Below are 57,671 nucleotides of genomic sequence, written 5' to 3'. Positions count from 1 at the left end.
AAGTGAATGCACGGGTATTACCACAGTCTGCGAAACTCACACGCATAGAGCGGTGACGGCACTGGTTTAAGAATGCTTTGATTGAGCCATCTTTTTGACGTGCCACGATGATCGGATCTTCACCCATATAGGTATTGAAGAAGTCACCCGCCTTTGGAATCTGGCTTTCATGACAAAGGAACAACCAAGTACGGCCAAAAACGCGTTCAAGTTCTAATTCGTAAATATCTGGATCTGTATAGATAGATGGAGTGATACGCCCATTTTGTGCATCGACTAAAGCGTCGATTTCACGCACATCAATTTTTCCACTCATGAAAAGCTCTCCTGTGACCCATCAAGGCACAAAGTAAATAGACTCAATTCGAATGGATAATGGATTTTGGATTGATTTTGGGGAAATATTTTTTTTGTTTCAATTAATAGCTTTAAGCAATTATTCCACGTGCTTGTTCTGATATTAAAACATTAATAAATATCTCAAGAGTATTTACTTTCTAAATATCAAAATAACCTTCACGACATAGTTGTTTATAGATTATACTTCTATGAAATTATAGTAAGACATTTTTTGGATTACTCTTCGGGCTGATGACATGGAATTACGACACCTTCGCTACTTTATCACCGTTGCTGAAGAACTGAACTTTAGTAAGGCAGCACTTAAACTTTATACGGCTCAACCCTCACTTAGCCAGCAAATCAAAGACCTGGAAGAAGATGTCGGCGTCAAGCTACTCAACCGAACCAAACGTAAAGTGGAGCTGACCGAAGAAGGTGCCGTATTCCTGGAGCAGGCTCGCCTGACCCTGGCACAAGCAGACAAGGCCGTTGCCATGGCACGTCAGGTGTCACAAGCCAAGCAGCAAATGCTACGGATTGGTTTTGTTCCGGTGGCCGAGATGAAAATCTTCCCGTATATCTTGCCAAATCTGCGTGTGCAAAATCCGGATTTAAAAATTGAATTGCTCAGCCTGAACAATAATGAACAAATGCGTCTGTTGAAAAAAGGCGATCTGGATCTGACTTTTACCCGTCATAACTTCAATAGTGATGAAATTGAAAGCCAGTTTGTGATTCGTGAGCCTTTGATTTTTATATTACCTAAAGATCACCCATTGGCAAAATACGAGAGAATTCCAGTTAAAGCATTGAATGGTATTGATTTTATTATTCCATCAGCAGAGCAGTCACATACTTTGCATCATGCCATTCTGGACTTTGCCAAAGCCAATAACGTTGAGCTCAACATCGTACAGAAAGCGGATAATATCCTGTTCAATATCAACTCGATTGGTATTGGCTTGGGCTGCACCATATTACCGGGCTATATTGTACCGCTGACCATGGACAATACCGTAATTCGCCCTCTGGACGTGGAACTGCCATATCTGGATCTGTATGTCAGTTACCACAAAAACAACAAATCCTATGCGGTAACCAAATTCCTTGAGCTATTAACTCGGGTGTTTTATCTGGACATTAACCGCGACGAATAGGACTAATCCCGCTCCATCCCCGATCAAGCATATGCCATTCAACTTTTGAGTAGCATGTGCTTTTTTGTTTTATCATTTTTTGCTAAAAAATTTATTTTAAATTCTATTTTTTGATAAAGGATCAATCTGTAGCTCCTTAATTGGTCGCCTGATCTAGGCTAATACTGCCTGTTTTTCACCCTAAACTCCCTTCATTTACAACTTAAGTCTAATAAAAGTTAAGTCAGTTTTTTCTCGGCTTAAATTTAATAACTTGCTAAAAATAATTAGATTTTTACATCAACCTATACAAATGAGAATCATATGCACTTAAATACATTCTGTTCAATATTTTGCCCACAAAAAAAGGATGACCGAAGCCATCCCTTTTTAAAACACGGTAAAATTATTTTACGCCGTGAACAGCAAGATAGTTTTTGATCACAGTATTGAATTCGTCTGCTTTCTCAACTTGAGACCAGTGACCACATTGGCTGAAGATGTGCGCATCAGCATTTGGAACCACATTCAGGATGTCCCAAGTACGTGATACTGGAATGACCACGTCTTGCGTACCATGAATCAATAACACTGGCACAGTAATATCTTTCATTTTTTCGAAATCAAGCGGGAATTCGAAACGGTCACGGTCACGTGCGCCAACTACATCCATCAAACGATTTGATGCATAGTCATTTGCAGCAGAAGCAAAGCGAACTTTAACCAGTTCATCCGTGATCAAGTCTTTATTTACCACAAACATTGACAAGGTTTTCTTGATGCCTTCTTCAGTCAACACCGGGTTTGCATGCGCTTTGAGTGCAGCAGTTTGTTTCGCACCGCCTGTCCCCATAGACACGATACCCAAAACACGCTCTGGATAATCCAGTGCCAACTGGAATGCCAACCAGCCACCTAAAGAGTTACCCACTAACCAGGTTTTTTCGATACCCAAAGCATCTAGCGTACGGATCGCATGGTCCACCCAGGCACGAATACCATATTCAGTGTTTGGCGCAACCACAGTTTGGCCATAACCAATGGTATCAATCGCGATGCAACGTGCTTGCTCACCAATTTGTGGCAGGTTTAACCACCAGTTTGCCGCAGCAGATACACCTGTGCCTGAACCGTGTAAAAATAGAATAGGCGTACCTTCACCAATTTCGTGGTAATGGGTCAACTCACCTTCAGCAGTTTCAATCCATTTGTCTTCCAAGCCAAAGAACGGATCTGTTTGATAGTCAGGGATTTGAACAGTGCTCATATTACTTCCTCTTACAGTCTTTCGCTTGCGTGTCCCTCTCTTTTCAAGAATTCGACGTCAAGTTGACTCATTAAAATGACTTTTTTACATCCTTATCTTAACCGCTCAAGACGGGTCAACTGATACAAAATTACGATTGCACACTACAAAATAAATATAATTTAAGTTTATGTTTTATATGGTTATTTTAATATCAAAATCCTTATTTATTTTCAGGATTTAGTTTATGTGCAGATAGAAAAACAGCGCTACACCGGATAGCGCTCTTGATCAAGGCAGCAGAATTAGAACTTATAGGTATAAGTGGTTGCTACACGGTATTCCTGAAGGTCTGGTTTTGCTGGATTTGCAAAATTCACATCAATATACATGCCCTGTACGCCTAAACCTTTTAATTTACCTTCTGGCACAGTGTAATTGACGATGGCATTCACTTCATCCGTATTGAAGTTCTGACCTTGATATGCTCCGGTACCTTGCTGATCATAGCCTTTGAAATAAATCGCTGTTGCATTTAGTCCCTTCAAGCCGACTTCAGAAAAGTCATAACCATAAGACACATGCCATGACTTTTCTTCCGGCGCTGTGAAAGTTGCGACTCCCCAGTTTGCCAAATAAGGCTGTGGCACCCAGCCTCCCAATGTCGGGAATGCACTGTCACCAAACATTTGCTGATAACCCACACCGACCGTATGCGTACCATGATTGATTTTTGCAGCTACCGATAATGCCTGGTTGTCGATCTCACCATACAATTTATCGCCAGATTCGGAGTTATTGAAATAACGCACATGACTATCTAATTTGGTTTTTTCACCTAACCCGATTTTGTAATTCACACCCAGATAATGCTGCTGGTAAATGTCTTGAACATCGGCATACCAATAACTTGCACCCAACTCTTTTGTCAGCTGGTGATCTATACCGGCAATCCACATCCCATCCGCTTCTGCACCATTATCAAATTGTGGTGGATTAAATTTGGTTAAATCACGGAACTGGTTGTCATAACGGTTGTTAATCCTGTCAATATAAGCCAGTGTAAGCTTAGTATCTTTAAGCTCTTTCGACTCTAACCATGCACCGCTATAAGTTGTTAACAACTGACGCGATGGATCAAACACTAAAACTGGCGACACTGGGCGTAATTCACCAACTTTTAATTCGGTTTCTGAAACCTTGGCTTTTAAGGTTGCGCCGACTTTACCGAAATGATCTTTTGATTGCTTGCCATCATGCGGTAAAACCCAGTCCGGATTCTTATCACGACCTTTGAGTTTAACTGCATGTTGAACTAGCACATCAGCACCGACCTTTATCCCAGCACCGATATCGTGATAACCCGACTTGGCATCCAGAGTCACCCCTTGTGACCAAGAACCCCAGTTACGTGATGAAGCATCATCTTGATACTGGCGATCTAAATAGAAATTTTTAAATTTTAATTGCACATTACTGTCGTCAATAAAATCTGCATTCGCTGCAGTTGTTCCTAAAGTTGCTATCGCAGCAAACATTGCTATCCATAAGTTTTGACGACGCATCATGAGTTCCCCATTCAACAGATAAAATCTATGTCGCCATCATGCGCAAGTCGATTTAAATAAAAAATCCGACCACAGTATTAAGATTTTCTGCTTTCATCGGCCGATATTTCAGACCTCTCCTCAAGCAACCAATCGCTTAGATTTTAAAACGATTAATTAAAATAAAAAATTGACCAGATATTTAATTCAAACTTTTGTTTCTTCTATTAATAAGAGTAAATTTTTTAAAATCTTTCAGCAGCCATTTTTTATTTATCGTTTTTATGTTTAAGGAAAATATAAAGCCAAAATAATCGCCCTACAATATTATCACTAAAACATCTCACCCCAGAGTTTTAATATATTAATCAGTCTCATTTAAAATAAAAAAGCACCCAATTTGGATGCTTTTTTATCAAACTTATTTTAATACTGAGCGATTAAAAGTTAAGCTTGTAACTCACGTGCTTTAGACATGGTTAATGCTAAATCTTCAATCATGTCTTCCTGACCACCGACCGTACCACGACGACCAAGCTCCATCAGGATTTCACGTGCAGAAACGCCATATTTTGCTTCAGCGCGTTTAGCAAACAGCAGGAATGAAGAATACACACCCGCATAACCCAAAGTTGCTGCATCACGATCGGCACGGATCGGGTTGTGCATCATTGGAATGACCAGATCTTCAGCAACGTCTTGTACTTTGAACAAGTCAACGCCAGTGTCCATGCCCATACGGTTTGCAACCGCAATGAACAACTCAAGTGGTGTATTACCCGCACCCGCACCCAAACCTGCAGATGCCAAGTCAACACGTACTGCACCGGCTTGTACCGCAGCAACCGTATTCGATACACCCATACCCAAGTTATGGTGACCGTGGAAACCGAGCTCAATGCTTGGGTCCAAGTGTTGACGTAAATGACCAACACGATCGATGACATCTTGAGGAAGCATATAGCCTGCTGAGTCAGTGACATAGATACAGTTTGCACCGTAAGACACCATCTTGTTTGCTTCTTCAAGCAGTTTTTCAGGAGTCGCCATGTGAGCAAGCATTAGGAAGCCCACTGTGTCCATGTCTAACTTACGCGCAGCAGTGATGTGCTGTTCTGAGCAATCCGCTTCTGTACAGTGCGTTGCAACACGAATAGTAGAAACACCAATTTCATGCGCCATTTTTAAATGGTCAACCGTACCGATACCAGGTAGAAGTAATGCAGAAATTTTTGCATTCTTCATACGTGGTACAACAGCTGTTAAATATTCTTCGTCAGTCGCAGCAGCAAAACCGTAGTTGACGGATGAACCGCCAAGGCCGTCACCGTGCGTGACTTCAATTAAAGGTACGCCTGCATCATCAAGTGCTGTTGAAATCGCAATCATTTGCTCAACAGTGGTTTGATGGCGCTGTGGGTGCATACCATCACGCAAAGTCATATCATGAACAATAATCTTAGACATGTGGTTGCTCCTTAAGCGTCTTTATTGAATACGTGTTCTGCAAACATCTCTGCAGTACGTGCTGCAGCAGCAGTCATGATGTCAAGGTTACCCGCATATTTCGGCAGGAAATCACCAAGCCCTTCAACTTCTAAGTAAATTGACACGCGGTTGCCATCAAAAACTGGACCATTGACAAGCTTGTAACCCGGTACATATTTTTGAACTTCTTTAATCATTGCGTGTACAGATTCAGTGATCGCTGCTTGATCCGGTTCACCTTCTACCAGACAGTGAACCGTGTCACGCATCATCAGTGGTGGCTCAGCCGGGTTGATGATGATAATCGCTTTACCCTGTTTCGTGCCGCCCACTTTCTCAATGGCACCGGCAGTGGTACGGGTAAATTCATCAATGTTTTTACGTGTACCTGGACCTACTGATTTAGTCGATACCGTTGCGATGATCTCACCATATTCAACCGGCTGAACGCGAGAAACTGCAGCTACCATTGGAATCGTTGCCTGACCGCCACAGGTGACCATGTTTACGTTTGGCACTTCGCCACCCGCAAGCAATGCTTCCAGGTTGACCGGTGGTACGCAGAATGGACCGATCGCAGCAGGCGTCAAGTCAATCATCAGTACACCAAGTTCATTGAGCTTGCGGCTGTTTTCAGCATGTACATAAGCAGACGTTGCATCGAATGCAATTTTAATATCATCTGCAATCACGTGAGGCAGAAGACCATCCACACCTTCAGCGGTGGTTTTTAAACCCATTTTTGCAGCACGTGCCAGACCTTCAGAAGTTGGGTCAATCCCCACCATCCACACTGGCTCTAACCATTCGCTGCGTTGTAACTTGTAAAGCAAATCAGTACCGATATTACCTGGACCGATCATTGCACATTTAATCTTTTTCATGAATGTACTCTCTTGGAATCTCGATTATTCAGCAGCAAATGCAGCTGTAACAGAACCGAAGCCTTCAATTTCAACTTTGAATTCATCGCCTGGTTGAGCCACAACCATAGGCCCTAAGGCACCTGTTAAGATAATGTCGCCTGCAAGTAATGGACGACCACGGCGTACCATTTCATCTGCCAGCCAAACTGCAGCATTGAGTGGATTGGCCAGACATGCTTTACCCACACCTTGAGACACAACTTCGTCACCACGCGTCATGACCATTTTGCAGTTCACCAGATCAAGGTTTTCAAGTTTTACAGGTTGAGAACCTAAAACGAATGCTGCGGAAGATGCGTTATCTGCAACTGTATCAATTAAACTGATTTTCCAGTTTTCGATCCGGCTATCGACCACTTCAACTGCAGGCAGGGCATACTCAGTCGCGCTGATAATGTCTGCATAGGTATGTTTTTCTTTGGTCAAATCCTGGTTAATTACCAATGCGATTTCCGCTTCAACCTTAGGTTGAATCAGCAGACCTGCAGGAATTACTTCACCATCGCCATAGGCCATGTCAGCAAACAACATGCCGAAGTCAGGCTGATCTACGCCGAGTTGCGCTTGAACCACTTTAGAGGTTAAACCAATTTTACGGCCTACCAGACGGCGACCTTCAGACAAAGCGCGCTCGGTATTCACTTCTTGAACGGCATAGGCAATATCTACGTCAGCACTTTCACCACCCAGTTCTGGGCGAATCGGCGCGATCGCAGTTTGTGATAATTCAGCGCTACGAAGGGCTTGTGCAACTGATTCAACAACAGCAGAATTCGACATCAATGTTTCCTTAAACTGCAAAAATTAGGCTTATGCTGAGATCTAAGATGGACAGAAAATATGGACATGATCAGGCCGATAATCCGTCAGGATTACCTTTCTCAGAGCGAGCATAGGAATAAACAGTTTTAGAATGGGAAAAATACGGCTTTTATGCCAATAGTTATTTTATTTTTTGCTATAGCTATTATCTATAAAGAAAATCCATAAAAACCAAGACAAAACAAAATCTTAGTATTTAAAATACATCATCATTTAGCAGAAAAACTCTGCTAATCCGACCGAATAAAATCAACATAATTGCGACTTTAGACTAAAAGATAAGAGCAAACGCTTAAATCTGTGGCGCTCCCCGGCAGTTTTAAACCGGGGAAATACCATTTTTTACTGTAACCAAGATAATAGATTAAATTGCTTGTTTCCATTGGACTTTAGCCAACAATGCCGCATGTAAAGCGGTCACATCATCCACGATACAGACCGGATTGAATTGCGCCAAAAGTTCAGGTTCATGCACGCCATAGCTGACACCGATACTTGGCATGGCCATATTTTGTGCCATTTCCAGATCATAAGAAGTGTCACCGACCATAAGCGCATGTTCGGCCTGTACACCCGTTTCTGCCAGTATTTCTTCTAACATGAGTGGATCTGGTTTGGAACGGGTTTCACTGGCAGCACGCGTGGTCACAAACAGCTGCTCACTGTTAGTCTGCTTCAAGACACGATCCAGACCTTTACGGCTTTTACCCGTCGCCACTGCCAGCTTCACACCGTGTTGCTGCAAATCTGCAAGCATATGTGCCACCCCTTCAAACCAGGAATCTCCGGAAGAGTTTGCCACATAGTGTTCGGAATAACTTTGTAAAATATTGGCATGCAATTCAGGCACATTCGGAAATAAACGCTGTGCCACTTCAGGCAAACCTAAGCCAATAATGCTTTTCGCGTCTTCATCGCTTAAGGGCTGCTGAAACTGCTGTGCTGCAAACTGCAAACTCGCCACGATTTGACTGACCGAATCAAATAACGTGCCATCCCAATCAAAAATGACCAGTTTTACAGGTGTGTTCATAAGGTTTCCTAAATTTGATTCAAGGTTAGGTAGCTTTACCACCTCTCTCTAGCCCCTCTTTAAGAAAGAGGGGAATTCCCTCCTTTTTCAAAGGAGGGTTAGGGTGGATTGAATTTATTAAAAGAAAAAAATAAGTCTTTACTGAGCCGTCGGCTTATCCGCTTTCTGTGCTCTTAACTGCGCCACCAGACTCTGCATATCTTCCGGCAAAGGTGCTTCAATCATGGCATAACCCGGAATCTCCAGACGCATGGCATGCAGACACAAGCGGCGCGGTTTCGGCCCGTTATAACCAGTTTCATGACCATATTTTTCATCGCCCACCAGCGGATGACCAATACTGAGACCATGTACACGAATCTGATGGGTACGACCCGAAAGTGGAGAGGCATAGACCAGTGTGGCATGCATAAAGCGTTCCTGCACATTCCACTGCGTCTTCGACTCTTTACCTTCTTTCGGCGATACACAGACACGACGCTCGCCATTGGCCAGCTCATAGCGATGTAAAGGCGCATCAATCAACTGACGGTCAAGTGCTACGTTACCTTTGACCACAGCAGCATAGGTTTTTTTAATTTTATGTTCACGCAGCATGTCCTGTAAGCTTTTCAGTACGCTACGTTTTTTCGAGATCATCACCAGACCAGACGTGTCACGGTCAATACGATGAATCAGTTCCAGATATTTTTTCCCAGTCGCTGCACGTAAGCCTTCGATCAGACCATATGCGACACCACTACCGCCATGTACCGCGATGCCCGAAGGTTTATTCACCACCATCAGACCTTCATCTTCATAGATCACGCGGGCCAACAAACCATTGGCAACCTTGTCAGAAATGGGCGCAGCAGATTCATCTTTTTGCTCATAACGGATCGGTGCAACACGAATCTGATCAGCAATCGCCAGTTTGGTTTCTGCCTTGATACGTTTTTTATTGACGCGCACCTGGCCTTCACGAATCAGGCGATAGATACGGCTTTTTGGCACACCTTTCAAACGACTAAACAGGAAATTATCGATGCGTTGTCCATCTTGATGTTCATCCACTTCAAACCAAGTGACGTTTTGCCATTGTTGCGTAGAATTCATACAGTTACTATGACCCAAAAAATACTAAAATTGATTAAAAACTGATCACTTAGGTTATGCTTTACACAAGAAACATAAGCTTAGCCCATAGGCAGATGATGCAAGGTTTGATATAGTCAGCGCACGGAAACCATCGTTTGTGGGTAAAAGTTGAATCATTTCAGATTTTTCTGAACTTGATTGTTCAATTAAAGACTCACATGATACGGGAAGGTCCCCAAAGAATTATGCCGACGCCGAAGGCTTATTATATCGGCAAACAAAGCAAACTGTTGCGTTTAATTGTACCTCAGGTACATAAATCAGTTTGTCTTAAAAAATATGTCGCCAACTTTCGTTGGTTTTTAAACGTAAACTGATACACATCAGATTAGTCGCACCCTGAAGACGACTTCAGGCTACAGCGTCGATGCATTGGATCTGCACAGTTTGTAAAGATACGACGACAATTCCGTATCAAGACACTTTCTATAAAGAAGGGATGATCTTCGAGCAATGTGACAGTGAAAGTTACATACATCCAATGCACCGCTCGTCCGCCAGTGAAGCGTTCAGGTGACTTTAATCCGTTTAAAGATTGAAGCCGTATTGCCATCATCAATACGTGAATCAAAACCGAAGCCTATCTATACAAGTAGAAGCCGGTAAGAAAAGACTCAGACCACAATGAAATTCATTGCAGATTTGAGCCATTGATCCGTGATGTGTGATGTTCGCTACGTGTATAGCGATTTTTTGCTGTGTATCACTATAAGGTGTTACACCCATGAAACGTATGTTGATTAATGCAACACATGCCGAAGAAATTCGCGTTGCACTTGTCACTGGTCAGCGTCTTTACGATTTTGATTTAGAGAATCGTACCCGTGAACAAAAAAAATCCAATATCTATAAAGGTCACGTGACTCGCGTTGAGCCTTCTTTAGAAGCTGTATTCGTCGAATATGGTGCAGGTCGTCAAGGCTTCCTGTCGATGCGTGAAATCGCAAACTCATATTACAAAGCCGATCCACGCCAGACCTCAAATATCCGTGAACTGATCACGGAAGGCACCGAGCTTTTGGTTCAGGTGGAAAAAGAAGAGCGTGGCAATAAAGGCGCTGCCCTGTCTACGTTTATTTCACTTGCTGGCCGTTACCTGGTTTTAATGCCAAACAACCCGAAAGGTGGTGGTATCAGCCGTCAAATTTCTGGTGCTGTGCGTGAAGAACTGAAAGAAATGCTGGCGACGCTTAACGTACCACGTGGCATGAGCGTGATTGTGCGTACTGCCGGCATCGGCCGTTCACAAGAAGAGCTGCAACTTGATCTGCAACATCTGCTTGACCTTTGGGCACAAATCCAGAAAACAGCAAGTTCTGGCCCATCTCCAATGTTGGTGCATCAGGAAGCGGGTGTGGTGACACGTGCCATTCGTGACTACCTGCGTGATGATGTTGCGGAAATTCTGATTGACTCTGAGCAAGCCTATAACGAAGCTTATAACTTCGTAAAAGCAGTGATGCCACGTCAACTCGACAAACTAAAAACCTATACCTTAAATGAGCCTTTATTTGCTCATTTCGCGATTGAAAGCCAGATTCAGACTGCCTATGAACGTGAAGTAAAACTGCCTTCTGGCGGTTCGATCGTCATCGATCAAACTGAAGCTTTGGTGTCGATCGATATCAACTCAGCAAAATCGACCCGCGGTAGCGATGTTGAAGATACTGCGCTGAACACCAATATTGAAGCTGCAGAAGAAATTGCGCGTCAATTGCGTTTACGCGATATCGGCGGCCTGGTGGTGATCGACTTTATCGACATGACCAAAGATCGCAACCAGCGTATGGTGGAAGCGAAACTTCGTGAAGCGACCCAGAGTGACCGTGCCCGTATTCAATTCGGTCAATTGTCACGTTTTGGCCTGATGGAAATGAGCCGTCAGCGTCTACGTCCTTCTCTTGAAGAAGCGACTGGCTATGTCTGCCCACGCTGTCATGGTACCGGCATGGTACGTGACTTGCGCTCACTTTCACTTTCAATCATGCGTAAAGTGGAAGAGATTGCACTGCGTGAACGTCAAGGTGAAGTTCAGGTCGAAGTTCCGGTCGAAATTGCTGCATTCATGTTGAATGAAAAGCGTCATACCCTAGTATATCTGGAACAAACCTCGAATGTACGTGTGACAGTATTGCCGCATCCGCATCTAGAAACACCGCACTATGAAATTACCTATAATGCCGAAGGCTTTGCCCCAACCAGCTATGAACGTACCGAAGCGACCCGTTCAAGTGAAAAAGAATTGGGCTATGAGTCTTCGGAATGGCATCTAGAAGAAGAGCAGCATGCGCAACACGCAGCACCAGCGCCTTCACAGCCGCAACAAAACAATGGCCGTAATAACAATAAACGCCGCAATCCACAAAACCAGCCGGCTCAACCGCAAGTGGCACAGCAAGCACCTGTACAGGCAGCAGCTCCAGTGGCTTCAAGCAGCCCATGTGCATGGTTAGAAAACCTGTTTGTACAAAAACAGGCAGCAACTGTTGATCCATCACGTACTGCCAATAATGCTGCAGCAGCGATTGAACAAATGATCAATGGCGGTGCGGTAAGTCGTGGCCAGTTCGGTCAGGTGGCTGCACCGGTTGCACAGCCAGCACCACAGCACGTAGCACAACCTGCTGCTGTATCAAGCAACAATAATGCTTACCTGGCACCATCGACTGTTGCACAAAAACAGGAACGTGATGCGGCAGAAAAACCGGCAGAGCGTGAAGAAAGGGCACCACGTCACAACAAGAAACCGCGCAACCCGAACCCGAAGCACAAAGAACCGCGCGAGCAGGTTCAGTCTGAAGCTCCTGCACCTCAGCAACATCAAGTGCATGAAGAAGTGGTTCAGGTGTCTCGTCAAGAACAACGCCATGAAGCACGTGAAAACAAGCGTCATTCTCGCCGTCAGCATCACAACGAGCCAGCGCAGCAAAATGATGTTCAGAACAATGAACAACAGCCACAACAGGCAATGCCGCGCCGTGACCGCCGCAACCAGCAACGTCCGGAACGCCCAAATCGCCACCGCGATCCAAGTGTTCTGAACGAACAAGCGCCTCAGGCAGCTCCTGCAGTTGTTGAAGCGCCGGCCGTCAATGACAAGCAGCTTCGTGTTGAATTGGTCGATGCACCCCGTACGGATGTGATGCCAACAGCAATGGTCGTAAATATTGACCAGGCAAAAAGCGAAATCGTGGCATTGAATGACAATGCTACAGTTGCAACGCCAGCAGTTGAAGTCACTGCACCGGCAGATGCGCCAGTTGAAGCGGCTGCAGCTGAAAATGTGGTTGAAGCCACCTTGACAGCTCCTGTGGAAGAAATTGTAGCGACTGAAGCAACGTCTGAAAAAACACGGGCCAGCAACGATCCGCGTCAGCGTCGTCGCCAGCAGCGTGCAGCACAGTCGCAACAACCTGCAGCTCAGCAGTTAACACCGTCACAAGTGCCAACTTTGGGCCAGTTCACCATTGGTAGCCTGATTCGTCATGTCTATGGTGAAGACTGCTCAGTGCTGATTGAACAGTTTGGTTTATTACCAACCTTCAACCGTGCTTTAGAAAAGTTCACGAAAGAGTACAACGCGAGTCTGGTGGCTGCCGCAGCACCTGCTGCTGCAGAGAAAAAACCGGTCACCCGTGATGTTGAAGTAACGGTAGCCAAGGTTGAAGCAGAGCCTGCTCCAGTCCTGGACCTGAACCCACCAAAACCGGTCTCAGACAAGCGTGTTGCCAACGATCCACGTGAGCGTCGCCGTTTGGCCAAACAGGCTGCGGAACAGGCTTTGCAACAAGCCAAACAGCAGGCAAAAGTAGAAGCCGCGCCGGCGGTTGAAACTGTGCCAGAACCTGTAGCAGTAGAAGCACCAGCTGAACCTGTTGAAGCAGCTGTAACTGAAGCACCTGTAGCATCGGAAGCAGTGGTTGAAACGACGGAAAATACTCAGCCGACGGAACCAGCAACTGAAACCGCAGCACCAGTAGAAGTGACCACTGAAGTTGCACCAGCTGAAGTTCAGGTCGAAGAAGCTGCTCCAGCTGAAGCAAGTGCTGAAACAGAAGCGCCTGTGGCAAAAAGCAAAGATGTGGCAGAAGCGACCGTAGAGGAAGCTGAAGCCAGCGAAGCGGAAAAAGCCGAGAAGCAAGCTGCTCGCCCGCGTCGTCCACGTGGCCGTCCACCGAAAAAAGCCAATACTGCAACTGAGTCATAATTTGCCCAATTGCAGTCACATAAAAAAACCTAGTCATTTCGATGACTAGGTTTTTTTTGCTAGATTTGGTCAAAATAGGTAGATTGCACTAGCTTTTTAACGTTAAAAGATGGATAGCTTGTCTACTGTATATAAATTAAACCTATCGGATACGAAAAACAAATAGGATTCTCATGACCCAAATGAAACCGCACGATCTTATTGGTATTGCAGATGTCGCTGCCAAAATCCCGGCCTTCTTAATCAAAGTGCCTAATTTGCTGACTGGGCTAAGACAGGCCTATTTACGTACTCCGAATACACCGGCCGGTCTGGGTCTGGCTTTTGAAAAAGCTTCACAGCGTAATCCGGAAGGTATCGCTTTGCGTTTTGAAGATCAAAGCTATAGTTATACCACTCTTAATGCCTGGGCCAACCAGATTGCACATTTCTATCTTTCCTTGGGTGCCAAAAAAGGTGATGTCGTGGCGCTGATGGTCGAGAACCGCCCTGAACTCATTGCCAGCGTGCTCGGTCTGGCCAAACTCGGTGTCACCATGGCACTGGTCAATACCTCACAAGTGGGTAAGGTGCTGACCCACAGTATCAACCTGGTCAAACCAATTGCGGTGATTGTCGGTGAAGAGTGCCGGAACGCGGTCAACGAGATTCGTGATGACCTCAATATTAGCAGTGATCGCCTGCATTGGTTTGCCGATCAAAATACTCAAGCCGATCCGGGTCAGGCGCCTGCGGGCTTTATCAATCTGGCTGAAAAAATCGATCTCTCCCCGAAATTCAATCCACCGACCACCCATTCGGTGCAAGGCAAAGATGGGCTGTTCTACATTTATACGTCGGGCACCACCGGCCTGCCTAAGGCAGTCATCTTTACCAACGGGCGCTGGACGCTGGCTTATGGCACCTATGGCCATGTGCTAAACCTGAAGAAAGATGATGTGATGTACTGCACCCTGCCGCTTTATCATGCCACAGGCATGGTGGTGTGCTGGTGTGGCGTGATTGCAGGTGCAGGAACGCTTGCGATTCGACGTAAATTCTCGACCTCCTCCTTCTGGAAAGATGTAAAGAAATTTGATGCATCTGCAATTGGCTATGTCGGTGAGTTGTGCCGCTATCTGATGGATGCCCCTCCCTCTGAACTGGAAAAAGACCATCGGGTCACCCGAATGATTGGAAATGGCATGCGCCCGAATATCTGGGACAAGTTCAAATCCCGTTTTGGGATTCAGGAAGTGCTGGAATTGTATGCGTCCAGTGAAGGCAATGTCGGTTTTAGCAATATTTTCAATTTTGACAATACCGTCGGTTTCTCCCCGACACCCTATGCCATTATTGCCTTTGATAAAGATAAAAATGAACCGGTTCGGGATAACAAGGGTCACTGCAAACGGGTGAAAAAAGGTGAAACAGGTTTACTGATTGGTAAAATTACCCGTCGCTCACCCTTTGATGGTTATACCGACCCGGAAAAAAACAAGTCCGTGATCATGCAGGATGTATTTGGCAAAGGTGATGCTTATTTCAATACGGGCGATCTGGTACGTAATATCGGCTTTCGTCATGCCCAGTTTGTCGACCGCTTAGGTGATACTTTCCGCTGGAAAGGTGAAAATGTTTCCACGACTGAAGTTGAAAACATGCTGACCGAGTATGACAAAATCGTTGAAGCGGTGGTGTATGGCGTTGAAATTCCAAATACCAATGGTCGTGCCGGGATGGCAGCGCTGACCTTAAAACCAGACATGCAACTGGATCAAGAAGACCTGCAACAGATGGTCAGCACCTTTAAACAGTGCTTGCCTGCTTATGCCGTTCCGGTGTTTTTACGTATCCAGCAGCAAGTCGAAACGACAGGCACCTTTAAATACCAGAAAAACAGGTTGAAAGAGCAAGCATTTGATCCGAATAAAACCGATGAACGCCTGTTGGTTCTCTTACCAGGTGCAACGGCCTATTCTGAGCTCACAGCAGAGATTTTTGCCAACATTCAGGCCTACCAATATCGCTTCTAAGTACTGAAGTTGCCTATTTTTTGTTTAGATAAAGCACAATTGTTCTATTTATAATCAAACATGGGCAACTTTGTTATTTTTTGCTTGCGCTGAAATGAGATCTTGCTACAATACGCTCCATCAAACAAAGTGGTGCTTTAAGCTATTTAGCTTGACTTGCACTATACATTCAAACCTAGTTTGAATGCCGGTTCAGGGCCGTTAGCTCAGTTGGTAGAGCAGTGGACTTTTAATCCATTGGTCCCGCGTTCGAGTCGCGGACGGCCCACCATTTCTTTGATATCCCTTGATGGGCCGTTAGCTCAGTTGGTAGAGCAGTGGACTTTTAATCCATTGGTCCCGCGTTCGAGTCGCGGACGGCCCACCATCATTCTAAAACATCAGTTTTAGAAATCTCAATCAAATTCATTTTGATTACCCAGAATGGGCCGTTAGCTCAGTTGGTAGAGCAGTGGACTTTTAATCCATTGGTCCCGCGTTCGAGTCGCGGACGGCCCACCATTCTTTACTTAGAATGTCTTCTGAAACATCCCCTACACTATTTTCATTTGCTTTCTATCAGCTGCTATTATATTTTCACGCTTGGATTTTAGGCTGATTTGTCTTCAAAACTTGTTTTGATTTTTAAACAGTTATAAATAGTTTTCTTTAATCTAATTCTAAAAAAAAGAGCAGCGCCGTTTCTTATCGCATTATTTTCTAATATCAAATGTGGTGTCTTTTACCAGCTCATAAGCTTTAGAGGGTGCAGGATAGCCGCGATCAAATAATTCACGATTGATTCTTTCCTTTTCACTATAGATTTTGTCCAGATTCATCACCAGATGGTTCGAATCCTTAATCGTATAATAAAAGCTCGCCCCTTCTTTACGACTCACCACCACCTCGGTACGCTCCGGATTGATAAACCAACGGTCTTTGCGATAGGTGATATTGCTGGCAGTGCTACTTTTGGCATTATCAATAAACACTTTGCCATACTGCAAAATGCTGCGATGCACCGTACCATCCGGCATTAAGGTCAAAATAAATTCTGCCTTACCCTCATTGCAGGGCGCAAAGTTACCATCACAGTCGATCTCGGTATAATAGCGGCCGATAAAATCTTTGGCATAATCTGGTACGACGGCCAGATTTGACTCGGTTTCTGCCCGAAGGGTAGCTTGCCCTGCTACCTGAGTTAAAGATTTTGCACTCACCGGCACGACATCAGGCTGTGCATTCGCAGCGGAAATTTTCACCCCCTCCTGTCCTGATTCTGCCTGAAGCTCCTGCTCAGGCTTGACTTGATGGCGATCACAAGCCTGTAGTATGCCCATCCCCCCCAACATTAGGCCGAATTTAAAAAAACTGCTTAATGTACAACTTGATACATCCAATTTCATTTTAAAGCATACCTAAATTAGGAAACACAGCACGTACAGAGCACATTGCAAGCCAATGAACTTTACACAAGAGTTCAATAGAATTTTCACTATGTTAGTGGCTCTTAGAGCTGGATTTAATCTTTATTAACATTACTTAACGAATTTATTTGCAATCAGCACTTTAAAAAATTTGATCCAACTCCATTTTTGAAGTATGGATCTGTTTTAGGATTCAACCCTATTTTTAATCAGGAGATTTTAATGGCCAATGTTGGTTTATATCGCTCTAACCGCTCAAACATGATTGCAGGTGTGATGGGTGGTATTGCTGAACGTTTTGGTTGGAACGCAAATTTATTACGCCTTATCTTTGTGGTGATTTCGGTCATGAGTGCTGCATTTCCGGGTATTCTGGTCTATCTGGTTCTGTGGTTAATCATGCCAAAAAAGCAGTACAGCATTGAACAGGACAAGGTTCAGCAAGTTCAGGACTATCAAAATCCTGTGCGCACCGTCAATCAGGATAAACGCTATTAATCTGCATCCTAATTTATAGCAAGATGTATTGAAGTGCTTCCTCCTTCACCCAGTCTAATGGGGTGAGATTTTGATGCCACGATAATTCCCCTAGATTATCGTGGCTTTTTTTTGCCTATATTTTTGTTATTTCTATGCTGTATGACAGCTTTTTACTTTATCTTTTAGCTCAATTAGCGATAAATTCAATATTCCAATGTTTGAAATGGATGTCAGATGACTCAGGCAGAATGGATGATGCTGTGGCTCTGTGCCGTAGCAGCCCTGCTGCATGGTTTAAGCGGCTTTGGCTTTCCCATGATGAGTACGGCTGTTCTGTCCAGCGCATATCCGCTTAGCATCGCGGTTACCCTTGTCATTCTGCCCTGTTTGCTGCTGAATCTGATCATGCTGAATGCCGATCCTGCACATAGTCTGTTGAATAGTATTGGCTATTATATAAAACGCTATTGGCCATTAATGCTTAGTAGCCTGATTGGCAGTGTACTCGGGGTCAAGCTGTTACTTTGGCTAAATGAGGCTTATTTAAAACTGTTATTGGGTCTGGTAATTGTATTTTATGTCTTGGACCAGTTACGGGCACGACCCTTACAAGTTAGTCCGCATATTTCCAGCATGCTCTGTTTTGGTTTACTGGCCGGCATTATTGGAGGTGCGACCAATGCTATGGCACCTTTTCTGATGATGTATCTGATGAGTTGCCAGCTCTCAAAGATAGATATTGTTATTATCAGTAATCTCAATTTTATTGCCGGTAAACTGATCCAGCTGATTTTACTATTTCCAATTCTGATCACACTGGAAACCCATCAACAGCATATTCTGATCGGGATCAGCTTATTCGCCCTTGCTGGTGTCTGGATCGGAGGCAAAATACGCCATCGTTTATCTCAGCAGCACTTCAAATGGATTGTCCTGGCTTTACTTTTTGGCTTGGGCCTGTATGCCCTCTGGCAAAGTGCTGGATTATTGCAACAATCTGGTTATAGTATCTTTAAATAGGGTATTTTTTAAACAAAGCAAAATTACAAATTCAAAGCTGATATAAAAAAATGACGTAAATAAAAACCTTGCAAGGAGAGCATATGACTCAGACCAATCTAGCTACCCCGACCAATACCATGCCCAAAGGACTGCTTAAAGGCTGGATCCTTATTTTTGTCGCAGCTATTGTGGCCTATGGCCTATATCTTTACCTGCCCTATGACCAGAATGCCAATAAAGGACTCGCCCTTTTAGCCTTTATCGGTATCTTATGGCTGACTGAAGCCATTCATATCACGATTACAGCTTTACTCGTCCCTGTGATGGCGGTATTGCTGGCCATGCCAATGGCCTCTGGTGAGGAGCTGGTTCCGATTACCACGCAAGCCGCTCTGGCCACTTTTGCCGATCCTGTCATTTTCCTGTTTTTTGGTGGTTTTGCGCTGGCAACGGCATTGCATATCCAGAAACTGGACCGGAAAATCGCCATGTGGATCATTTCCATGTCCAGAGGGCATCTGGGTATCTCTGTCATGGCAATTTTTGCCGTGACGGCGCTGCTGTCCATGTGGATTTCCAATACGGCCACTGCTGCCATGATGCTGCCTTTGGCTCTGGGTTTGCTTTCACATCTGGATGTCAGCAAGGACCATAAAACTTTTGTATTTATTCTGCTGGGCATTGCCTATTCAGCCAGTATTGGCGGACTGGGCACCATAGTCGGCTCACCTCCGAATGCCATTGCTGCCAAAGCTCTCGGCTATGATTTTGCCGACTGGATGAAAATCGGCTTGCCGATGATGTTCATTATTCTTCCCGCCATGCTGGTCAGTTTATATCTGGTACTACGTCCAAAACTGAATCATAAAGTACAATTTGTGACCGAAGATATTCCCTGGACCAGCACCCGTATAGCCACCATGATCCTCTTTCTCTGTACTGCAATTGCCTGGATTTTCAGTAAAAAATTCACCGAAATTTTTGGTATTTCACAACCGGATACCTGGATTGCAATTTCGGCTGCCTGTATGGTGGTGATTCTGGGTACCGCAAGCTGGAAACAGATTGCAGAAAATACCGACTGGGGGGTCTTGTACCTATTTGGTGGTGGTCTGACCTTGAGTGCCATTCTGAAGGATTCAGGCAGTTCGCTGGTACTGGGGCAAACTCTGGCCAATGCCTTTGGTGATGCCTCCCCGCTGATGATTATTTTTGTAGTCGCCACTTTTATTATCTTCCTGACTGAATTTACCAGTAATACCGCTTCGGCTGCCCTGCTGGTACCAGTATTTGCCGCGATTGCGGATCAGATGGGCATGCCCAAAGAAATTCTGGTGATTGTCATTGGTATTGGTGCCTCATGTGCCTTTATGCTGCCGGTTGCTACCCCGCCAAATGCGATTGTTTTTGGAACCGGTCATATCCAGCAAAGCGAAATGATGAAAGTCGGTTTTGTACTGAATATCATGTGTATCTTTATTATTTCACTGTTTATTTACTGGTTCTTCCTCTAAACCAAGTCCAATAAAAAAGCACGTTTTGGCGTGCTTTTTTATTGGCAAGTATCGCTGCTTTTTAAGCAAAATCCTTGCTCAAAGCAGATGCATTAAACTCAGATAATTTCTCTAAAATCATCTTATTCAGTTCTGCTTTTGATCTTAAGTTGATTGAGTTCCTGATTCAGTGCAGCAATGATATCGGCACGACTGATAATTCCCACCAGCTGTTGTTGACTGACCACCGGAATATAATTAAAAGAACGTTCAACAAAATAAGGCACCAGATCCTGAATCGGCTGGGTCGGCTGCACCGTGACGACTTTTAAGCTCATAATATGCCTGACCTGATCTTCCCAACTGCTGCGAATATCCGAAGCACGCTTAAACCATTCCACCACGTCATACATGGCCAAAGTGCCGACCAGTTTTTCTTCTGCATTGACCACGGGCAGGCTCATCAGGTTCATCTGTTTAAACTTGTCCAGCGCATGATGAATATTGTCATTTTCATGCAGCGTGACCACATCTTTGGTCATAATATCCTGACAAGTAAATTCATGCACCGCCCGCGCATTGGCAATATCCTGTGCTTCCAGAATAATCTTTTGCAGGTCATATTCACTGATATCCAGCAATTCTGTTTGCTGGTCTAGCACGTCCTGAATATCCTGCGGCTGAATGGTAACTTTCTGGGTCGGGGTTGGATCTTTAGAACGGGTATTCAGTTGCGCCTGCTGCGGATAGCTCTTGCCAATCATGCGGTTAAATACAATGGCGATGATCATCAGCAGCAGTGAATTTAAGAGCACCGGATAAAACACAAAGGCATAGCCCAGATCATGTACCGCATTTCCGCCCAAGACCGCAGTAATCGCGACCGCACCACTCGGGGGATGCAAGGAATCTGTGGTCATCATCAGCATAATCGACAGAGCGACGGCGACACTAAAAGCTTCAGTCGGATTGGCCATGAATAATGCGCAGGTTACGCCGACCACAGCCGCAATGGTATTCCCCACCATAATATTCCAGGGCTGTGCCAGAGGACTGGCCGGCACTGCAAACAGCAACACCGAAGACGCCCCCATCGGTGCAATATACCAGGCCTTAAAATCACCCAGAATCCACAAACTCAGCAATGAGGATACGGCCAAGCCGATCAGGGCACCGATGCCGCATAACAGACGGTCTTTGAGCGGAAGGACTTTGAAGTTTGGTTTTAAGGTATTGAGCCAGTCTAGATTTGAGTGAAACACAGTCTACCTGATTTACTTTTTATCGATTTTCCGCATTATAGAACCAAGCAGCCTTAAAGGTATATTTGTTTTATATCTTTTAATGCTGCAGGTATGCCTACTTTTTAGAAAAAAAATGTCGGCATGATTGCTCATCATCAAAATGGTTTTGAAGGGCTGAGGCTTTATACTTCATGCATATTCCAACAACATCGTGACTTACAATGAAGCTGATAAAACTGTTTAAAATCATGTTATTTTGCAGTAATTTCAGTGGGCTTTGATAGCGGATTTTCATCTGATTCAGATCGAATAATCGGCTCGATTTTAATCAGCTCGACCTCACCATAGAAGGTCGAAAATGCCACATCTCCGGCATCGATGCCAGTGCCAATCCGAATTAAATTTTCTACAGGCGCCAAACGGGTCGGATCAAACAGTACCCACCCACCCTCTAAATAAGCTTCAAAAATGGCGTGAAAATCGGGTAAAAACTTTTCGATTTCGACATAACCGACCACCATGCGTGCTGGAATGCCTAAAGCACGACACAGCGCAATACCTAAATGAGCAAAGTCACGACAGACGCCCGCCCGATGGATGAGCACATCTGTTGCAGTACTAAACTGATCCGTGCTGCCAGAAACATAAAATATATTGTTATAAATCCATTGTTCAATCGCTTTGACCCGCGCATAACCCGGCGTCATCCAGCCAAAGGACCGATTGGCCATTTCTGCAAATAAATCCGAATTACAGTAACGGCTGGCCAGCAAATAAGGCAGCACCGCATCAGGCAAATTCGGAATCAGCACTTCATTCAGATTATGCTGCGCATCTGGATTGATCACCGGATGACGTTCAACTGTCGCGTTATAATGCACTTCAAAGACATCACAAGGTTGGACATGCAGACGTATATAACGATTTTGATGATTTAAATCCTGGAATTCACGCCATACGACAGGCATATTAAATGTCAGTTGTTGTTCAAGAATAGTTTGATCGGAATGATGTGCCGCCTGAATCAGAAAAACAAATTCTGTGGTCTGGACAACCTTATATTTTAAATGACATTGAATTTGATAAGTGGTCATGAATTTCCTTATTTTTAAGCATTATTATATTGTGTGAATATTAAACTAATTTTAGGATGCTAATCGTATAAGATCAGTTGAGCTTTATAATGCTCCGGTTAATCGGATGCCATATATCTGATTTATTCTTGATTTTTAAGTTAGCCTCAATCGGCCAGTAAAGCTGAAATCACGACAGATGCATAGATGACTCTTCTTGTTTAAAGGTATTCTGGATTTTTTCAAAAAAGGTTCCACACATTAACCCTTTGCCACTCCCCTGCAAAGTCCTTATAATTGAGCACAATTTTTCTCTAATTTTAAGTGGATGACCATGAGTCGCGCCATATCGCATATTGATACCTTCCAAGGCTTAATTCTTGCCTTACAAACTTACTGGGCGGAGCAAGGCTGTGTAATTTTACAGCCTTACGACATGGAAATGGGCGCAGGAACATTCCATACAGCGACTTTCCTTCGTGCTTTAGGGCCTGAAACCTGGAACGCAGCCTACGTTCAGCCGTCACGTCGTCCGAAAGATGGCCGTTATGGCGAAAACCCCAACCGTCTGCAACATTATTACCAATTCCAGGTGGTACTGAAGCCAAACCCGGACAACATCCAACAGCTCTACCTTGACTCGCTTAAAGCGATTGGGATCGACCCACTGGTACACGACATTCGTTTTGTCGAAGACAACTGGGAATCGCCAACCCTCGGCGCTTGGGGTCTAGGCTGGGAAGTCTGGCTCAACGGTATGGAAGTGACTCAGTTTACTTATTTCCAGCAAGTGGGCGGTGTTGAATGCTACCCAGTGACAGGCGAAATCACCTACGGTCTTGAGCGTCTTGCCATGTACTTGCAAGGTGTAGACTCGGTTTACGATTTAGTTTGGACCAAAGGTCAGTTCGGTACTGTGACCTATGGCGATGTGTTCCATCAAAATGAAGTTGAGCAGTCAACTTATAACTTTGAATATGCAAACGTTGAAAAAATGTTTGAGCTGTTCGATTTCTACGAAGCTGAAGCAACGCGTTTAATCGAAGCTGAACTGCCATTGCCTGCTTATGAGCAAGTGATTAAAGCATCACACTGCTTTAACTTATTAGATGCGCGTGGCGCGATTTCGGTGACTGAACGTCAACGTTATATTTTACGTGTGCGTACTTTGGCACGTGCCATTGCAAATAGCTATGTAGCAGCGCGTGCGAAATTGGGCTTCCCGATGGCTGAACCTGAGCTTCGTGATGAAGTTTTAGCGCAGTTAAAAGCACAAGTTGAAGCGGAAGCAAAAGTTGAATCTAAGGAGAGCAAATAATGTCTAAACATACCGTTTTGTTCGAATTAGGCTGTGAAGAACTTCCACCGAAAAGCCTTAAAAAATTACGTGATGCATTGCAAGCAGAAACCGTAAAAGGCTTAAAAGATGCTGGTCTTGCTTTTGATTCTATCGAAGCCTATGCAGCACCACGTCGTTTAGCATTAAAAATTACCAATGTTGATGGCGCGCAAGCTGACACGCAAAAACGTTTCGACGGCCCTGCAAAGCAAGCAGCCTTTGATGCGGAAGGCAACCCAACCAAAGCGCTTGAAGGCTTTATGCGTGGTCAAGGCATCACGGTTGATCAAGTATCGACTTTCCAAGCCGGTAAAGTTGAAAAAGTGTGCTACCTAAAAGATGTCAAAGGCCAAAGCCTTGATGCACTTTTACCACAAATTTTACAAAATGCATTAGACAACCTGCCAATTGCAAAACGCATGCGTTCTGCGGCGAGCCGTACTGAATTTGTACGTCCTGTGAAATGGGTGGTATTGCTTAAAGACAACGACATTGTTGATGCAACCATTCAAGATCACAAAGCAGCTAACGTGACTTTCGGTCATCGTTTCCATGCACCTGAAGCAATCACTTTAACGCATGCTGACGAATACTTAGCGAAATTAAAAGCAGCGCATGTTGTGGCTTCTTTTGAAGAACGTCAAGCCATTATCGACCAACAAGTGAAAGCGTTGGCTGATGAAGTCAATGCCATTGCAATTGTACCAAGTGACCTTCGTGACGAAGTAACAGCATTGGTTGAATGGCCTGTTGCGCTTCGTGCCAGCTTTGAAGAACGCTTCCTTGCTGTTCCGCAAGAAGCATTAATTACCACCATGCAGGACAACCAAAAGTACTTCTGTTTAGTGAATGCTGACAATAAACTGCAACCGTACTTCATTACGGTGTCGAACATTGAGTCGAAAGACCCAACACAAATTATTGAAGGTAACGAGAAAGTGGTTCGTCCACGTTTGTCGGATGCTGAATTCTTCTTCCTGCAAGATCAAAAGCAACCGCTTGCATCGCGTAAAGAGAAATTGGCGAACATGGTGTTCCAAGCAGAATTGGGCACGCTTTGGAACAAGTCTGAACGTATTGCAAAATTGGCTGTGGCTTTAGCGCCAATTACAGGTGCAAATGCTGCCGATGCTGAAAAAGCAGCGCTTCTTGCAAAATGTGATTTAACCTCTGAACTTGTGGGTGAGTTCCCTGAACTTCAAGGGATCGCGGGGACTTACTACGCACGTCTTGAAGGCGAAAATGATGAAGTTGCTGAGTCTTTAGGCGAGCAGTATTTACCTAAATTCGCGGGTGACGTTTTACCGAAAACCAAAACAGGTACAACCATTGCCCTTGCGGATCGTTTAGATACTTTGACGGGTATTTTTGGTATTGGTCAAGCGCCTACAGGCTCTAAAGACCCGTTTGCACTGCGTCGTTCTGCGATTGGTATTTTACGTCTAGTCACTGAAAATGAACTTGATGTATCAATTGAAGATTTGATCAAACTTGCTTTAGCTGCTTATGGCGATGTATTGAAAGATCACGACAAGACTTTAAATGATGCTGTTGCATTCTTAGAAGGTCGTTACCGTGCCAAATACGAAGATCAAGGCGTTGCAGTTGATGTGATTCAAGCAGTTCAAGCGTTATCGCCTAAATCACCGCTTGATTTTGACAAGCGTGTCAATGCGGTCAATCACTTCCGTGCCTTGCCTGAAGCTGCTGCCCTTGCTGCTGCCAACAAGCGTGTTGCCAATATTCTTGCAAAAGAAGCTGCACCTGAAGGTGAAATTGTTGAAGCAAGCCTGGTTGAAGATGCTGAGAAAGCATTGTTCGCTGAACTTGCGAAAATCACACCTGTGGTTGAGCCGTTATTTGCTGCCAAAGACTACACTGCTGCACTTTCAGCTTTAGCTGCACTTCGTGCGCCAGTCGATGCGTTCTTTGACGGTGTAATGGTGATGGCTGATGATGCAGACCTTAAAGCAAACCGTTTACGTATGCTTGCTCAGCTGCGTGATTTGTTTACGAAAGTCGCTGATATTTCAGTGTTACAGCACTAAGTTCCGATTTAATAAAAAACCCGCTTTAAAGCGGGTTTTTTATTTCATACTTTTCATCAATTTCAGCCATTAAGCTTTTGAAATAGTCATTTTTTTCATTAAGATAAAAATTATATATTCGTCCAGCTCGTTCATCATTGCTCCGCATTGCTTTTCTCATTAACTCGATTGCAACTAGATAATCTTCAATTTCATTAAACCAATATTCACCATGTAATAATCGATTTTCTAAAGATTGTTTTAACGCTAAATATTCTCTCTGGATATTATCTAAAGCTGTATAAGCAAATAGTTTATTCTGCTCATCATAAATACTATGAATTTTTTCAAACCAATAAGAAATTGGCAACAAGCCAACTAATTTTTCATTTTCAAATTTCTTTTTAACTTCATTTTCCATAATAATTATTTCTTTATTCAGTCTTCTCAAGAGAACAATTGCTTCTTGAGTAACTCATAAATAGAAATTTCTTCATAAACTGTATCTTCTTTCTTTTTAGAATATCTCAACAAGTCAAAACCAGATTTATTAATTGTGATACGAGAAATAAAATTATTAAATTCATCCTTATCTTTTTCGCTTCTTCCTCCTTCATTATTTAGGATTGTGTGCCCAATCGAAGCATTCCGAACCTTACGGATCTTTTTCAACTCACTATTTGCTTCCCATTGAACTTTGAATACTTCATATAGATGCTTCAAGCTATCTTGTTGAAGAATGAAACATTGTAAAATTCCATAGCAATGAATGTATTTAAGCCCTGTTTCTTTAGGAAACTCCGTTTGCAGATAATCCTTAAAGGCTAAGGATGTGTCTCCTAACACATCTAAAGCACTGCATAGCATCCACCATCTGTGCTTATCATTTAATAATTGGTAATGAAGAACTCCACAATTAATATAATTACGCAGCTGATTTTCTAAATTTTCTATTTGATCTAAAGAGTCTAGTAGATGATCCATACTTATATCTATACGGGTAGAGTATTCTTTAAAATTAGTTTTCAAATCATAGGCAATTTCATCTGAATTGCCTATACTCAACCTAACAACACTCAACAAGAAAGAATCATATGAAATTTAAAGCTCTTATTTTGACGGGTCTTGCGAGTATCGCAGTTACAGCTTGTACATCTGCACCAAAAATCCCGCAGCTTGAAGTTGGCGTCTTACAGGAAGTACAAAACCTCGAAGTATCTCCAGAAACCACCAACAACAAGGCAAAACTGACCAAGTTCCTCGACAAATGCGTGATTGAATTTACCGGCGATCTTGGCAATAACCGTGTCGTTGAACAATGGTCATTTAAAGGCCTTACCCTGATGGATGCAGGTTCAGCAACTTTCCAGCGCGACGGCACCAGCACTGCACAAAAGTTTGATCTACATGCCAAAAATGTACAAAAAAACTTTATTTCACTCCGCCATCACTTTGCCAAAGATGCATTAACTCAATGTGACTAAGCATCCTGCCCTGTTTTTATTCAGAAAATGGGGCAATTCTTTATCTAAAATAAATAAAAACCGGTTTCATATCTCACCGCGCCGTCTTTCATTACAAAAAAGCTAAATTGTACTTCTTGGAAGTGCTCGCGAATCCATCAGATCTTCATTGTTTTCGTGAAATTATCCGCTACACTCAAAATCAAACAAAAGATCGCTATTTGACTACTTCGAGGTCGATCACATTATGATGATGAAAAAAGCTATTATTCTCGGCACTGCATTTTTAATCTGCATTCCGGTATTGACACAAGCTGCAACCGAATCAGAAGCACAAACCAGCAAACCTATTGCGCCATATGGCACCAATCCAAATCTTTTGCATGTCTTTGCCTATAAAGCTCAGGAAGGCGTCATCAATACCGCAGAAAAAGTCGGTGAAGTGACTGAAAAAGGCATTGCCAAAGTCAAACCAGGTGTAGATCGTGCTTGGGGAAATACCAAGGCAGCGGCTTCAGAAACCGCACAAAAAGTCGATCAGGGAGCTACGCAAGCAGCCCAACAAACCAATCAGAAAATCCAGCAAACCAAAGAAGTCTGGCGTGGCAATTCACAGCAGGCACCTATCGTGCAGCAGCCTTTAAGTGAATCTTCTACGCCTCGGCAAACCACGACACCACAGATGCAGCCTCAATCCGGTTCCGGTACTGCTACCAGTTATGCGGTGACTGATCTGTAAAAAAAGCCCATCATGGGCTTTTTTATATTTTCTAGCAGAAAAGATTCACTTCGACAGAATGATCAAAATCAATTCACCTGTCGAATTGGCTGGCCATTTTTAAAAGCCTGAACATTTTCTATCATCTGGTTCACAATGCGCTGCCGTGCATCAACACTGCCCCATGCATTATGCGGCGTCACAATCAGGTTTGGAATTGTTGCATCAAGTAAGATATTGCCTTCTTTGGGTGGCTCAACCGTTAAAACATCGGTCGCTGCACCGGCAATCTGACCTTCACGCAGCGCCTGCGCCAAGGCTGCTTCATCGACAATTCCGCCACGCGCACAGTTAATTAAAAATGCGCTTGGCTTCATGGCTTCGAGTTCAGCATGACTGATCAAATGTCGGGTGTCTTCAGTGAGTGGACAATGCAAACTGAGAAAATCAACTTGAGCAAGCAACTCGGCAAATGCTACACGGGATGCATCTGCTGGACGGTTTGGCAGCGCAGCAATGAGAACTTTCATGCCAAAAGCTTCAGCCAGTTTCGCCACCGCATGGCCCAGTTCACCATAACCGACAATGCCCAGTGTTTTTCCGGACAGCTCGACAATTGGCGCATCCAGCAAACAAAACTGGCTGGCTTTTTGCCACTGGCCTTGTTGTAACGCACGTTGATAAGACAGAAATGAAGTGGCCAGATTGAGCATTAACATTAAGGTATGTTGTGCAACCGCAGACGTTCCATAGGCCTGACAGTTACAGACCACAATGCCGTGTGTTTTGGCTGCTGCCAGATCGACATTATTGCTGCCGGTCGCAGAAATCAGGATCAGTTTCAGTTCAGGACAGTGCTGAATGGTCGCAGCATCAATCAGCACTTTATTGCTAATAATGACTTCAACCTCGGCCACACGGGAAGCAATCTCGGCCCCCGAAGTCGTTGGATACAACACAAGCGGATCAAAGGCTGCATGCAGTGCCTGAAAGTCCAAATCCTGTTGGTCTAGAGAAGCATAGTCTAAATAAACGGCTTTCATGGCTGTTCCCTCAATCCTGTTGAACCATTGATCTTTATCATTTAAAACAAGTCATTGAGGCTTTTCAAGCAGTTTCCGCTCTGCCAATCTTAATCCAGCGGTTTATCGAGATGATTGCGCAATGAACGCCGGATTTTATAGATCACATACACCGCCAGAATGATCATGAAAATAATCGATGCACTCATCATAATCACGGCTGGATGTACACTTTCTGCATGTGCCAGATTGGGCAGCGCTAAACCGACCATGAAACAGACTTGTATCATCTGGGCAGATTGCATCATATAGAGCCCCCCTGGTTCGTTTCAACTATCGGGAGCAGTACGGGTGGATATTATTTGTACCGCCTATCTCTATATTATGCCTAGCCAATCACATGTCAAGTAATTGTTTTTTATTAAAAAATAAAGCTAGTTTATTTCATTGTGCGTCACAAACTGCGTATTTTTGTCACTTTCATCGATAAAGGCCGCAGCGCCATACTCATTGGTACTTAAATTCAAGTGCTTATAGCTGAACATATAATAATCGCTATAACGTTTCATGAGAATCGGGTGCATGCCCAGACTGAGTTCATCCTGCTCCTTGATCAGTTTCATGACATGCCGGTCATTCATCACCACCAGATAACGCTCATCATTCAAGCTGATGCTCAATAGGCCATTGCCTTTGGCATAAATCGGAATCAGGAATTTATGGTTCAGGGCAATCGCGCCTTCTGCATAACTTTCGATTTTATGACTGATGACATTAAATACCAGACCATGTCCATATTGATCCAGAAGCAACTGACGATTTTCCTGCGGCAAATTGACATGAATGCCGAGCTTGAGCAGGTCATGCTGATCGACCTGTTTATTTTGCAATAATTCTCTTAAGATCACCTGTTTCTGGCTGGCATCAAAAAACTGATTATCCAGTTGCAGATCATTATTTTTCAGGATACGCCCCAAGGCCATACGATGGCGTGGCAAAACATTTTCAATGACTTTGCGATAATAGAACTTGCTGTTTTTCTTGACCCGACGCATTTTCTGGTAAAAATAACTCGGTTCGTAATCATGTACCAAAAAGTCATACAGCAATTCGGAACTGGCCAGAACGGCAATGGCATCATGTCCGGTAAATGGCAAATGCAGCACATGATGCTGCGGAATCAGGGCCTGTAATTTCAGATAATGCGCACGGTCTTCGGCACAATACGGATCATAAACAATAATATATTCGCACGTGCTATCGATATCTTCGGCTTCAACCCGCATTCCTGCATTCAGCTCTGGTTGATAGAACATATTGTAGCGGGCATCGTGTACATCATCCGGATTGATCGAATATTGCGGCACCATCGCCACCACGCGCTGCACGCCTAAGGCGCGGGAATACTTGATCGCGGCATAGCCACCCATCGAGCCGCCATAGGCAACCCGCTGCTGAAACGGCGCAATCAGTTCAGCCACTGCCTCTAACATGTTCCACATGGAACCTTGCGGGAACCAGGATTTGTGCTTGGGCATAATACCCAGAACATTGAATTCAAATTTCTGTAGCGACTTTTCTGCATTGATGTTGAGGCCCTTGGCACGGGTAATCAAATCGCCAAATGAAAAAATCAATTCTGAAGATGACCCCGGCATAAAAATCGCGCGTATATGCTCATCTTCAAAAACAATCTGCTTGTCCATAACTTTCCCGTGCTGGTAAATCGAACCCTTCCACAACAATTCAATCAATGAATGCTGTCAAAAAAGTGAATATGCTATTTTATATCGATCAAAAAGATTAAAAAGCGCAAAATATGACACAATCATTACATCCGGCAGCAAAACGGGGTTTTAGTGCATCTGCCGAGCTGTATCAGCAAGTGCGTCCCGATTATCCGGCAGAGATCAGTCAGTGGCTGGCCGATACTTTGACTTTGCCTGTCGATGCGCGTCTTTTGGATTTGGGCAGTGGAACCGGCAAGTTTATTCCCTATTTACGCCCGCTCAGTAAAAACATCATCGCTGTCGATCCGGTTACCGAAATGCTGGCACAATTAAAACTGGCCCATCCGGACATTGAGGCTATTGAAGGCCTGAGCCATCAACTCCCCTTGCCTGATCATAGCCTGAATGCGGTATTTTGTGCACAGTCATTTCACTGGTTTGCGAATGCAGAGACCTTACAGGAACTCAACCGAGTCCTCAAACCCGATGCTTATCTGGTTCTGGTCTGGAATCAGCGGGATACCCGGGTAGACTGGGTTCAGGCACTGGCAGATTGTATCGCCCCCTTAGAAGGTGATACCCCGCGTTATCATAGCGGAGCGTGGCGCAAGGTGTTTGAACAACAAACCCTGTTTCAGCCCTATGCAGAAACCAGCATGACCCGGCAACACCATGGCAGTGTGGAGCAGGTGGTATCAAAACGGCTACTCTCGACCAGCTTTATTGCAGCCATGCCGGCATCTCGGCAAGCACAGCTCAAACAACAGCTTGAACAGATTATCTGGGACTATACAGCCAAAGGTATAGAGGAAATGATTGATTTTCCTTATATTACCCATATATACGTATTTAAAAAAACTAATTAAAAACAGGAGTCAATCATGCATAAAATATCAGGAATGACACGCACTGCCCTGTTTGCAGCAGTCATGCTGCTCATGGCATGTGACCAGAAAACATCGGAAAGTACCGAACCGGCTGCAGACAGTACGGCTTCAGATCAGGTGATGCAGGAACTGAAAACCGAGCCGCTGAAAGACTTTCCCAAAACCACTGATGATCCACATGATATTGCAGTACTGACCGATTATGAGCAACGTTTTCAGGAAATGAGTGCGGAGCTGGAAAAAGAATTAAACAGCATGCGTGATGAAGATAGCTTGAGTCCGGAGTTTATTCAGCAACGCCAGCGCGATCATGTACAGTCAGCCCTGAATATGCTGAAGGATTTAGAACTGAAAACCGAACAGGGCCGTTATATTCAGGGCATGATGTATCAATATTGGCAACATCAGGACAAATTGGTAAATAGTCCTGAGACTCAAACCAAAACAGTGAATGAGGCCAGTGAAAGTGTCAAAGGTTTAGGGAAATATCTGCATGCGCAAGAGCAACTAGAACGCTGGCGTTCGCAATATCCGGATCTGAATGCCAACACAGCATCTGCCCGCCCAGCCAGTTAATTCCATGGAGCTCATTGCTTGCACCCAGCTTGACTAAAATACACAGCGAACATCTAAGCTCAACGGGTGCATACAGGCACCGTGGATAAGCATGATACTGTCCAGGCTTGGTCTGCATTTCAGAATAAGGGCTTTTTCTCCCTCAGCATAAAATGACTTAGCTGGCCTTTAGGAACTGATGCACCCCTTGACCTGCCGCCCGGCCTGTAGCAAAACAGGCTGTCAGCAGATAACCTCCAGTCGGTGCATCCCAGTCCAGCATTTCCCCACAAAGAAATACATACGGATTGGATTTAAGTTGGAGCTGTTCCGACAGCACTTCACGCTTGACCCCACCTGCACAGCTAATCGCTTCTTCAATCGGACGAAAGCCTGTAAGTGGAATGGTCAAATGTTTCATCTGCTTGGCTAATTCAGCAGCATCTTGCCACCAAGTCTTGGCCACCAGTTCACGCACCAAAGCCGCTTTGGCACCATCCAATCCGGCTTTACGCCAAACATTGCTTAAAGACTGCTTCTTAGTCGGCTGTAATTTTTTCGCCAATTGCCCCACACTTTGGTCAGGAAATAAATCCAGACTCAGTTGCATTTGCTGACCTTGTTTTAGCTGTTCGCGTAAACCTCTTCCCTGCTTATAAATCAAACCACTTTCAAGCCCATAATGACTGATCACAATGTCACCCGTGGTTTTTTCACCTTGCCCGACCCAGGCTTCTACACGTTTTAAAGGCTGACCAAAGACTGGCTGCATGAACTTGGACCATGGATATTCCACCCCGGCATTACTGGCCTGAAAAACTTCAATCTCATCGGGTTTTAACCAGGCTTGCCATGCGCCGTCACTGCCCAGTTCTGACCAGGATATTGCGCCACAGGCCAAAATAATCGCATCAAATTTTTCAGTGCGAAGTTCATTATTTTTTAGATCGTGCAGCTCAAGCTGTTGTTGATGCAGGCGGCTGACTTTATGCCGGTAATGAAACTGGATGCCATGACTGGCCAAGCGCTTGAGCCAGGCACGCAGCAAGGGAGCAGCTTTCATCTCTGTGGGAAATACCCGACCGGATGAACCAATATAAGGCTCAATGCCTAGTTCCTGCATCCAGTTTTGAATCCAGACAGCATCCCACTGTTTGACCCATGGCGACAACCAGTCCACCTGATCATAACGCTGCACAAATTGCTCAACCGGTTCCGCATGAGAGATATTCAGGCCGGTTTTGCCTGCCATCAAAAATTTACGTGCAGCAGACGGTTTTTGCTCATAGACGTGCAGCTCATAATCAAACTGACTAAGGACTTCTGCGGCCATTAACCCGGCAGGGCCAGCGCCAACAATGGCAATACGTTTGCTCATCTGATTATTCCGCGATGCTAGCATTCTGCCCTTGCAAAGGCTGGAAATCATCAAACCGTGTCACATAAGCTTCAGGTTTAGTAATAATAAGTTGCTGACACAATTCCCCACGTTCCAGATATTTAATTTCAAAATGAGTGCGTGCTGAATCCTGGGCAATGACTTCTTTAATAAAAGGTAATTTCCACAGTTGTTCCGCCTGCTGTTCTGCTTCTTCGATATAAGCAGGAATATTACTGGCCAGTGTAATGGTTCCACCCGTCTTTAAACGGGAAAGTAAAAACTCAAAAAATGGCATATTGACCCAGCGCTGCGCCGGATTATGCGGTTCAGGATTTGGATACAAAATAAAGAATTGTTCTACCTGCTCTGGATACAATGCATGCACGATCCACGGCAAAGCATCGGCATGAACGGTCTGTAAATTGGCCTGACCTTCAATCCCGTGCTGTTTTTGCATGGCCAGGAATTTTTCGCGGGTACGTTCAATCGCAATCAGTTGAGTATCGGGGTGGGTCTTGGTAAATAACAAAGCATGTTTGCCTTTACCCGCCCCGACTTCGATGCAGACCGCTTCAGGACTGATGCTTTGAAAATCACGGGGTGCATGCATACGCTGTGCTTGAAATTGACGAATCGGCATAATCAGATCAAACTAATAAAAACCGCATAAGTCTACCAAGTGCGGCTATATTTGCCTAATCGAAGCTTTATTTTTCTTTGGAGTTGATCTCATGCCCACTACTTTAAACTGTCCGCGCTGTGGCAAACTGACGACTTGGGAAGAGAATGATTTCCGTCCTTTCTGTTCAGAACGCTGCAAGATGATTGACCTGGGCGCATGGGCCAATGAAGAATATAGCTTGCCCACTCAAGATGCACCGCAGGCGGACACTTCTGAGGATTAGAAGTTCTGTACAGTAAAAAAACATTTCTGAACTGAAGACTATGTAGAAAATTAGCCAAAAATCACATAAAGTTTATAAAATCACCCTGAAAAGCCAACACGACTTAACACCATTCATCGTGCCTTAGCATTATTGTTCTACTTTAAATCTTCACATTATTTTTAGAGCAATAATATGAGCTATATTATTTTAAAAGTCATATTAGTTGGGGTGGGTCTACTGGCACTTCTCTCTCTGGGAGTCGGTATTTTCCAACAAGATAGCTTGTTTATTGTACTGGGTGTGCTTTTTGCTTTTATGGCATGGCTAATTCACATGCAAACTCGTCAATTTAGCAGTGATCCATTTTCAAAATAAAAGACCAAGGATACTTGGTCTTTGATTCACGTCGATATTTAACCCGCTTTGCCTGCAATAAAGGGATTATGCTGCTTTTCAAAACCAATGGTGCTGATCGGTCCATGTCCTGAAATAAACTGGGTTTCATCCGGCAGGCTAAAACATTCACGCTGAATTGAATCCAAGAGCTGCTGATGATCGCCACGCGGGAAATCCGTACGGCCAATCGAGCCTTTAAACAGCACATCGCCCGTCCATAACAGGGCATGATTGCTATTATAAAACATCACATGGCCCGGGGTATGCCCTGGCGCGAAACGCACTTCAAATTCTTCATTACCGAGCTTCAGTATTTCCCCCCCTTCCAGCCATTGTGTCACTTCAACTTTTTCTGGAATAGGAAAACCATAACGCGCTGAAACCTCCTGAATCATGTCCAGCCAGAAAGCATCTTCCTTATGTGGCCCAATTACTGGTACATTCCAGGCCTTTTTCAAGGCGCCTACTGCACCTGCATGATCCAGATGTCCATGGGTCAGCCATAAAGCTTTCACGGTTAAGCCCAGAGCTTCGACCTCAGCTTTGAGTTTTTCAGCTTCGCCCCCTGCATCAATCAAAATGGCTTCTTTCGTGTCCGTATCCCAAATGATCGAACAGTTTTGCTGAAAAGCAGTAACCGGAACAATTTTGACTTGTAACATAGAGCAAAAAACCTCGGAAAAATTAATGAGCAAGCGTTTGTGTCAATGCATCCAGATTAGCCTGTAGCAAACTGTTCAGCAATCGCAAATGATCTTCACGGCTATTTAAAGCAGGAATATAACGATAACTGCCTCCCCCCAGAGATTTAAAAGTTTCGGCATTTTCTATGGCCAGTTCCTCAAGCGTTTCCAGACAGTCAGCCGAGAATGCCGGGCTCATCACCTGCACGGATTTCACCCCCTGTTTGGCCCAGTCTTCCAGCAAAACATCGGTATAGGGCTTAATCCATTCCTGTTTGCCAAAGCGTGACTGAAAGCTAATCGCATATTGCTCTGCACTCAGCCCTAACGCCTGTGCAACCAGTTGTCCGGTAATACGACAACGATCGGCATAAGGATCGCCTTTGTCGGCATAAGGCTGCGGAATACCATGAAAAGACATTAACAGTTTTTCCGGCTGACCATGCACTGCCTGATAGTCACGCACGCTTTGCGCCAGAGCCTGAATAAATAAAGGATGTTGATAATAATCCCGAATGATGCTCAAACCAGGCAAATTGCGTTGCTTCACCACCCATTTTGCCAGGGCATCATAGAGAGGTGCAGTCGAAGTAGCAGAATATTGGGGAAATAGTGGAAATAAGATCACATGGTCCTGCGGCTGTTCAGACACTCTGGCCAAAACCTGCTGAATATTCGGATTGCCATAAGTCATTGCTGGCACCACATTCAACTCAAACTGCGGATAGAGCTGGGTCAAATGGGTTTTGACTGTATTGACCTGCTGCAACAGGATTTCACGCATCGGTGAATCCTCTCCCCAGACCTGTGCATAGGCCTGTGAAACCCGCTTAGGCCGAAATGGCAAAATGAATAAACGCAGGATTATTTGCCAAATGGGTTTCGGAATTTCAATCACCCGCTGATCAGACAAAAACTGCTTCAGGAAACGGCGTACTGCTGGAATCGTGGGCGCATCTGGCGTACCCAAGTTGGCCAATATAATCGTCACTTTAGCTTTAGCAGGAGAAGACATTCAGTTTATCCGTCATGGTATCAACCCCTGTACTTTAACAGTTTTTGATTGATTCTCTATATGGATTAATACACTGACTTAGATTGAAAAGTACGATCTAAATCCAGCAAACTGCTGTCCAGTAATTTTTGAGCTTTCGGCGTAATCTGCCAGAGCATGCGCTGGCGGTCATCCCGACCTGATGGCACAATCCAGTCATTCTGGCGCATCTGAATTTTCAAGCTATGCAAGGCACGAATATTCATCTGGGCACGAGCCACGGCATGTGCACGTGGCATTTCTGCCCGTGCATCTTCCAGACCGTTTTCATTTAAATATTCATTCATCCGCTTGGAGAAAAACTCTTCCGGTGTCGGATTGACAAAGGTAGAGCCCAGCAGGGCCAATAATTGCGCCCAAGTCAGCTTCTTCTGAACTTTAATTTCCTTAAAGTTTCCATCCTGATAAGCCTGCATCCGGTATTCAAAAGAAAAAACTTCATGCATGGATACTTTAGGCAGGCTCAGGAACGGATCTATTTCCGCCGTTCCACCATCACGCTCCAGTTGGCTCACTTTAGCCTTAAGCTGATCAATCTCGTCATGCAGCGCCTGGGTATTTTGCGGACGCACCCATCCGGTCACCGGATAACGCTCCAGCATTTGCGGCATATTAAAACGTACTGCCATTTCCAGATCGCGCAAGCTGCGATAAGTAAAGACCTGGTCTACTTCCTGCTGCAGTAATTGACGAAATTCCTTAAACTTTTCCCGTAATTCCGGCTTGGTATCATGTAATGAGCTTTCACGTGATGCCGGATCGTCATGCATAAACACAATAATCGGTTTTTGCTTGGTCACTGCATAGATGTATTCGAGGTGCATATAACCGACACCCGAGACAGACTGTTCCCCATACTGACTGCCTAGCAAAATCACTACATAGTCACAATCATCAATCTGGCGGCGTGAAAAAGCAGTATTCAGCGGCGTACGCTGTTCCAGTCCCCAAGAGAAGAACCCCATACCCACTAATGTTTGAGACAAAATGATACGTTCCGGCTGCATTTCTGCCCCAGAGGTTGAGATGAACACTTGGTATCGTTTATCCAGCATGGGCTATCCTCTTCTCCTGTACATTTGCATAAAAAATGCATGAATTCATGCATTTTGACACAATATGACCACCCCAAAATGAAAAAATATCGTTCTTTTAAAATTATAAAAATGAGTTTTAAACTGCACTCATATTACTGATCTGCCATTTTAAACCGGCAGGAATCAGGTGCTGCAAAACCGGCCGGAGCTGTTCAGCATTCTGCCCACTCACCACCAATTCAATTTTCATGCTTTCTTTACACTCATGCTCAAATAATAACTCATTTTTAATTAAAATTCGGGCCGTTTGTCTCGCAACTGCGAATCCTGAGTCAATTAATGTCAGCTTTTGACCAAAAATATACTGAATTGACGCTTTTAGGAAGGGGTAATGCGTACATCCCAGCACTAAATAATCAGCGCCTTGATCCACAACCGGTTGTAAAATCTCTATTAATGTCTGTAAACAGGCTTCACTCATCTGCTCTCCAGCCTCAACAAAAGGTACCAGTTCCAGACTGGTCACAGGCAGGACTTTAACCTGAGCCGGTTCGGCAAAACGGGAGATTACATCTTTAATCAGTTGCCCGCGAAAAGTGGCCGGTGTTGCCAAGACCGCAACTGTTTTCGACTGAGTATTCAAGACTGCAGGTTTAAGTGCTGGCACCAAACCGATAATTGGAAAGTTCTCGCCATAATAGTCACGCAAATAATCCAGACTAAAGGCAGAAGCCGTATTACAAGCCACGACTGCCACTTTACAGCCCTGACGATACAGCCATTCAATCGCCTGGGCAGTCAGGCTACGGATTTCCTGATCATCTCTCGGGCCATAAGGCACATGTGCAGTATCGGCATAATAGACAAAGCGTTCATTCGGCAGATGGCGGGCAATTTCCAGAGCCACCGACAAGCCGCCTACGCCCGAGTCAAAAATACCAATCGGCGCATCTGCTGTTGCGTTGGGCATCGGGTCTAATAGCGGGGAAATGGGTTGAATGGCGCTCATAACGGTCTGAATTGCGGTGTCAAAAACTCTAGCGACCAAGCTTAAACCTCAGGTGCTCAAATGCAAGTCTAAATCGCCACTTTTCAAACTTAAAACAGCTTCACCTGCCGGATTTTCATCAAGCTCTCCCATCTCGACCAGATGCAAAAATGCGGCACGCTGGATCAGGGCATTGATTCCAAAACGTACATGCACATAAGGTCGCAACTCATCTTTATATTCACGCATAAAGATCGGATGTTCGGCATCCACAATAATCAGGTCTTGGGTTGTGGTGCCCAGTTGCAAATAGCTCAGTCCATTAATCTCGACCTGATCGACCTGATTGACCAATAAAGGTTCATCTTCCACTTCAATTTCAATCATTTCTACCGGTGTTTTTAGGTAGAATTTTCCCTGCTCTTTCCAAAGGACGGTTGCAAACAGGTCAATCATGGCTTGGCGTTTGATCAATTGACCTTCGTGCCACCATTCTCCATTGGCCAAAACCTTCAGATCCATTGTGCCACAATGCTTTGGCTGCCATTGCTCCAAAGGGGGAATTGACCTTTTGTGACCGCCCTGTGCATCTTTTAAGTATTGCGCGATATCCATTAAATTTTTATCATCAGGAGAAGTTACTTTTTTCGTCAGATGTTTGCTGGGTACTGGCTTATCCATAAAAGAAGACCTTAATGACGGAAAAATAATATGTTTCAGCCAATTGGCTAAAACTCGGTTTAAAACTATACTAGCCCAGATTATCAAAGACACCAGTATTTTTGTGTCTAGGAACCAAGAACACTTATGGCAGCACCCAATCATCCGATTATGGTTGCCACCGAATAGTAATATGAGGAGTCCTACATGGAACACATCGAACGTGAATCGATGGAGTTTGACGTCGTCATCGTCGGCGCAGGCCCTGCGGGTCTATCTGCTGCGATCAAAATCCGTCAACTTGCAATTGAAAACAACTTAAATGATTTGTCCGTTTGTGTCGTAGAAAAAGGCTCCGAAGTTGGCGCACATATTCTGTCTGGTGCTGTGCTTGAACCGCGTGCCATTAATGAATTGTTCCCGGACTGGAAAGAACAAGGCGCACCGCTCAATGTGCCGGTGACTGAAGATAAAACTTTCTTCTTGCTTTCAGATGAAAAATCACAAGAAGCACCACACTGGATGGTGCCAAAAACCATGCACAATGATGGTAACTACGTCATCTCGCTCGGCAACGTGGTGCGCTGGTTAGGCCAAAAAGCTGAAGAACTGGAAGTTTCAATCTTCCCGGGCTTTGCCGCCTCAGACATTCTGTATCATGCAGATGGTACGGTAAAAGGCATCCAGACCGGTGACATGGGCATTGGTAAAGATGGCGAACCGACGCATAACTTTACTCCAGGTTATGAACTGCATGCCAAATATACGATTTTTGCTGAAGGCTGTCGTGGTCACCTCGGTAAACGTCTGATTGAACAGTTCAATCTGGCCAAAGATGCAGATCCACAGCATTACGGGATCGGCATTAAAGAACTCTGGGAGATTGATCCTGCCAAGCACAAACCGGGTCTGGTGATGCACGGCGCCGGCTGGCCATTGAATGAAACCGGTTCTTCAGGCGGCTGGTGGCTGTATCACGCTGAAAACAATCAGGTGACTTTGGGTATGATCGTGGATCTGTCCTACACCAACCCGCATATGTATCCATTCATGGAAATGCAGCGCTGGAAAACCCATCCTTTAATCAAGCAGTATTTAGAAGGCGGCAAGCGTATTTCTTATGGCGCCCGTGCCGTGACCAAAGGTGGCTTTAACTCGTTACCGAAGTTCACTTTCCCGGGTGGCTCACTCATTGGTGATGATGCCGGCTTCCTGAACTTTGCCAAAATCAAAGGCTCACATACCGCAATGAAATCCGGCATGCTCTGCGGTGAAGCGGTATTTGAAGCGATTGCGGCTGGTGTGGAAAAAGGCGGTGATCTGGCGATTGCACGTGTGGTTGAGGGTGACGATTTCTTTGTTAAGGAACTCACCGCTTATACCGACAAGTTCAACAACAGCTGGCTCAAAGAAGAGTTATACAATTCACGTAACTTTGGCCCGGCGATGCACAAATTCGGTCAATGGATGGGTGGTGCATTTAACTTTATCGACCAGAACGTGTTCAAAGTACCATTTACCCTGCATGATCTGGTGCAAGACCATGCTGCACTGAAAACCCAAGCCGCTGAAAGCTTCAAGCCAAACTATCCAAAACCGGATGGCAAGCTGACTTTTGACCGTTTATCTTCTGTATTTGTATCGAATACCGTGCATGAAGAAAACCAGCCTGCGCATTTAAAGCTGACCGATGCCTCTATTCCGGTTGAAGTAAACCTGCCTAAATGGGATGAACCGGCGCAGCGTTACTGCCCGGTGGGTGTCTATGAAATCATGGAAAATAATGACGGTTCAAAACGTTTCCAGATCAATGCAGCCAACTGTGTACACTGCAAGACCTGTGACATTAAAGATCCGTCTCAGAACATCACCTGGGTAACACCGGAAGGTGGCGGTGGTCCTAATTACCCTAACATGTAATTCGGATAGTCCTTGCGCGAGCTCATACCCTAACATGTAATGTTAGGGTAATCTTGCGAATGAGGAATATATTCCGCAAGTTCTCATATTCGAATATTTAAGCTCTCATGAGAACAAAATAAACCCGCTCGAAAGCGGGTTTATTTTCTGGAGAATGGCGATAATATTATTTTTAAGATCGAATAGGAACTCTTATCAGATCATAAATTTCAAAAAAAATTCGGCCAATTTAGCCGCCCTTTTTCACCAGATAATGAAATTCTTTATTGCCGTTTTCATCCAGACACTCTTCCTGCAACAGCAATTCATGTCCCAAGTGCATGCAAAATTTTGGAATATCCCAAGAGGTTGAATTATCGGTAGCAAACACCTCAACCACATCACCGGCTTTAGATTTACGAATGGCCTGATGCAACATCATGACTGGCTCAGGACAGCGTAAACCTCGGGTATTTAATTGCAGGCTTGGGATAATTTCAGTTGGGGGCATCGATAGACTCAAGAGTGGAAGACTGAAAATATTTTAGCATAATCCCGCTCGGGCATTGCGGCTTTGCCAAAGTACACACGACTAAACGCAGCCCTGACTGATACGATCATGCCTGCACATCATATTTACAATAGACAAGCGTATTTTCTGCGGTATGATAAAACCACGTTTTTTTAGATATTAAGAGTCTTCAGGAAAAATCATGCACGAGGAATCAGGCCCGTCGTGGGGTATGCGCGGCTTACGTAAATGGCTGGGAACTGCACCCGAAACTCGCGACGAACTGCTAAAATTAGTACAAGATTCACGTCGATTTTTAGAACCCGATACTGTTGCCATGCTTGAAGGTGTACTTGACCTTCCGGCAACCAAAATTCGCGAAGTCATGACGCCTCGCACGTCGATGATCAGCTTACAGGAAGATGACCAACTGCTGGATATCCTGCATGTGTTGGTCGAATCTGCGCATTCGCGTTTTCCGGTCTTTTCCTCCGATCAAACCGATAATGTGGTCGGCATTCTATTGGCCAAGGATTTATTGCCTTTTCTGACCGAACCAACCTCCAAAGTCGATATTCGCGCACTGATGCGTCAACCCTTATTTGTACCAGAGAGCGCCCGTTCCGATCAGGTGCTGCGGATGCTGAAAAACACCCAGACCCATATTGCCGTGGTGATTGATGAATACGGCACCACCTCGGGTCTGGTCACGCTGGAAGATATTCTGGAAGAAATTGTTGGTGAAATTGAAGATGAACATGACAATGCCGATGAAGAGGCACAATTCATTGTTCCGGATAACGATCCAAACACCGCCAATACCTGGATAGTACAAGCTCTGACCCCGATTGAGCATTTCAATAATATGCTGGATGCGAATTTTTCTGACGATGAAGTGGAAACCATGGGTGGCTTGTTATTACAGGAAATTGGTCTGGTGAACGATCTTGAAGGCCAGACCATTGAACTGGAAAACTGGCAATTTACCATTCTTGAAGCAGATTCACGCTCTATTCACCTAATTCGAGCCGTGCGCCAATGAGAGCGTATTTCGACAAGCTGTTGAGTTCTGATCAACAGCAAAAACCGTTGCCGCTGATCTATCCTGTTTTAATTGCTTTATTTGCAGGTGCTATCTTCAGTTTGGCATTGGCTCCCTATCATTACTGGTGGCTGGCCATCCTGTCTCCGGCACTACTCTATGCCTGCCTGCGTGGACGTAGTGCCAAACAGGCCTTTGGAATTGGCTGGGCCTATGGAATTGGCCTATGGTTTGTGGGCGCATTCTGGCTGTATACCTCAATTCATGTCTACGGCGATACCAGTGCATTTCTCAGTGTTGTAATGATCTTGATCATGGCACTGGTGATGGGCCTGTTTAGCGCCGTTCAAACCTTTGTCTATCGCCGCTTTTTCCCGGAAACCCCTTTGACCTTTGCCCCGCTTTGGGTTCTGTTTGAATGGTCTAAAACCTGGGTCTTTACCGGTTTCCCGTGGTTGTTTGCCGGCTATGCCTTTACCGAACGCTACCTAGATGCCTATGCACCTCTGTTTGGGGTGTTTGGGGTATCTTTTGTCGTGATTATTCTGGCCTGTACACTGGTCGAAATTCTGAACCGACGTCTGTTCTGGGCGGTTCCTGCTGCAATTTTACTATTCGGTGCCTGGGGCGCGGCTCAATTGAGTTTTGTGCAACCAAAGAATGAAAAGCCGCTTACGGTTTCTCTGATTCAGGGCAATATTCCGCAAGATCTGAAATGGCTGACTGAATATCAGGTAAAAACTTTATTGATTTATGCCAATCTGAGCAAGACCGAATGGGGCCGTGACCTGATTGTCTGGCCAGAGTCCTCGATTCCGATGTTCCAGACCGATATTGAAGCTTTTCTCGAAGCGATGAAAGTACAGGCTGAAAAATCCGGTACGGCTTGGGTGACCGGCATTCCGTATTGGGACTTACCAGAATCACAGGCTGCGGGTTATCCGAAATATTACAACAGCATTATGGCCACGGGTGATGAGTCGGATGGTTTGTATAAAAAACAGCGCCTGGTGCCCTTTGGTGAATATATCCCGCTGTCAGGCTGGTTAAGCTGGGTATTGCCAGGTTTACAGAATGATCCCTCTATGAGCGGCTTTACCCGTGGTGCGGACAATCAAAAACCATTGAATGTGAAAAACCATCCTTTAGGTTCCGCAATTTGTTATGAGGTTGCTTATCCAAACCTGACACGCCGCAATGCCAGTCAAAGTGACTTTTTAGTTACGGTCTCGAACGATGCCTGGTTTACCGGCACGGCAGGACCTTTGCAGCATCTACAAATGGTGCAAATGCGCGCTAAGGAAAATGGCCGATGGTTTATCCGTGCCACCAATACCGGCGTGACCGCCTTTATTGACCACAATGGCCATATTGTGAAAAAAGCCCCGATGGATCAGGAAGCGGTACTGCGGGGTGAACTTCCAGCCATGCAAGGCGAAACACCTTATATGAAACTGAGTGATTGGCCGGTGATGATCTTCTCGATTCTGCTCTTGCTGGTGGGCTGGCGCTTCCGTCCCCGTAAAGTGGATGTCAGCTTTAAGTCGAGAAGATAATTTCTCCAAGTCCCTCTTTTACAAAAGGGGATTTAGGGGGATTACTAGATATAACATCTTATCAATCTCTCCTAAGCTCCCTTTACGAAAGGGACGGACACTCAAGGCAATAAAAAACCGAGGTCAATGCCTCGGTTTTTTATATTTCAAATTTTAGAACTGAACTGCTAGATAAGAAATCATACTGGCGAGGGATAACATCGGAAGATAGCGGTAAGTTTGCACCATCATATTTTCGAATACAGACATCTGCCGTTGTTTTAATTGCAATACCGAGGCTTTCAATGCCGACCAGAAACACAATGCAAATAATGAACTCATCAAACTGATGGCAAAAAAACCTACCATAATCTGGCTGCTACCCTCGGTAGTCTGCCATAAATGCAGAATGCCCTGACTAATCGGTAACATGCTTAAAACCAAAAGAACAGATTTCAGCATCGACCAATGAAATTGGTTTATTTCATCCCCTAAGATTAATGCTTTCATATTCTTCTCCGTTGGCTCGTCAAGTGCCGTTCAGATCATTATGAGCCTTTTTGGGTAAATAGAAAGTCTATATTTATTCATACTTTATGATAATTGTAATAGATAAATATGGGAATAATTCTTATTATAACTCGCATATACAAATTATTAATTAATTACAATAAATATCAAAAACTTAGATTATAACTTATAATTAAGCGTTATTATCACTTCACTTAGTATTGAAAACATCTATTAAGTGAAGTGATATATTCCATCTATTGAGAGTTTATATTGATTCTCAATCAAGGCTGATAATAAATATCAGCATCGGTGCCTTCACCACCCGACTGACCATCTGCACCGAATGAATACAGATCAAAAGTACGACCATTTGTGCCCGGCATCACATATTGCAGATCATTATCCCAACTGTCTTTAGGATAGCCGCCCTTGACATAGCCGCCCGGCAACCAGTTTTTCGCAGTCGCTGGCTGATTCACCAGTGCATCCAGACCACCTTCCTGCATGCTTGGATATTTGCCATTGTCCAGCTTATATTGGTCCAGTGAACCAGCAATACTCTGTAACTTGATCACAGTGGTATCCACTTTGGCCTTTTCACCGCGTCCCATCACGTTCGGTACAATCAGTGCAGCAAGCACACCGAGAATCACAATCACCACCATCACTTCGATTAAGGTAAAGCCCGTCTGTTTATTTAATTGATTCCTTTTCATTCAATCTCTCTCATTCATTTGCATCATTCACAACATTCAATTTAATTTTAATACCACAGGAATTTTAACTTGATTCTGTTTAAATCATATTATTCATATTGACGATTGGCAGCATCACCGCAATCACAATGACCAAAACAATACTGGCCATTAGCACCAGCATTAAAGGTTCCAATAAGGCCAGTAAAGTCGAAATCAGCGTGGTGACTTCCCGATCCTGCATCTGTGATGCACGCTCCAGCATGCGATCCAGTTCGCCCGAGGCTTCGCCACTTTTGATCATTTGTACCATCATCGGCGGAAAATAACCACTGCGCTCCAGCTGGGTTGCCAGGTTGCCGCCTTCGGTGACTTTTTCCGCTGCCAGATTGACCGCATCACGAATCACCCAGTTATTACTGACTGCAGCGCCAATCCGTAGGGCATCGACCAGAGGCACGCCTGACTGGGTCAAAATGGATAAGGTACTGGCAAAACGTGCGGCATTAATCCCGCGTGATAATTTTCCAAATAAAGGCAGTTTCAGGGTTAAACGGTCGAAGGCATAATGCCCGGCTGTGGTTCTTAAGAATCGTATCAGCAGGGAGATGCCCAAGAAACCGCCAACCAAGAGAAATGGCCACGCAATACGAATAAAATCACTGGCTTTCATCAAGGCGACCGTAATCCACGGTAAGGCATCTTTGCTTTGATCAAAAGTCTTGACGATATCTGGCACCACATAAGTCATCAGCCCCATCACGATGGCAAAAGACATCAGCATCAAAATAATTGGATAGACCATCGCGCCTTGAATTTTTTTCTGCATGGCAAAACGGTTTTCGGTATAGTCAGCCAATTGATCCAGAATCAGATCCAGATGCCCGGAACGTTCACCGGCCGCAATGGTGGCAATATACAATTCTGGAAACCGCCCGGACTGTTGCAGACCCTGCGCCAGACTATGCCCCTCCAGAACCTTGGAACGCACCGACATCAGCAGATTTTGTACATGTACTTTTTCGCTTTGCTTGCCGACGGCGCGGATGGCTTCTTCCAGCGGAATCGCGGCGGCGACCAGGACAGATAATTGCCGGGTCATTAAGGCCAGATCATAAGCGGTAATGCTTTTTTCAAACCATTTCCGCCGATCATGTTTGTCTTTTTTCTCGACAGGATCAACAGAGACCGGAATAAGTGCTTTATCCCTTAACTGTTGCCGGATCTGACGTGCAGAATCCCCCTCCAGCACGCCTTTTTGCTGCTTTCCTGAAGCATCAAGCGCAATAAACTGATATGCAGGCATTGTAATGCTCTAATTTTCCAAAATTTTGCTTAACGCTGTTGCGTCAGACCACCGAAATCATTCATATTCTTTGATATAAATTATCTGCTCACTCTACCATAATCGAACTTTAAGCACGACGAAATTTCTTCAGGATATCCAGCACCAGACATGCAAAATTCTCATACCGATTCTAGTCCACTTTGTCGCGTACGCGTTGCTGTACCTGTGCATGTATTCGATTGTTTTGATTACAGTATGAATGCAGAACAATTTGAGCAGGCCCAGGTCGGCGCACGCGTATTGGTATCTTTTGGACGACAGAATCTGGTTGGGGTGATTATCGAAAAGCTCTCCGCAGATACTCCGGTCGACCCACGTTTTAAACTCAAGCCTGTCACTGAATTGCTGGATGAACGTGCCATCATAGACCCTAAAGTTTTAAGTTTGTTGACATGGTCGGCACAGTATTATCAGTTTCCGATGGGTGAAGTGGTGCACAGTGCCCTGCCAACGCTGTTACGCCAAGGTAAGCCTTATAACCTGCTGGCCCGCACCTGGAAACTTCTGAACCCTGATGCTGAAGCTAAAATACGCCGTTCGGAAAAGCAGCAGGAAGCCTACCGGATTTTAAAACTGCATCCGGTTGGCACCACTGAAAATGTATTGAATTTGGCCGGAATTGAAACTGCGACCTTAAAAGCACTGGAGAAAAAAGAGATTTGTACCTGTGTGCTGGAGCCACAAGATTTCACTCCACAGCCGATGCAATTGGCGCAAATGCCGCTGACCGCTAATCCTGAACAGAAACATGCCATTGATCAGGTATTAAAGTATCGCAATCAATATCAGGCTTTTTTACTGGATGGTCTGACCGGCAGCGGCAAAACCGAAGTCTATCTACAAATCATGCAACAGGTGCTGAAACAGGGCAAGCAGGTTTTGGTGCTGGTGCCGGAAATTGGTCTGACCCCGCAAACCATCAGCCGTTTCCAGTCGCGTTTTCAGTGTCATATCGCGCTATTGCATTCAGGCCTAAACGATACAAAACGTCTGCAAGCCTGGCAGGCAGCAGAGACTGGCAAAGCTTCAATCATCCTCGGCACACGTTCCGCCATCTATACCCCCATACCGAATTTAGGTCTGATCATTCTGGATGAAGAACATGATTTGTCTTTTAAGCAGCAGGAAGGCTTCCGCTATCATGCCCGCGATGTGGCGCTGTACCGCGGCCATTTACAGCAATGTCCAGTGCTGCTGGGATCAGCGACGCCAAGCATTGACAGTTATGCGCTGGTTGAACATGGCAAAATGCAGGTGCTGGAGCTGAATCAACGTGCCGGCACAGCCTTAATGCCGAAAATCCATATTTTGGATTTAAAGGTGGCACAGAAAAAGCATGGCATCAGTCTGCAACTGATTCAGGACATCAAAAAGCGTCTGGAGAAAAAAGAACAGGTACTGATCTTTTTAAACCGCCGTGGCTATGCCCCCGTCCTGCTTTGTGGCAGTTGTGGCTGGCAGGCACAATGTCCGCACTGCGATGCCAATTTTACTGTGCATCGCCAGCCTTATCAGCATCTGCATTGCCATCACTGTGGCACCATTCACCGGATGCCGGAGCACTGTCCGCAGTGTCAGCATCAGGAACTGGTCACACTGGGTATGGGCACTGGCAAGGTCGAAGAACATCTGAATGAACTTTTTCCGGATCATGAAGTGATTCGGGTCGATCGCGATTCCACAAGCCGGGTGGGTAGCTGGCAAAAAATCTATGACAAGATTCAAAAAAGTGAACCCGCGATTCTGCTCGGCACCCAGATGCTGGCCAAAGGGCATCATTTTCCTTATGTGACGCTGGTGGCGATTCTGGATATTGATTCCGGTCTGCTCAGTGTGGATTTTCGTGCCACCGAACGTACCGCACAACTGATCGTTCAGGTCTCAGGCCGGGCCGGACGTGGTGAACACAAAGGCGATGTCTATTTGCAGACGCTCAGACCGGATCATGCCCTGCTGAATACCTTGGTCAATGAAAATTATCGTGTGTTTGCCCAGCAGACCTTAAAGGAACGGCAAATTGCCCAGATGCCGCCCTATCGTTATGCCATCCTGATTCGCTGCGAATCCAAGGATCAGGCACAAAATACCGAATTCTTACAGAAACATGCGGCATTCCTCAGGCAATATCCTGATCTGGTGCTGGACATCTGGGGGCCCATTCCTGCGCCGATGGAACGTAAGGCTGGGCGCTATCAGTCGCATATGGTGCTTTTGTCAGCAGATCGTCCACGTTTGCATTACTATGTGCGCAGCTGGTGGCAGAATATGCTGCAGGACAAACCTTCCAGCATGAAGCTGACGCTGGACATTGACCCGCAAGAACTCAGCTAAGAGAATTGCATCTGAGTCCATGTCCGGGACATACGCATCAACGTCTTGATCAAGCATAAAATTTAGGACAGGAAAATGTCGATACTGTTACAAATAACACTGGTTTTGGTGGTCGCACTTTTAATAGTGCCACTGAGTAAAAGGCTCAGACTACCAAGCGTACTGGGCTATCTGTTAACAGGACTGATCTTAAGTCCCGGTATTTTGCATCTGATTCAGACTCCAGACCTGATGAACAGTTTCATGAACGTCAGCCTGTTGGCACTGCTGTTCTGGATCGGGCTGCAACTCAGACCACAACGCATCGCCCAGATCAGTCAATCTCTGTGGATGACGGCTGCTTTGCAGGTACTAATGAGTACCTTGATTTTTAGCCTGCTGGCCTGGATTTTTCTACAACAAAGCCTGCTTGCCAGTATTGTGATTGGACTTGCTGGCAGTCTGTCAGCCATGACCTTGGTGATTCAACAACTCCACAATCAGGAACAGTTTGCCACCAGCTATGGTCAACAGACCTATTCAATCCTGCTGCTGCATGCCCTGCTGGCCATTCCTGTGATTGCCGCCATTCCTTTATTTAGCGGAATTGCCTCGACCGAACACGGAGTGGCTTATTTTGCCGCAATGATCACCACTTTTACCGGCTTGTTCCTGTGTAATCGCTATCTGATGCAACCACTATATCGCTGGATTGCAAAAAGTGGCCGTCACGAACTGCATGCCATTGTTGCGATTGCGGTAACTTTGGCACTGCTGCTCTTGATGAATACGCTTGGACTGAATCTGTTTCTTGGCGCTTTATTTGCCGGGATTTTACTGGCAGATTCAGATTTCCGGCCCGCGGTAGAAAGCACCATTCGGCCTTTTCAGGGCTTATTGATGGGCCTAGCCTTTATCAGTCTGGGCATGTCATTACAGCTATCTGATCTGTTGAATTTCCTCTGGATCATTCTCGGTGGCACTTTCACTTTGATCTTGGTCAAGTTTGCAATCAGTTTGGTATTGGCGCGTTATCATCAAAATAGCTGGCGCAACAGTAGCTTGCTGGCAGCCAGCCTGGCACAAGGTGGCGAGTTTGCCTTGCTGGCGCTGGTGATTGCGGTATCCGACCAGATCATCGCAGCCAATCTGCTGTCTCCCTTGCTCTGGATGGTGAGTTTCTCATTATTACTTAGCCCGGCATTTTACTGGTTATTACACAGTCAGGTTTTACCGCGTCTGGATCAAAACAATCATCTGGCTGCGACCTTTGAAACCGATTCCAGTCCTCAAGCCAGCCCCCCTATTTTGCTGATTGGATTTGGCCGCTTTGGACAAATTATTGCCCGGATTTTACTGCAACAACAGCATGTATTTAGTGTCATGGACAGCAATGTGCCAGCCACTGAACTGCTTGCGCAGTATCAGATTCCTTTCTATCAGGCCGATGCGACAGAGCCAGAAACTTTGGCACATGCAGGAATTGCGATGGCCCAGCAAGTGATTATTGCCATTGATGATATTGAAGATTCGATGCTGATCGTGCGGCATATCCGGCTGAATTATCCTGAAACTTGTTTATGGGTACGCGCACGTGATCGTCATCATGTGCATCTGTTACAGGATTTAGGTGTAGAGAAAATCTGGCGTGAAAACTACTTTTCAGCACTGGAAATGAGTGAGGCTTTGTTAAGCCACTTGAATACTGCTCCGGAAGAAAGTCAGCAACAGATTGAATACTTCCGCGCACATGATGAAAAATTACTCAACAGTCAATACCATCTAGATTCGGATCAACACGCAAGTTATGAACATCACCGCAGTAGCTTGGCAGAACTCGAACATCTGTTTGCGCAGGATCAACGCAACAAAGTTCAAAAAACAGATACACAGCCGCAACAGGATACAAACGGCGCAGGAATTGATGCGTTAAGAGATGATCTGTCATAACTTGTGTTTTACAATAATGACACCATTAAAGCAGGGTTATGGAGAATTTTATGTCTGATTTACGCCAACGCTTTTTTATTGAAGATAGCCCTGTTCGTGGTGAAGTGGTGCATCTTGAAGAAGCTTTACAAACCATTTTAGCGCAACGTGACTATGCACCTGCGGTCAAGATTCTGTTGGGTGAAATGCTCACTGCGACTGCACTGCTTGCCAGCACCTTGAAGATTAAAGGGCGTATCAGCCTGCAAATTCAGGCATCAGGCACATTTAAATGGGCAATGGCTGAATGCAACCACTTGGGTGAAGTTCGCGCTTTGGCGGACTATGAAGAAGATCCGCACTTTCTGGTGGGTGAAGATAGCAGCACCATCTTAAAGTCACTGGTTTCTCCAGTGCTGTTTATCAATATCGAACCAGAATTTGGTGAGCGTTATCAAGGTATTGTGCCGCTGGACAAAGAAAATCTGGCTGGCTGCCTCATGCAGTATTATGACCTGTCTGCACAGATTCCAACGCGCATTGTACTGGCAAGCGACCATCAGCGCGCCGGTGGTTTACTGATTCAGCTATTGCCACGGAATAGTGAAGAAGAACAGCGCCGTGTTGATGAAGATTTATGGCCGCGTCTGACCATGCTCACTGAAACCTTGAAAACTGAAGAACTAATCGGCCTGCAAGCCACTGACATTCTTTACCGTTTATATAATGAAGAAGAAGTGCGCTTGCCAGAAACTGAAGCCTTGAAATTTGGCTGTACCTGCTCTAAAGAGCGCTGTGCAGTGGCCTTACAACAGATTGGCGTAGAATCAATACGTGAAACACTGGAATTCCAGAATCCGATCAAAATGGATTGTCAGTTCTGTAATAGCCAATATACCTTTACAGCCGAAGAGGCCTTAGGTCTATGTGGTGAACATCTAAGCTAAGCGGTGCTAAGTATGGATTTAAAAAAGCATTCCTCAGGAGTGCTTTTTTATGTTTTAAAATTTACATGACGAAGCTCAACAGAGCATATTTACCTCCAGTAGAAAACCTGCCTATTCACTGAATCAGATCCTCAGATAAACCCCACCCCAAAATCCCATTTAAATTATAAGACTATTCACATTAACAAAGACCAAATAATCATCGTTTTAAAAAAATTATGAGAATACAATCACATTTTATAGTATTGATTTAATTATGCTTTTAAAATAAATTAGAGTAATAATTCTAAAATGAATACAGTATCAAATTTAACAGGTATGTTATGAAAAAATTATTGAACACTCTAGTGATGGGGATAAGTTTGGCTGCGGTTTCTAGCTTGGCCTTTGCCTATGAAGATCCATTAGTGGGTAAATGGAAAACCATTGATGATCAATCAGGCTATTCTCGTGCGGATGTAGAAGTTCGTAAGAAAGCGGATGGTAGCTATGAAGGAATAATTGTCGCAACACGTAGCCTGCCTGGCGCGGAGAAAATGGGCATCTGTCATAAATGTCCAGGTCAGCTCAAAGATAAACCGTTTATAGGCCTGCCGTTTATCTGGGATTTTAAAGCAGATCCGAAAAAGCCACGTGAATACCATGACGGCAAAGTGCTTGATCCGATCAGTGGCAAAATTTACAAAGGCAAAGCACGCCTAAGTGCCAATGGCAAACGTCTAACCTTGCGTGGTTATGTCGGTGTCTCAGTAATTGGCCGCAGTGTAACCTGGATAAAACATTAATTTCAGAAAGATTTTCAAAGCCTCTGTATCAGGGGCTTTTTCTTTGTCATGTTTTGAAACAATAAGGTACAAATAAAAACTGTTTTGGCGCAGCTAAAGTCATAATAATGGATCGAAGACGGTTATTTTTTATCCATTTATGATGATCAATCTTCAGCCTTGTTTAATTCTGTCATCAGGTCTGCTTTGCTGTCCTCATAGGGCAGCGTATATTCAACACAGGAAAGTGTTTGAACACACTCGGTCAATAAAACATAAAACTATAAAAACAGCGTTCACTTTCACCTTCTCTTATTCGCGCGTTCCTGATGCATTGAATACCGGAACATACCGATTTTTTTCTCGTGATCATTTGAGTCATCACTCTGAGTCTGCATATCCGAAGAATAGAAAGCGTTTTACTTCAGTACCTTTTCATTCTCTCAATTTTGCACACTTGGCTGTTTAAGGAGTAGAGCCATGACTACAATTCAGTACCAAGAAAGCTTTTCACAGGACTATACCCCGTCAGAAATTATGGACGATCACTCATTTGACCTCATCCACTTCGCAGAAGCATGCGGACAAAGTCCGGAATGGGTCATGCAATTGATTGAACATGGAATTCTGCCCGATCGTTCTCCTGTCACGCCAGCCAGCACTTTCCTCGGTGAGGATATTTCGCGTGCACAACGCGCCTATCGCCTGCAACGCGATTTTGATGCGTCATTTACCGCAGTCGCGATGATGCTGGACCTCATCGATGAAGTGCAGGAGTTACGCCGCGAGGTCAAACATTTGCATTTTAAGTAAGTCCTTTGATGCTCTGTCTATCTGCATCTTTCGCTGCAGATCAGGGCATATTTATTTTTAATTTGATGATTAGAGTATAAAAAGCGCTATGAAAACCAAAGATTGTAATAAAAAAATGAAATACATGTTTCCCGAATACCGCGACTTGATTGTGCAACTTCGCGAGGAAAATCCATACTTTGCCAAATTGTTTGAGGAACATAATGAGCTGGACAGGAAAATTAGTCAGCTTGAACTCGACCCGGTCAATCATATCAACAATGATATTGAAGCGATCAAGCGTAAAAAGCTAAAATTGAAAGATGAAATTTATCGTCTGCTAAAAAGTTCTGAAGCCGATCCCCTGACCTAAGATCAACTGCTTAATACAGACTCAGATCGTGCGACAATCGTTGACAGCCTGTGGGCGATTCAAACATTTTGGCCAGATGTGCGGAGATTTTCCGAAGCATAAAAAAAGCCCTGAACAGCCAAAGTAAGCACTTTGATCAAGCTCAGGGCTTTTGATATTTCATTCCCATGAGCTAACTCATGGGAATATTCAGATGATTAAACTTGTTCGATGTCTTTCATGGTCAATTTGATACGGCCACGGTTGTCAACGTCTGCAACCTGTACCTTCACTTCTTGACCTTCTTTCAATACATCTGCAACGTTCGCAATGCGTTCGTTCGAGATTTGAGAGATATGAAGTAAACCATCAGTACCCGGAAGAATATTCACGAACGCACCGAATTCAACGATACGAATCACTTTACCCACGTAAATTGTACCTGGTTCGATCTCAGCAGTTAATGCTTGAATCTTCGCAACTGCAGCAGCTGCTGCCGCTTTAGTTTCACCGAATACGCGAACTGTACCGTTATCTTCGATATCGATTGCAGCTTTCGTTTCTTCAGTAATCGCACGAATCGTCGCGCCGCCTTTACCGATTACATCACGGATTTTGTCCGGGTTGATGTTGATCACTTGGAATGTTGGTGCATGCATCGAAATTTCAGGACGAGCGCGTGAAATTACTTGGTTCATCTCATTAAGAATGTGCATACGACCGGCATAAGCCTGGTTCAATGCAGACTCCATGATCTCTTCAGTAATCCCTTCGATCTTGATGTCCATTTGCAGTGCAGTAATACCGTTTGCAGAACCTGCGACTTTAAAGTCCATGTCGCCAAGATGATCTTCATCACCCAGGATGTCAGAAAGAACTGCGAAACGCTCGCCTTCTTTCACTAGACCCATTGCAATACCCGCAACTGGTGCTTTAAGTGGCACACCTGCATCCATAAGTGATAGAGAAGCACCACATACAGAAGCCATTGAAGATGAACCGTTCGATTCTGTGATGTCAGATACGATACGGATCACGTACGGGAAGCGGTCAGCTGCAGGAAGAACTGCTTGAACACCACGACGTGCTAGACGACCGTGACCGATTTCACGACGCTTAGGACCAGATTCACGACCAGTTTCACCTACAGAGTATGCAGGGAAGTTGTAGTGAAGCATGAAGTTGTCAGTTTTAGTACCTGCAAGGGTATCAACCATCAACGCATCACGGGTATTACCCAAAGTTGTTGTAACCAATGCCTGAGTTTCACCACGTGTGAACAATGCAGAACCATGAGCACGACCTAATACGCCCACTTGTACATCGATTGCACGAACAGTTTTAGTATCACGACCATCAATACGTGGCTTACCAGACAAGATGTTGTCACGAACCGTGCGGTATTTAAGATCTTCGAAGAGTTCGTTTACTTCGTCAGCAATACCTGTTTCATCTTCTTCAGGAACGAATTGGGCAACAGCTTCTGCGTGAAGTGCATCAAGCGCCGCATAACGGTCTTGTTTCACAGCAATTGTGTAGGCTTCAGAGATTTTCGCTTCGAATGCATCTTTTAATTGACCAAGAAGCGCTTCATTTTTGCTTGGAGCAACCCAAGTTGACTCAACTGCGCCAGCTGCTGCAGCAAATTCTTTGATCGCTTGAATCGCGATTTGCATTTCGTCATGACCGAACAATACAGCGCCCAGCATTTGGTCTTCTGAAAGTTCTTTCGCTTCAGATTCAACCATCAATACTGCAGCTTCAGTACCTGCAACAACCAGATCAAGATCAGACTCTTTTAACTGTTCGTGGTTCGGGTTCAGGATGTATTCACCGTTGATCAAACCAACGCGAGCGCCGCCGATTGGACCACGGAAAGGCGTACCTGCAATCGACAATGCAGCAGAAGTACCCAGCATTGCAGCAATGTCAGCATCCATGGTTTTGTCAGATGAAATTACTGTTGCAGTCACTTGAATTTCGTTGAAGTAACCTTCTGGGAACAATGGACGAATTGGACGGTCGATCAGACGTGAAATTAAAGTTTCAGCTTCAGACTGACGGCCTTCACGCTTACCATAACCACCCGGGATACGGCCTGCAGCATATTGCTTTTCTTGGTAGTTAACAGTCAATGGGAAGAAGTCTTGACCGGCTTTTGCTTTAGGTTGCGCTACAACAGCAACAAGAACCTGTACGCCGCCCATGGTAATCACAACAGTGTTTGCTTGACGTGCAACGCGACCTGTTTCAAGAATCACGTTGTGTTGACCGAATTGGAATTCTTTACGAATAATATTAAACATCGACATGTTTTATTTTTTCCTAGTTCTTGTGAACAATTATTCTAGTGGAGACCCCTAAGGTTTGGCATTCACGACCATATAGACGAACAAATGACAAAGCTTAGAAGCCGACCTCACCAGATTAAATACTATTTTTAAACACAAAGAAGGAGCGAAACATTCGCCCCTTCCACTGGCCTAGCCAAAAGCTAAACCGACTTTAGTTTTCAGCAATAAAGCACAAAGCATGCAATAACCCGAAAATAAAGTTTAAATCGAATTAACGACGTAAACCTAAAGCACCGATCAATGCTACATAACGACCGTGGTCTTTACCATTTAGGTAGTCAAGCAGCTTACGACGTTGGTTAACCATACGGATTAGACCGCGACGGCTATGGTGGTCGTGTTTGTGCTCTTTGAAGTGACCTTGTAAGTCATTGATTTGAGCAGTCAAAAGAGCTACTTGAACTTCTGGTGAACCAGTGTCGTTTTCAGCGCGTGCGAATTTAGCAATGATCTCTGCGCGATCTGCGTTAGTTAAAGCCATTCGATTTCTCCGAGATGCTTATATATTTTGATAAAAATCAATGTAATGAGAATTCAAAACTTTGACTGCCGTGCATCACTACAGCAAGTTGCATATTTTAAGGGAAAATGCGCCAAATTGCAAAAATAGATCAGCACTTTTAAATGTTTTCAATCGGTGATTTATTTAAAGCGAAGCTGTTGTCCATTGATCCTGAGTTATTCAAGATCTGTACTGTTTTAAGCGAGATCATCTAGACCACTTAAATAGAGAAATCGACCTAAGCAATTAGAACGCTTTTTCTATTGTTTTAATGTACCGTCGTCTGTCTGAATAAAAAATAGATAAAAAAAAGCCCGAGTTTAGTCGGGCTTTTTGGCGCTGTAGTTCTTTCTCTTATCATTATTATTTATTGTGTTTTTTATAGCGTTTTACGCTTGTTATTATTTTCAAACATCCTGTTGAAAAATCACCTTCCTTGTGTGGTAGATTTTGCCATATTCTACAAAGACAAGTAGAGGCATTTAGCGTATCTTGCTGTAAGCTATTTCGTACAATAACTAGCCTAAAAGTTGCATAATATTACATTAATACCACTTTATTTAACCTAATTCGCTTAAATCCAGCCATTCCACAACAATATCCAACTTTAGAATTAAGGTAAATATCTAGGGCGTGTCATCAATTAGCTTGAGGAAAACCGCCTTGTCCCCATTATACTTTTATGACTAAACGCTATGCATTAAAAGATGAGCAGTGGGAACAGATTAAAGATCTGTTACCTGGACGAATGGGT

At 44.6% G+C, this 57,671-nt stretch carries 52 protein-coding genes and 3 tRNA genes (1 of these 55 running past the window's edge); 26 read left to right on the top strand and 29 right to left on the bottom strand.

Features of this window, described 5'->3' with window-relative positions:
- Positions 1–316: the 5' end (the start) of a 3-phenylpropionate/cinnamic acid dioxygenase subunit alpha gene (hcaE, locus tag FTU95_RS07625; protein WP_005095430.1), read on the bottom strand. 1,052 nt of this gene lie to the left of the window's left edge; only the first 316 of its 1,368 coding nucleotides appear in the window; its start codon is at positions 314–316; its stop codon lies off the left edge, out of view.
- 280 nt (positions 317–596) lie between these two features.
- On the opposite strand from hcaE, the gene hcaR reads away from it, so the two are divergent.
- Complete coding sequence (hcaR, locus tag FTU95_RS07620) at positions 597–1,499, top strand: DNA-binding transcriptional regulator HcaR (protein WP_180078074.1); 903 nt, start codon at positions 597–599, stop codon at positions 1,497–1,499.
- A 385-nt stretch (positions 1,500–1,884) separates the two neighbouring features.
- Here hcaR and FTU95_RS07615 read toward each other — a convergent pair whose 3' ends face one another.
- The 7 genes from FTU95_RS07615 to FTU95_RS07585 all read right to left on the bottom strand — a co-directional run bounded on the left by FTU95_RS07615 (position 1,885) and on the right by FTU95_RS07585 (position 9,635).
- Positions 1,885–2,745, bottom strand: coding sequence for an alpha/beta fold hydrolase (locus FTU95_RS07615; protein ID WP_005095425.1), 861 nt, complete (start codon positions 2,743–2,745; stop codon positions 1,885–1,887).
- A gap of 284 nt (positions 2,746–3,029) precedes the next feature.
- Positions 3,030–4,289, bottom strand: coding sequence for an OprD family outer membrane porin (locus tag FTU95_RS07610; protein WP_180078158.1), 1,260 nt, complete (start codon positions 4,287–4,289; stop codon positions 3,030–3,032).
- A gap of 429 nt (positions 4,290–4,718) precedes the next feature.
- Positions 4,719–5,738 (bottom strand): 4-hydroxy-2-oxovalerate aldolase, encoded by a 1,020-nt coding sequence (dmpG, locus tag FTU95_RS07605; RefSeq protein WP_004278525.1) that lies wholly within the window; start codon positions 5,736–5,738, stop codon positions 4,719–4,721.
- 11 nt (positions 5,739–5,749) lie between these two features.
- The gene (locus tag FTU95_RS07600; protein WP_180078072.1) at positions 5,750–6,643 is read right to left on the bottom strand and encodes an acetaldehyde dehydrogenase (acetylating); all 894 of its coding nucleotides are present in this window, start codon (positions 6,641–6,643) and stop codon (positions 5,750–5,752) included.
- Between the two features lie 24 nt (positions 6,644–6,667).
- Positions 6,668–7,465 carry a 2-keto-4-pentenoate hydratase gene (locus FTU95_RS07595; RefSeq protein WP_005095421.1) on the bottom strand — a complete coding sequence of 266 codons (798 nt, stop codon included), beginning with the start codon at positions 7,463–7,465 and terminating at the stop codon, positions 6,668–6,670.
- A gap of 406 nt (positions 7,466–7,871) precedes the next feature.
- Positions 7,872–8,540: an HAD-IA family hydrolase gene (locus tag FTU95_RS07590; protein WP_005095419.1), complete on the bottom strand. Its 669-nt coding sequence runs from the start codon at positions 8,538–8,540 to the stop codon at positions 7,872–7,874.
- Between the two features lie 138 nt (positions 8,541–8,678).
- Positions 8,679–9,635: an RluA family pseudouridine synthase gene (locus FTU95_RS07585; protein ID WP_005095416.1), complete on the bottom strand. Its 957-nt coding sequence runs from the start codon at positions 9,633–9,635 to the stop codon at positions 8,679–8,681.
- Between the two features lie 766 nt (positions 9,636–10,401).
- On the opposite strand from FTU95_RS07585, the gene FTU95_RS07580 reads away from it, so the two are divergent.
- The 5 genes from FTU95_RS07580 (at position 10,402) to FTU95_RS07560 (ending at position 16,400) form a co-directional block, all read left to right on the top strand.
- Positions 10,402–13,884, top strand: a complete 3,483-nt coding sequence (locus FTU95_RS07580) for an Rne/Rng family ribonuclease (protein WP_180078070.1) — start codon at positions 10,402–10,404, stop codon at positions 13,882–13,884.
- Positions 13,885–14,057: 173 nt separating this feature from the next.
- Positions 14,058–15,899, top strand: coding sequence for a long-chain-acyl-CoA synthetase (locus tag FTU95_RS07575; RefSeq protein ID WP_180078068.1), 1,842 nt, complete (start codon positions 14,058–14,060; stop codon positions 15,897–15,899).
- Positions 15,900–16,094: 195 nt separating this feature from the next.
- Positions 16,095–16,170, top strand: a tRNA-Lys gene (locus FTU95_RS07570).
- Between the two features lie 20 nt (positions 16,171–16,190).
- Positions 16,191–16,266, top strand: a tRNA-Lys gene (locus tag FTU95_RS07565).
- Between the two features lie 58 nt (positions 16,267–16,324).
- A tRNA-Lys gene (locus FTU95_RS07560) sits at positions 16,325–16,400 on the top strand.
- Between the two features lie 191 nt (positions 16,401–16,591).
- On the opposite strand, the gene FTU95_RS07555 is transcribed toward FTU95_RS07560, so the two are convergent.
- Complete coding sequence (locus FTU95_RS07555) at positions 16,592–17,284, bottom strand: hypothetical protein (RefSeq protein ID WP_005172899.1); 693 nt, start codon at positions 17,282–17,284, stop codon at positions 16,592–16,594.
- A 243-nt stretch (positions 17,285–17,527) separates the two neighbouring features.
- Here FTU95_RS07555 and FTU95_RS07550 point away from each other — a divergent pair, with 243 nt between their 5' ends.
- The 3 genes from FTU95_RS07550 (at position 17,528) to FTU95_RS07540 (ending at position 20,301) form a co-directional block, all read left to right on the top strand.
- The gene (locus tag FTU95_RS07550; protein ID WP_005172901.1) at positions 17,528–17,803 is read left to right on the top strand and encodes a PspC domain-containing protein; all 276 of its coding nucleotides are present in this window, start codon (positions 17,528–17,530) and stop codon (positions 17,801–17,803) included.
- A 216-nt stretch (positions 17,804–18,019) separates the two neighbouring features.
- Positions 18,020–18,805 carry a sulfite exporter TauE/SafE family protein gene (locus tag FTU95_RS07545; RefSeq protein WP_100329294.1) on the top strand — a complete coding sequence of 262 codons (786 nt, stop codon included), beginning with the start codon at positions 18,020–18,022 and terminating at the stop codon, positions 18,803–18,805.
- 83 nt (positions 18,806–18,888) lie between these two features.
- Positions 18,889–20,301 carry a DASS family sodium-coupled anion symporter gene (locus FTU95_RS07540; RefSeq protein WP_180078066.1) on the top strand — a complete coding sequence of 471 codons (1,413 nt, stop codon included), beginning with the start codon at positions 18,889–18,891 and terminating at the stop codon, positions 20,299–20,301.
- A 122-nt stretch (positions 20,302–20,423) separates the two neighbouring features.
- On the opposite strand, the gene FTU95_RS07535 is transcribed toward FTU95_RS07540, so the two are convergent.
- Positions 20,424–21,542, bottom strand: coding sequence for an HPP family protein (locus FTU95_RS07535; RefSeq protein ID WP_005095404.1), 1,119 nt, complete (start codon positions 21,540–21,542; stop codon positions 20,424–20,426).
- 233 nt (positions 21,543–21,775) lie between these two features.
- Complete coding sequence (locus FTU95_RS07530; protein ID WP_180078064.1) at positions 21,776–22,618, bottom strand: transglutaminase family protein; 843 nt, start codon at positions 22,616–22,618, stop codon at positions 21,776–21,778.
- Positions 22,619–22,931: 313 nt separating this feature from the next.
- Here FTU95_RS07530 and glyQ point away from each other — a divergent pair, with 313 nt between their 5' ends.
- Both glyQ and glyS read left to right on the top strand, forming a co-directional pair.
- Complete coding sequence (gene glyQ / locus FTU95_RS07525; protein WP_005095400.1) at positions 22,932–23,915, top strand: glycine--tRNA ligase subunit alpha; 984 nt, start codon at positions 22,932–22,934, stop codon at positions 23,913–23,915.
- Entirely contained in the window at positions 23,915–25,984 is a 2,070-nt protein-coding gene (gene glyS, locus FTU95_RS07520; RefSeq protein WP_100355828.1) for a glycine--tRNA ligase subunit beta, read from the top strand. Before glyQ ends, glyS begins: the two co-directional genes overlap by 1 nt.
- Before the next feature lie 25 nt (positions 25,985–26,009).
- Here the strand turns inward: glyS and FTU95_RS07515 are convergent, their stop codons facing one another.
- Positions 26,010–26,384: a hypothetical protein gene (locus tag FTU95_RS07515; protein WP_180071895.1), complete on the bottom strand. Its 375-nt coding sequence runs from the start codon at positions 26,382–26,384 to the stop codon at positions 26,010–26,012.
- Between the two features lie 26 nt (positions 26,385–26,410).
- Positions 26,411–27,046, bottom strand: a complete 636-nt coding sequence (locus FTU95_RS07510; RefSeq protein ID WP_051065003.1) for a hypothetical protein — start codon at positions 27,044–27,046, stop codon at positions 26,411–26,413.
- Positions 27,047–27,057: 11 nt separating this feature from the next.
- On the opposite strand from FTU95_RS07510, the gene FTU95_RS07505 reads away from it, so the two are divergent.
- Together FTU95_RS07505 and FTU95_RS07500 are read left to right on the top strand one after the other, a co-directional pair.
- A complete protein-coding gene (locus tag FTU95_RS07505) occupies positions 27,058–27,447 on the top strand; it encodes a hypothetical protein (RefSeq protein WP_005095392.1) in 390 nt (129 codons plus the stop codon).
- A gap of 226 nt (positions 27,448–27,673) precedes the next feature.
- Positions 27,674–28,165 (top strand): hypothetical protein, encoded by a 492-nt coding sequence (locus FTU95_RS07500; protein WP_180078062.1) that lies wholly within the window; start codon positions 27,674–27,676, stop codon positions 28,163–28,165.
- A gap of 68 nt (positions 28,166–28,233) precedes the next feature.
- On the opposite strand, the gene FTU95_RS07495 is transcribed toward FTU95_RS07500, so the two are convergent.
- The 3 genes from FTU95_RS07495 to FTU95_RS07485 all read right to left on the bottom strand — a co-directional run bounded on the left by FTU95_RS07495 (position 28,234) and on the right by FTU95_RS07485 (position 30,872).
- A complete protein-coding gene (locus FTU95_RS07495) occupies positions 28,234–29,187 on the bottom strand; it encodes a 2-hydroxyacid dehydrogenase (protein ID WP_180078060.1) in 954 nt (317 codons plus the stop codon).
- Positions 29,188–29,276: 89 nt separating this feature from the next.
- Entirely contained in the window at positions 29,277–29,474 is a 198-nt protein-coding gene (locus FTU95_RS07490) for a hypothetical protein (protein WP_005172920.1), read from the bottom strand.
- A 126-nt stretch (positions 29,475–29,600) separates the two neighbouring features.
- Entirely contained in the window at positions 29,601–30,872 is a 1,272-nt protein-coding gene (locus tag FTU95_RS07485; protein ID WP_100534668.1) for a hypothetical protein, read from the bottom strand.
- Between the two features lie 113 nt (positions 30,873–30,985).
- On the opposite strand from FTU95_RS07485, the gene FTU95_RS07480 reads away from it, so the two are divergent.
- Together FTU95_RS07480 and FTU95_RS07475 are read left to right on the top strand one after the other, a co-directional pair.
- Positions 30,986–31,762, top strand: a complete 777-nt coding sequence (locus FTU95_RS07480) for a class I SAM-dependent methyltransferase (RefSeq protein ID WP_180078057.1) — start codon at positions 30,986–30,988, stop codon at positions 31,760–31,762.
- A gap of 15 nt (positions 31,763–31,777) precedes the next feature.
- Complete coding sequence (locus FTU95_RS07475) at positions 31,778–32,359, top strand: hypothetical protein (protein WP_180078056.1); 582 nt, start codon at positions 31,778–31,780, stop codon at positions 32,357–32,359.
- Between the two features lie 157 nt (positions 32,360–32,516).
- Here the strand turns inward: FTU95_RS07475 and FTU95_RS07470 are convergent, their stop codons facing one another.
- Both FTU95_RS07470 and FTU95_RS07465 read right to left on the bottom strand, forming a co-directional pair.
- Positions 32,517–33,716 carry a TIGR03862 family flavoprotein gene (locus tag FTU95_RS07470; protein ID WP_180078054.1) on the bottom strand — a complete coding sequence of 400 codons (1,200 nt, stop codon included), beginning with the start codon at positions 33,714–33,716 and terminating at the stop codon, positions 32,517–32,519.
- Positions 33,717–33,720: 4 nt separating this feature from the next.
- Complete coding sequence (locus FTU95_RS07465; protein ID WP_171063366.1) at positions 33,721–34,365, bottom strand: SAM-dependent methyltransferase; 645 nt, start codon at positions 34,363–34,365, stop codon at positions 33,721–33,723.
- 85 nt (positions 34,366–34,450) lie between these two features.
- On the opposite strand from FTU95_RS07465, the gene FTU95_RS07460 reads away from it, so the two are divergent.
- Together FTU95_RS07460 and FTU95_RS07455 are read left to right on the top strand one after the other, a co-directional pair.
- Complete coding sequence (locus FTU95_RS07460) at positions 34,451–34,624, top strand: DNA gyrase inhibitor YacG (protein WP_005095374.1); 174 nt, start codon at positions 34,451–34,453, stop codon at positions 34,622–34,624.
- A gap of 174 nt (positions 34,625–34,798) precedes the next feature.
- Positions 34,799–34,981 (top strand): hypothetical protein, encoded by a 183-nt coding sequence (locus FTU95_RS07455; RefSeq protein WP_005095373.1) that lies wholly within the window; start codon positions 34,799–34,801, stop codon positions 34,979–34,981.
- A gap of 38 nt (positions 34,982–35,019) precedes the next feature.
- Here FTU95_RS07455 and FTU95_RS07450 read toward each other — a convergent pair whose 3' ends face one another.
- From FTU95_RS07450 to FTU95_RS07430, 5 genes are all read right to left on the bottom strand, one after another.
- Complete coding sequence (locus tag FTU95_RS07450; protein ID WP_005172933.1) at positions 35,020–35,664, bottom strand: MBL fold metallo-hydrolase; 645 nt, start codon at positions 35,662–35,664, stop codon at positions 35,020–35,022.
- A 22-nt stretch (positions 35,665–35,686) separates the two neighbouring features.
- A complete protein-coding gene (gene hemH / locus FTU95_RS07445) occupies positions 35,687–36,700 on the bottom strand; it encodes a ferrochelatase (protein ID WP_005172935.1) in 1,014 nt (337 codons plus the stop codon).
- 65 nt (positions 36,701–36,765) lie between these two features.
- On the bottom strand, positions 36,766–37,794 hold the full coding sequence (locus FTU95_RS07440) for a DUF4062 domain-containing protein (RefSeq protein ID WP_005095369.1): 1,029 nt from the start codon (positions 37,792–37,794) through the stop codon (positions 36,766–36,768).
- A gap of 118 nt (positions 37,795–37,912) precedes the next feature.
- Entirely contained in the window at positions 37,913–38,785 is an 873-nt protein-coding gene (murI, locus tag FTU95_RS07435; protein ID WP_180078052.1) for a glutamate racemase, read from the bottom strand.
- Between the two features lie 48 nt (positions 38,786–38,833).
- On the bottom strand, positions 38,834–39,445 hold the full coding sequence (locus FTU95_RS07430) for a DUF1285 domain-containing protein (RefSeq protein ID WP_005095365.1): 612 nt from the start codon (positions 39,443–39,445) through the stop codon (positions 38,834–38,836).
- 186 nt (positions 39,446–39,631) lie between these two features.
- On the opposite strand from FTU95_RS07430, the gene FTU95_RS07425 reads away from it, so the two are divergent.
- Positions 39,632–41,344 (top strand): electron transfer flavoprotein-ubiquinone oxidoreductase, encoded by a 1,713-nt coding sequence (locus FTU95_RS07425; protein ID WP_180078049.1) that lies wholly within the window; start codon positions 39,632–39,634, stop codon positions 41,342–41,344.
- Positions 41,345–41,573: 229 nt separating this feature from the next.
- Here the strand turns inward: FTU95_RS07425 and tusA are convergent, their stop codons facing one another.
- Positions 41,574–41,834 (bottom strand): sulfurtransferase TusA, encoded by a 261-nt coding sequence (gene tusA, locus FTU95_RS07420; protein WP_100329307.1) that lies wholly within the window; start codon positions 41,832–41,834, stop codon positions 41,574–41,576.
- Positions 41,835–42,036: 202 nt separating this feature from the next.
- Here tusA and FTU95_RS07415 point away from each other — a divergent pair, with 202 nt between their 5' ends.
- Complete coding sequence (locus FTU95_RS07415) at positions 42,037–42,876, top strand: HlyC/CorC family transporter (RefSeq protein WP_005095361.1); 840 nt, start codon at positions 42,037–42,039, stop codon at positions 42,874–42,876.
- The gene (gene lnt / locus FTU95_RS07410; RefSeq protein WP_100534675.1) at positions 42,873–44,432 is read left to right on the top strand and encodes an apolipoprotein N-acyltransferase; all 1,560 of its coding nucleotides are present in this window, start codon (positions 42,873–42,875) and stop codon (positions 44,430–44,432) included. The genes FTU95_RS07415 and lnt overlap by 4 nt, the downstream gene beginning before the upstream one ends.
- A gap of 153 nt (positions 44,433–44,585) precedes the next feature.
- Here the strand turns inward: lnt and FTU95_RS07405 are convergent, their stop codons facing one another.
- From FTU95_RS07405 to gspF, 3 genes are all read right to left on the bottom strand, one after another.
- On the bottom strand, positions 44,586–44,921 hold the full coding sequence (locus FTU95_RS07405; RefSeq protein ID WP_005095358.1) for a hypothetical protein: 336 nt from the start codon (positions 44,919–44,921) through the stop codon (positions 44,586–44,588).
- 284 nt (positions 44,922–45,205) lie between these two features.
- On the bottom strand, positions 45,206–45,640 hold the full coding sequence (gspG, locus tag FTU95_RS07400; RefSeq protein WP_005095357.1) for a type II secretion system major pseudopilin GspG: 435 nt from the start codon (positions 45,638–45,640) through the stop codon (positions 45,206–45,208).
- A gap of 79 nt (positions 45,641–45,719) precedes the next feature.
- A complete protein-coding gene (gene gspF / locus FTU95_RS07395; protein WP_074383949.1) occupies positions 45,720–46,925 on the bottom strand; it encodes a type II secretion system inner membrane protein GspF in 1,206 nt (401 codons plus the stop codon).
- 150 nt (positions 46,926–47,075) lie between these two features.
- Between gspF and FTU95_RS07390 the strand changes: the two genes are divergently transcribed.
- From FTU95_RS07390 to FTU95_RS07365, 6 genes are all read left to right on the top strand, one after another.
- Positions 47,076–49,298 (top strand): primosomal protein N', encoded by a 2,223-nt coding sequence (locus FTU95_RS07390; RefSeq protein WP_180078047.1) that lies wholly within the window; start codon positions 47,076–47,078, stop codon positions 49,296–49,298.
- 75 nt (positions 49,299–49,373) lie between these two features.
- Positions 49,374–51,227 carry a cation:proton antiporter gene (locus tag FTU95_RS07385; protein WP_180078045.1) on the top strand — a complete coding sequence of 618 codons (1,854 nt, stop codon included), beginning with the start codon at positions 49,374–49,376 and terminating at the stop codon, positions 51,225–51,227.
- 50 nt (positions 51,228–51,277) lie between these two features.
- The gene (locus FTU95_RS07380) at positions 51,278–52,153 is read left to right on the top strand and encodes an Hsp33 family molecular chaperone HslO (protein WP_005095347.1); all 876 of its coding nucleotides are present in this window, start codon (positions 51,278–51,280) and stop codon (positions 52,151–52,153) included.
- Between the two features lie 323 nt (positions 52,154–52,476).
- The gene (locus FTU95_RS07375; protein WP_005095344.1) at positions 52,477–52,938 is read left to right on the top strand and encodes a DUF2147 domain-containing protein; all 462 of its coding nucleotides are present in this window, start codon (positions 52,477–52,479) and stop codon (positions 52,936–52,938) included.
- Positions 52,939–53,397: 459 nt separating this feature from the next.
- Positions 53,398–53,730: a chaperone modulator CbpM gene (locus FTU95_RS07370; RefSeq protein ID WP_005095341.1), complete on the top strand. Its 333-nt coding sequence runs from the start codon at positions 53,398–53,400 to the stop codon at positions 53,728–53,730.
- An 88-nt stretch (positions 53,731–53,818) separates the two neighbouring features.
- Positions 53,819–54,082: a YdcH family protein gene (locus FTU95_RS07365; RefSeq protein WP_005095339.1), complete on the top strand. Its 264-nt coding sequence runs from the start codon at positions 53,819–53,821 to the stop codon at positions 54,080–54,082.
- 197 nt (positions 54,083–54,279) lie between these two features.
- On the opposite strand, the gene pnp is transcribed toward FTU95_RS07365, so the two are convergent.
- Positions 54,280–56,367, bottom strand: coding sequence for a polyribonucleotide nucleotidyltransferase (gene pnp / locus FTU95_RS07360; RefSeq protein ID WP_171063368.1), 2,088 nt, complete (start codon positions 56,365–56,367; stop codon positions 54,280–54,282).
- Between the two features lie 259 nt (positions 56,368–56,626).
- On the bottom strand, positions 56,627–56,896 hold the full coding sequence (gene rpsO / locus FTU95_RS07355; RefSeq protein WP_004637724.1) for a 30S ribosomal protein S15: 270 nt from the start codon (positions 56,894–56,896) through the stop codon (positions 56,627–56,629).
- Positions 56,897–57,671 lie beyond the last annotated feature (775 nt).

This window comes from Acinetobacter sp. YH12208, assembly GCF_013418055.1.
GTDB lineage: Bacteria > Pseudomonadota > Gammaproteobacteria > Pseudomonadales > Moraxellaceae > Acinetobacter > Acinetobacter pseudolwoffii.
Note: the sequence above shows the minus strand (reverse complement) of the source record. Positions and strands in the feature narration are given on the sequence as shown.

Coding starts and splice junctions, on each gene's coding strand:
- hcaR (WP_180078074.1), top strand. CDS start 597: ATGGAATTACGACACCTTCGCTACTTTATCACCGTTGCTGAAGAACTG.
- FTU95_RS07615 (WP_005095425.1), bottom strand. CDS start 2,745: ATGAGCACTGTTCAAATCCCTGACTATCAAACAGATCCGTTCTTTGGC.
- FTU95_RS07610 (WP_180078158.1), bottom strand. CDS start 4,289: ATGCGTCGTCAAAACTTATGGATAGCAATGTTTGCTGCGATAGCAACT.
- dmpG (WP_004278525.1), bottom strand. CDS start 5,738: ATGTCTAAGATTATTGTTCATGATATGACTTTGCGTGATGGTATGCAC.
- FTU95_RS07600 (WP_180078072.1), bottom strand. CDS start 6,643: ATGAAAAAGATTAAATGTGCAATGATCGGTCCAGGTAATATCGGTACT.
- FTU95_RS07595 (WP_005095421.1), bottom strand. CDS start 7,465: ATGTCGAATTCTGCTGTTGTTGAATCAGTTGCACAAGCCCTTCGTAGC.
- FTU95_RS07590 (WP_005095419.1), bottom strand. CDS start 8,540: ATGAACACACCTGTAAAACTGGTCATTTTTGATTGGGATGGCACGTTA.
- FTU95_RS07585 (WP_005095416.1), bottom strand. CDS start 9,635: ATGAATTCTACGCAACAATGGCAAAACGTCACTTGGTTTGAAGTGGAT.
- FTU95_RS07580 (WP_180078070.1), top strand. CDS start 10,402: ATGAAACGTATGTTGATTAATGCAACACATGCCGAAGAAATTCGCGTT.
- FTU95_RS07575 (WP_180078068.1), top strand. CDS start 14,058: ATGACCCAAATGAAACCGCACGATCTTATTGGTATTGCAGATGTCGCT.
- FTU95_RS07555 (WP_005172899.1), bottom strand. CDS start 17,284: ATGAAATTGGATGTATCAAGTTGTACATTAAGCAGTTTTTTTAAATTC.
- FTU95_RS07550 (WP_005172901.1), top strand. CDS start 17,528: ATGGCCAATGTTGGTTTATATCGCTCTAACCGCTCAAACATGATTGCA.
- FTU95_RS07545 (WP_100329294.1), top strand. CDS start 18,020: ATGACTCAGGCAGAATGGATGATGCTGTGGCTCTGTGCCGTAGCAGCC.
- FTU95_RS07540 (WP_180078066.1), top strand. CDS start 18,889: ATGACTCAGACCAATCTAGCTACCCCGACCAATACCATGCCCAAAGGA.
- FTU95_RS07530 (WP_180078064.1), bottom strand. CDS start 22,618: ATGACCACTTATCAAATTCAATGTCATTTAAAATATAAGGTTGTCCAG.
- glyQ (WP_005095400.1), top strand. CDS start 22,932: ATGAGTCGCGCCATATCGCATATTGATACCTTCCAAGGCTTAATTCTT.
- glyS (WP_100355828.1), top strand. CDS start 23,915: ATGTCTAAACATACCGTTTTGTTCGAATTAGGCTGTGAAGAACTTCCA.
- FTU95_RS07515 (WP_180071895.1), bottom strand. CDS start 26,384: ATGGAAAATGAAGTTAAAAAGAAATTTGAAAATGAAAAATTAGTTGGC.
- FTU95_RS07505 (WP_005095392.1), top strand. CDS start 27,058: ATGAAATTTAAAGCTCTTATTTTGACGGGTCTTGCGAGTATCGCAGTT.
- FTU95_RS07500 (WP_180078062.1), top strand. CDS start 27,674: ATGATGATGAAAAAAGCTATTATTCTCGGCACTGCATTTTTAATCTGC.
- FTU95_RS07495 (WP_180078060.1), bottom strand. CDS start 29,187: ATGAAAGCCGTTTATTTAGACTATGCTTCTCTAGACCAACAGGATTTG.
- FTU95_RS07490 (WP_005172920.1), bottom strand. CDS start 29,474: ATGATGCAATCTGCCCAGATGATACAAGTCTGTTTCATGGTCGGTTTA.
- FTU95_RS07485 (WP_100534668.1), bottom strand. CDS start 30,872: ATGGACAAGCAGATTGTTTTTGAAGATGAGCATATACGCGCGATTTTT.
- FTU95_RS07480 (WP_180078057.1), top strand. CDS start 30,986: ATGACACAATCATTACATCCGGCAGCAAAACGGGGTTTTAGTGCATCT.
- FTU95_RS07475 (WP_180078056.1), top strand. CDS start 31,778: ATGCATAAAATATCAGGAATGACACGCACTGCCCTGTTTGCAGCAGTC.
- FTU95_RS07470 (WP_180078054.1), bottom strand. CDS start 33,716: ATGAGCAAACGTATTGCCATTGTTGGCGCTGGCCCTGCCGGGTTAATG.
- FTU95_RS07460 (WP_005095374.1), top strand. CDS start 34,451: ATGCCCACTACTTTAAACTGTCCGCGCTGTGGCAAACTGACGACTTGG.
- FTU95_RS07455 (WP_005095373.1), top strand. CDS start 34,799: ATGAGCTATATTATTTTAAAAGTCATATTAGTTGGGGTGGGTCTACTG.
- FTU95_RS07450 (WP_005172933.1), bottom strand. CDS start 35,664: ATGTTACAAGTCAAAATTGTTCCGGTTACTGCTTTTCAGCAAAACTGT.
- hemH (WP_005172935.1), bottom strand. CDS start 36,700: ATGTCTTCTCCTGCTAAAGCTAAAGTGACGATTATATTGGCCAACTTG.
- FTU95_RS07440 (WP_005095369.1), bottom strand. CDS start 37,794: ATGCTGGATAAACGATACCAAGTGTTCATCTCAACCTCTGGGGCAGAA.
- murI (WP_180078052.1), bottom strand. CDS start 38,785: ATGAGCGCCATTCAACCCATTTCCCCGCTATTAGACCCGATGCCCAAC.
- FTU95_RS07430 (WP_005095365.1), bottom strand. CDS start 39,445: ATGGATAAGCCAGTACCCAGCAAACATCTGACGAAAAAAGTAACTTCT.
- FTU95_RS07425 (WP_180078049.1), top strand. CDS start 39,632: ATGGAACACATCGAACGTGAATCGATGGAGTTTGACGTCGTCATCGTC.
- tusA (WP_100329307.1), bottom strand. CDS start 41,834: ATGCCCCCAACTGAAATTATCCCAAGCCTGCAATTAAATACCCGAGGT.
- FTU95_RS07415 (WP_005095361.1), top strand. CDS start 42,037: ATGCACGAGGAATCAGGCCCGTCGTGGGGTATGCGCGGCTTACGTAAA.
- lnt (WP_100534675.1), top strand. CDS start 42,873: ATGAGAGCGTATTTCGACAAGCTGTTGAGTTCTGATCAACAGCAAAAA.
- FTU95_RS07405 (WP_005095358.1), bottom strand. CDS start 44,921: ATGAAAGCATTAATCTTAGGGGATGAAATAAACCAATTTCATTGGTCG.
- gspG (WP_005095357.1), bottom strand. CDS start 45,640: ATGAAAAGGAATCAATTAAATAAACAGACGGGCTTTACCTTAATCGAA.
- gspF (WP_074383949.1), bottom strand. CDS start 46,925: ATGCCTGCATATCAGTTTATTGCGCTTGATGCTTCAGGAAAGCAGCAA.
- FTU95_RS07390 (WP_180078047.1), top strand. CDS start 47,076: ATGCAAAATTCTCATACCGATTCTAGTCCACTTTGTCGCGTACGCGTT.
- FTU95_RS07385 (WP_180078045.1), top strand. CDS start 49,374: ATGTCGATACTGTTACAAATAACACTGGTTTTGGTGGTCGCACTTTTA.
- FTU95_RS07380 (WP_005095347.1), top strand. CDS start 51,278: ATGTCTGATTTACGCCAACGCTTTTTTATTGAAGATAGCCCTGTTCGT.
- FTU95_RS07375 (WP_005095344.1), top strand. CDS start 52,477: ATGAAAAAATTATTGAACACTCTAGTGATGGGGATAAGTTTGGCTGCG.
- FTU95_RS07370 (WP_005095341.1), top strand. CDS start 53,398: ATGACTACAATTCAGTACCAAGAAAGCTTTTCACAGGACTATACCCCG.
- FTU95_RS07365 (WP_005095339.1), top strand. CDS start 53,819: ATGAAAACCAAAGATTGTAATAAAAAAATGAAATACATGTTTCCCGAA.
- pnp (WP_171063368.1), bottom strand. CDS start 56,367: ATGTTTAATATTATTCGTAAAGAATTCCAATTCGGTCAACACAACGTG.
- rpsO (WP_004637724.1), bottom strand. CDS start 56,896: ATGGCTTTAACTAACGCAGATCGCGCAGAGATCATTGCTAAATTCGCA.